This is a genomic window from Mesorhizobium sp. B2-3-5 (assembly GCF_006442395.1).
Taxonomy (GTDB): Bacteria; Pseudomonadota; Alphaproteobacteria; order Rhizobiales; family Rhizobiaceae; genus Mesorhizobium.
On the sequence record NZ_VFVX01000016.1, the window covers coordinates 56,269 to 113,619 of the forward strand.

At 61.3% G+C, this 57,351-nt stretch carries 51 protein-coding genes and 1 pseudogene (1 of these 52 only partly in view); 26 read left to right on the forward strand and 26 right to left on the reverse strand.

What is annotated here, in order from left to right; all coding sequences use genetic code 11:
• From FJ958_RS18900 to FJ958_RS18925, 6 genes are all read right to left on the reverse strand, one after another.
• On the reverse strand, positions 1–296 hold the 5' portion of the coding sequence (locus FJ958_RS18900) for a hypothetical protein (protein ID WP_140744700.1). It extends 187 nt beyond the left edge of the window; only the first 296 of its 483 coding nucleotides appear in the window; it begins with the start codon at positions 294–296; its stop codon lies beyond the left edge, outside the window.
• A 31-nt stretch (positions 297–327) separates the two neighbouring features.
• The gene (locus tag FJ958_RS18905; RefSeq protein ID WP_140744701.1) at positions 328–1,656 is read right to left on the reverse strand and encodes a tetratricopeptide repeat protein; all 1,329 of its coding nucleotides are present in this window, start codon (positions 1,654–1,656) and stop codon (positions 328–330) included.
• Positions 1,657–1,743: 87 nt separating this feature from the next.
• The gene (locus tag FJ958_RS18910; protein ID WP_140744702.1) at positions 1,744–3,021 is read right to left on the reverse strand and encodes a cyclopropane-fatty-acyl-phospholipid synthase family protein; all 1,278 of its coding nucleotides are present in this window, start codon (positions 3,019–3,021) and stop codon (positions 1,744–1,746) included.
• Positions 3,022–3,227: 206 nt separating this feature from the next.
• Positions 3,228–3,962: a L,D-transpeptidase gene (locus tag FJ958_RS18915; RefSeq protein WP_140744703.1), complete on the reverse strand. Its 735-nt coding sequence runs from the start codon at positions 3,960–3,962 to the stop codon at positions 3,228–3,230.
• A gap of 20 nt (positions 3,963–3,982) precedes the next feature.
• Complete coding sequence (locus FJ958_RS18920; protein ID WP_140744704.1) at positions 3,983–4,777, reverse strand: alpha/beta hydrolase; 795 nt, start codon at positions 4,775–4,777, stop codon at positions 3,983–3,985.
• A gap of 79 nt (positions 4,778–4,856) precedes the next feature.
• Positions 4,857–5,393: a carboxymuconolactone decarboxylase family protein gene (locus FJ958_RS18925; RefSeq protein ID WP_140744705.1), complete on the reverse strand. Its 537-nt coding sequence runs from the start codon at positions 5,391–5,393 to the stop codon at positions 4,857–4,859.
• Between the two features lie 120 nt (positions 5,394–5,513).
• Here FJ958_RS18925 and FJ958_RS18930 point away from each other — a divergent pair, with 120 nt between their 5' ends.
• Entirely contained in the window at positions 5,514–6,470 is a 957-nt protein-coding gene (locus FJ958_RS18930; RefSeq protein ID WP_181176435.1) for an AraC family transcriptional regulator, read from the forward strand.
• 52 nt (positions 6,471–6,522) lie between these two features.
• Here the strand turns inward: FJ958_RS18930 and FJ958_RS18935 are convergent, their stop codons facing one another.
• Both FJ958_RS18935 and FJ958_RS18940 read right to left on the reverse strand, forming a co-directional pair.
• Entirely contained in the window at positions 6,523–8,010 is a 1,488-nt protein-coding gene (locus tag FJ958_RS18935) for an ATP-binding protein (protein WP_140744706.1), read from the reverse strand.
• Positions 8,007–8,669 (reverse strand): response regulator, encoded by a 663-nt coding sequence (locus FJ958_RS18940; protein WP_140744707.1) that lies wholly within the window; start codon positions 8,667–8,669, stop codon positions 8,007–8,009. Before FJ958_RS18940 ends, FJ958_RS18935 begins: the two co-directional genes overlap by 4 nt.
• A gap of 168 nt (positions 8,670–8,837) precedes the next feature.
• Between FJ958_RS18940 and FJ958_RS18945 the strand changes: the two genes are divergently transcribed.
• From FJ958_RS18945 to FJ958_RS18955, 3 genes are all read left to right on the forward strand, one after another.
• The gene (locus tag FJ958_RS18945) at positions 8,838–9,407 is read left to right on the forward strand and encodes a thioredoxin family protein (protein WP_140744708.1); all 570 of its coding nucleotides are present in this window, start codon (positions 8,838–8,840) and stop codon (positions 9,405–9,407) included.
• A 91-nt stretch (positions 9,408–9,498) separates the two neighbouring features.
• Entirely contained in the window at positions 9,499–11,292 is a 1,794-nt protein-coding gene (dsbD, locus tag FJ958_RS18950; RefSeq protein ID WP_140744709.1) for a protein-disulfide reductase DsbD, read from the forward strand.
• Between the two features lie 2 nt (positions 11,293–11,294).
• Positions 11,295–12,089: a TlpA disulfide reductase family protein gene (locus tag FJ958_RS18955; RefSeq protein WP_140744710.1), complete on the forward strand. Its 795-nt coding sequence runs from the start codon at positions 11,295–11,297 to the stop codon at positions 12,087–12,089.
• 108 nt (positions 12,090–12,197) lie between these two features.
• Here FJ958_RS18955 and FJ958_RS18960 read toward each other — a convergent pair whose 3' ends face one another.
• Entirely contained in the window at positions 12,198–13,097 is a 900-nt protein-coding gene (locus FJ958_RS18960; protein WP_140744711.1) for a LysR family transcriptional regulator, read from the reverse strand.
• Positions 13,098–13,261: 164 nt separating this feature from the next.
• Between FJ958_RS18960 and FJ958_RS18965 the strand changes: the two are divergent.
• The 3 genes and pseudogenes from FJ958_RS18965 (at position 13,262) to FJ958_RS18975 (ending at position 15,597) form a co-directional block, all read left to right on the forward strand.
• Positions 13,262–14,228: pseudogene (locus FJ958_RS18965) on the forward strand (glutathione S-transferase family protein).
• A gap of 173 nt (positions 14,229–14,401) precedes the next feature.
• Positions 14,402–14,836 carry a DoxX family protein gene (locus tag FJ958_RS18970; RefSeq protein ID WP_140744712.1) on the forward strand — a complete coding sequence of 145 codons (435 nt, stop codon included), beginning with the start codon at positions 14,402–14,404 and terminating at the stop codon, positions 14,834–14,836.
• A 131-nt stretch (positions 14,837–14,967) separates the two neighbouring features.
• A complete protein-coding gene (locus FJ958_RS18975) occupies positions 14,968–15,597 on the forward strand; it encodes an NADPH-dependent F420 reductase (protein WP_140744713.1) in 630 nt (209 codons plus the stop codon).
• A 292-nt stretch (positions 15,598–15,889) separates the two neighbouring features.
• Here the strand turns inward: FJ958_RS18975 and nadC are convergent, their stop codons facing one another.
• The 6 genes from nadC to FJ958_RS19015 form a co-directional block, all read right to left on the reverse strand.
• Positions 15,890–16,759 carry a carboxylating nicotinate-nucleotide diphosphorylase gene (gene nadC, locus FJ958_RS18985; protein ID WP_140744714.1) on the reverse strand — a complete coding sequence of 290 codons (870 nt, stop codon included), beginning with the start codon at positions 16,757–16,759 and terminating at the stop codon, positions 15,890–15,892.
• On the reverse strand, positions 16,756–18,297 hold the full coding sequence (locus tag FJ958_RS18990; RefSeq protein ID WP_140744715.1) for an L-aspartate oxidase: 1,542 nt from the start codon (positions 18,295–18,297) through the stop codon (positions 16,756–16,758). Before FJ958_RS18990 ends, nadC begins: the two co-directional genes overlap by 4 nt.
• Complete coding sequence (gene nadA / locus FJ958_RS18995) at positions 18,294–19,274, reverse strand: quinolinate synthase NadA (RefSeq protein ID WP_140744716.1); 981 nt, start codon at positions 19,272–19,274, stop codon at positions 18,294–18,296. Before nadA ends, FJ958_RS18990 begins: the two co-directional genes overlap by 4 nt.
• 59 nt (positions 19,275–19,333) lie before the next feature.
• Positions 19,334–20,278, reverse strand: coding sequence for a hypothetical protein (locus FJ958_RS19000; RefSeq protein ID WP_140744717.1), 945 nt, complete (start codon positions 20,276–20,278; stop codon positions 19,334–19,336).
• 250 nt (positions 20,279–20,528) lie between these two features.
• Positions 20,529–21,317 carry a class I SAM-dependent methyltransferase gene (locus tag FJ958_RS19005; RefSeq protein WP_140744718.1) on the reverse strand — a complete coding sequence of 263 codons (789 nt, stop codon included), beginning with the start codon at positions 21,315–21,317 and terminating at the stop codon, positions 20,529–20,531.
• 1,228 nt (positions 21,318–22,545) lie between these two features.
• On the reverse strand, positions 22,546–22,842 hold the full coding sequence (locus tag FJ958_RS19015; protein ID WP_140744756.1) for a hypothetical protein: 297 nt from the start codon (positions 22,840–22,842) through the stop codon (positions 22,546–22,548).
• 212 nt (positions 22,843–23,054) lie between these two features.
• On the opposite strand from FJ958_RS19015, the gene FJ958_RS31625 reads away from it, so the two are divergent.
• The 12 genes from FJ958_RS31625 to FJ958_RS19075 all read left to right on the forward strand — a co-directional run bounded on the left by FJ958_RS31625 (position 23,055) and on the right by FJ958_RS19075 (position 37,056).
• Positions 23,055–23,408 (forward strand): hypothetical protein, encoded by a 354-nt coding sequence (locus tag FJ958_RS31625; RefSeq protein WP_181176436.1) that lies wholly within the window; start codon positions 23,055–23,057, stop codon positions 23,406–23,408.
• A gap of 757 nt (positions 23,409–24,165) precedes the next feature.
• Entirely contained in the window at positions 24,166–25,122 is a 957-nt protein-coding gene (locus FJ958_RS19025) for a zincin-like metallopeptidase domain-containing protein (protein WP_140744719.1), read from the forward strand.
• Positions 25,123–25,195: 73 nt separating this feature from the next.
• Entirely contained in the window at positions 25,196–25,327 is a 132-nt protein-coding gene (locus FJ958_RS32050) for a DUF2958 domain-containing protein (protein ID WP_246676911.1), read from the forward strand.
• Between the two features lie 331 nt (positions 25,328–25,658).
• Complete coding sequence (locus FJ958_RS19035; RefSeq protein ID WP_140744720.1) at positions 25,659–27,782, forward strand: ParB/RepB/Spo0J family partition protein; 2,124 nt, start codon at positions 25,659–25,661, stop codon at positions 27,780–27,782.
• 188 nt (positions 27,783–27,970) lie between these two features.
• Entirely contained in the window at positions 27,971–28,216 is a 246-nt protein-coding gene (locus FJ958_RS19040; RefSeq protein ID WP_140744721.1) for a hypothetical protein, read from the forward strand.
• An 84-nt stretch (positions 28,217–28,300) separates the two neighbouring features.
• The gene (locus FJ958_RS19045; protein WP_140744722.1) at positions 28,301–28,720 is read left to right on the forward strand and encodes a hypothetical protein; all 420 of its coding nucleotides are present in this window, start codon (positions 28,301–28,303) and stop codon (positions 28,718–28,720) included.
• Positions 28,717–28,983 carry a DUF6117 family protein gene (locus FJ958_RS19050; protein WP_140744723.1) on the forward strand — a complete coding sequence of 89 codons (267 nt, stop codon included), beginning with the start codon at positions 28,717–28,719 and terminating at the stop codon, positions 28,981–28,983. The genes FJ958_RS19045 and FJ958_RS19050 overlap by 4 nt, the downstream gene beginning before the upstream one ends.
• 174 nt (positions 28,984–29,157) lie before the next feature.
• Complete coding sequence (locus tag FJ958_RS19055; RefSeq protein ID WP_140744724.1) at positions 29,158–33,480, forward strand: bifunctional class I SAM-dependent methyltransferase/DEAD/DEAH box helicase; 4,323 nt, start codon at positions 29,158–29,160, stop codon at positions 33,478–33,480.
• Positions 33,480–34,520, forward strand: coding sequence for a toprim domain-containing protein (locus FJ958_RS19060; RefSeq protein WP_140744758.1), 1,041 nt, complete (start codon positions 33,480–33,482; stop codon positions 34,518–34,520). Before FJ958_RS19055 ends, FJ958_RS19060 begins: the two co-directional genes overlap by 1 nt.
• A 345-nt stretch (positions 34,521–34,865) precedes the next feature.
• On the forward strand, positions 34,866–35,795 hold the full coding sequence (locus FJ958_RS19065; protein WP_140744725.1) for a DUF2493 domain-containing protein: 930 nt from the start codon (positions 34,866–34,868) through the stop codon (positions 35,793–35,795).
• Complete coding sequence (locus tag FJ958_RS19070) at positions 35,776–36,087, forward strand: hypothetical protein (protein WP_140744726.1); 312 nt, start codon at positions 35,776–35,778, stop codon at positions 36,085–36,087. Before FJ958_RS19065 ends, FJ958_RS19070 begins: the two co-directional genes overlap by 20 nt.
• A 642-nt stretch (positions 36,088–36,729) precedes the next feature.
• Positions 36,730–37,056, forward strand: a complete 327-nt coding sequence (locus FJ958_RS19075; protein ID WP_140744727.1) for a DUF736 domain-containing protein — start codon at positions 36,730–36,732, stop codon at positions 37,054–37,056.
• Positions 37,057–37,270: 214 nt separating this feature from the next.
• Here the strand turns inward: FJ958_RS19075 and FJ958_RS19080 are convergent, their stop codons facing one another.
• From FJ958_RS19080 to FJ958_RS19095, 4 genes are all read right to left on the reverse strand, one after another.
• On the reverse strand, positions 37,271–37,516 hold the full coding sequence (locus FJ958_RS19080) for a WGR domain-containing protein (protein ID WP_140744728.1): 246 nt from the start codon (positions 37,514–37,516) through the stop codon (positions 37,271–37,273).
• Positions 37,517–37,697: 181 nt separating this feature from the next.
• On the reverse strand, positions 37,698–38,180 hold the full coding sequence (locus FJ958_RS19085; RefSeq protein WP_140744729.1) for a helix-turn-helix transcriptional regulator: 483 nt from the start codon (positions 38,178–38,180) through the stop codon (positions 37,698–37,700).
• A 183-nt stretch (positions 38,181–38,363) separates the two neighbouring features.
• Entirely contained in the window at positions 38,364–38,699 is a 336-nt protein-coding gene (locus FJ958_RS19090) for a hypothetical protein (protein ID WP_140744730.1), read from the reverse strand.
• The gene (locus FJ958_RS19095) at positions 38,696–39,394 is read right to left on the reverse strand and encodes a ParA family protein (protein ID WP_140744731.1); all 699 of its coding nucleotides are present in this window, start codon (positions 39,392–39,394) and stop codon (positions 38,696–38,698) included. Before FJ958_RS19095 ends, FJ958_RS19090 begins: the two co-directional genes overlap by 4 nt.
• Positions 39,395–39,689: 295 nt before the next feature.
• Here FJ958_RS19095 and FJ958_RS19100 point away from each other — a divergent pair, with 295 nt between their 5' ends.
• Together FJ958_RS19100 and FJ958_RS19105 are read left to right on the forward strand one after the other, a co-directional pair.
• A complete protein-coding gene (locus FJ958_RS19100; RefSeq protein WP_246679648.1) occupies positions 39,690–40,064 on the forward strand; it encodes a plasmid mobilization relaxosome protein MobC in 375 nt (124 codons plus the stop codon).
• Positions 40,064–42,316: a hypothetical protein gene (locus FJ958_RS19105; RefSeq protein ID WP_140744732.1), complete on the forward strand. Its 2,253-nt coding sequence runs from the start codon at positions 40,064–40,066 to the stop codon at positions 42,314–42,316. The genes FJ958_RS19100 and FJ958_RS19105 overlap by 1 nt, the downstream gene beginning before the upstream one ends.
• Before the next feature lie 12 nt (positions 42,317–42,328).
• On the opposite strand, the gene FJ958_RS19110 is transcribed toward FJ958_RS19105, so the two are convergent.
• A complete protein-coding gene (locus FJ958_RS19110; protein WP_140744733.1) occupies positions 42,329–44,725 on the reverse strand; it encodes a transketolase in 2,397 nt (798 codons plus the stop codon).
• A gap of 125 nt (positions 44,726–44,850) precedes the next feature.
• Between FJ958_RS19110 and FJ958_RS19115 the strand changes: the two genes are divergently transcribed.
• Positions 44,851–45,324, forward strand: a complete 474-nt coding sequence (locus tag FJ958_RS19115; RefSeq protein ID WP_140744734.1) for an Lrp/AsnC family transcriptional regulator — start codon at positions 44,851–44,853, stop codon at positions 45,322–45,324.
• 224 nt (positions 45,325–45,548) lie between these two features.
• On the forward strand, positions 45,549–46,619 hold the full coding sequence (locus FJ958_RS19120; RefSeq protein WP_246679649.1) for a nucleotidyltransferase domain-containing protein: 1,071 nt from the start codon (positions 45,549–45,551) through the stop codon (positions 46,617–46,619).
• A gap of 21 nt (positions 46,620–46,640) precedes the next feature.
• Here FJ958_RS19120 and FJ958_RS19125 read toward each other — a convergent pair whose 3' ends face one another.
• Positions 46,641–46,895: a DUF1236 domain-containing protein gene (locus FJ958_RS19125; RefSeq protein ID WP_140744735.1), complete on the reverse strand. Its 255-nt coding sequence runs from the start codon at positions 46,893–46,895 to the stop codon at positions 46,641–46,643.
• 271 nt (positions 46,896–47,166) lie between these two features.
• On the opposite strand from FJ958_RS19125, the gene FJ958_RS19130 reads away from it, so the two are divergent.
• The gene (locus FJ958_RS19130; protein WP_140744736.1) at positions 47,167–47,451 is read left to right on the forward strand and encodes a hypothetical protein; all 285 of its coding nucleotides are present in this window, start codon (positions 47,167–47,169) and stop codon (positions 47,449–47,451) included.
• A 349-nt stretch (positions 47,452–47,800) separates the two neighbouring features.
• Positions 47,801–48,493 carry a class I SAM-dependent methyltransferase gene (locus FJ958_RS19135; RefSeq protein WP_140744737.1) on the forward strand — a complete coding sequence of 231 codons (693 nt, stop codon included), beginning with the start codon at positions 47,801–47,803 and terminating at the stop codon, positions 48,491–48,493.
• Positions 48,494–48,526: 33 nt separating this feature from the next.
• On the opposite strand, the gene FJ958_RS19140 is transcribed toward FJ958_RS19135, so the two are convergent.
• The 5 genes from FJ958_RS19140 to FJ958_RS19160 form a co-directional block, all read right to left on the reverse strand.
• On the reverse strand, positions 48,527–48,793 hold the full coding sequence (locus tag FJ958_RS19140) for an acyl carrier protein (RefSeq protein WP_140744738.1): 267 nt from the start codon (positions 48,791–48,793) through the stop codon (positions 48,527–48,529).
• A 109-nt stretch (positions 48,794–48,902) separates the two neighbouring features.
• Positions 48,903–50,459 (reverse strand): class I adenylate-forming enzyme family protein, encoded by a 1,557-nt coding sequence (locus FJ958_RS19145; RefSeq protein ID WP_181176437.1) that lies wholly within the window; start codon positions 50,457–50,459, stop codon positions 48,903–48,905.
• Positions 50,456–52,477 carry an asparagine synthase (glutamine-hydrolyzing) gene (gene asnB / locus FJ958_RS19150; protein WP_140744739.1) on the reverse strand — a complete coding sequence of 674 codons (2,022 nt, stop codon included), beginning with the start codon at positions 52,475–52,477 and terminating at the stop codon, positions 50,456–50,458. Before asnB ends, FJ958_RS19145 begins: the two co-directional genes overlap by 4 nt.
• 2 nt (positions 52,478–52,479) lie before the next feature.
• Positions 52,480–53,463, reverse strand: a complete 984-nt coding sequence (gene nadE, locus FJ958_RS19155; RefSeq protein ID WP_140744740.1) for an NAD(+) synthase — start codon at positions 53,461–53,463, stop codon at positions 52,480–52,482.
• The gene (locus FJ958_RS19160) at positions 53,460–56,231 is read right to left on the reverse strand and encodes an AMP-binding protein (RefSeq protein WP_348642209.1); all 2,772 of its coding nucleotides are present in this window, start codon (positions 56,229–56,231) and stop codon (positions 53,460–53,462) included. Before FJ958_RS19160 ends, nadE begins: the two co-directional genes overlap by 4 nt.
• A gap of 287 nt (positions 56,232–56,518) precedes the next feature.
• Between FJ958_RS19160 and FJ958_RS19165 the strand changes: the two genes are divergently transcribed.
• Complete coding sequence (locus FJ958_RS19165) at positions 56,519–57,250, forward strand: sulfate adenylyltransferase (RefSeq protein ID WP_140744741.1); 732 nt, start codon at positions 56,519–56,521, stop codon at positions 57,248–57,250.
• Positions 57,251–57,351: the final 101 nt, after the last annotated feature.

The window sequence follows — 57,351 nt, forward strand, 5'->3', positions numbered from 1 at the left end:
AGGTTGGGGATGACCAGGCGCTGCAAAGGCCGGGCGATGAAGAGATAGGCGGTTGGATAGAAGACGATACCGACGACAGCATGGATCGCTTCCGCGAGCAGCGGGTTGTGGAAGCCGAAGACCGACTGCACGAGTGCGGCAGGCTCCAGCGGACCGCCGACCAAATAGGGCGTTATGAAGCGAGCCCAGATTTCCCAGGCGATATCGGCGGCAAGGCCGGCGACGATGATCGTCCTTGCCAGACCCCTCTGGATTTCGGGAAAGATACCTTCCTTGCGCATTTCCATCATAGACATTTCGCTGATCCTTAACGAGGTTTGGGCGGGTTCAGGCCGACAGCTTCAGATTGGTGGAGAGTTCAATCGAGTTGATCAGCCGGTCTTCGGCCTTGAGATTCTGGCGGACACGACGTATCCGCGAGACGCCGACGATATCGCCCCAGTTGCCGGCCGCCTTTGCAAGCGCCAGCACGAAAAAGTCACGCTGAGCGTTGCTTCCGCCGATCATCGGAAGAACGGCGACCATGTGCTCGAGCATCCGCCTGTCGGCGGGAGCGCCGACTCCCGACAGGACACTGGCCATCGGCACTCCGATTTCGGCGGCGACTCTGGCCTGATCGCCGCTCCCTGCCGCTTTTTCTTCAATCTGCGCCAGAAGTTCGGCAGCGCCTGCGCGTTCGCCGATCGCCACAAGCACCGCGAGATTATGGAGTGCCGCGAAGATCAGGGTTGCGTCCGTCCGCCGCCGCAAGGCTATCTCGGCGAGATCGCACCAGCGTGAGCCGACATTTACGCCCGTCTGGTTGAGGCGCCAAAGCAGTGAAACGGCATTGGCCATGTCCCGAAAGTCGTCGGTCTGCTGCGGGCGAACCTCCTCGTCATAGATCCGGAGCACGCGCTCATGATCACCCCTTTCAAGATGCAGGAGACCGAGGTGCCAGGCCATATGGAAGGAAAAATTGTTGCAGCGCGACCATGCTTTGCGGCTGTTCTCCAGCCACTCGATGCCTTCATTGGTCTGGCCGCGCATCTCGAAAACATGGGATACTGCGTGAAGACCCCAGGAATCGTCTGGCTGCAGCGCGATAGCGCGCTCACCCGCAAGCAAAGCCTCGTCGTACAACCCGTGCTCTTCAAGGGCGAAAGCATGGCAGCCGAGGAGGAAACCTGCGGCCGGGGTCGTTTGGTCAAGGCGTTCGACGACCCGCGTGCTCGCGGCGAGCATGCCTGCAGCGTCACCGAGCATGAAACGCAAGGCGTGGGAGATCTTGAACGGAAGGAACGTTGCCGGGCGGTCGGCGAACCCGTCATCAAGCAGGACCGCCGCTTTGGAGAAAGATCCCTCGACAGCCGCCTTCAGGGCGTCCAAAAGGACCCGCTCATCACAGGTCCCGCCCGATCGGTGCGCAATTGCGGCCTGCGCGTCGCAAAGTGCTGCGGCAGCGGGCGCAGCCAGTTCCGCGCGCGCCTGTATAACGTTGGCGAAGCCTCTGAGCACATGGGCCGCAACATGGTGGGGATCAGCAGCCAGAGCCACCTGAAGCGATTGAACGGCACTCTGCCGATGAGCCGCCAACCCGTAAACGGCGTCCTCGAAAGCGTTTTGTGCCTCAACGTTGGCCGTGCTGCTTAAGAGTTCATATGCATCGCGTTTCACTCAATCGGCTCCTTGGAATCATGCGAACGGACCCGAAGGCCTGCAACAACCTTCGGCTGGTTGGCGGAAAACGGAAGAATCCGCTGGTTACGGCTGGACAACCTCACGTTGGCGAGCCGGTTCAAAGGCAGGAAGCTTGCCAAGGGACGGCATCTTCAGCGAAGGCCCTCGTTCGGCATCAAACATGTAATCGCGCGACAGGGGGAGGGCTGCGAGCTTCCGTGTCAGTTGAAGCTGCCAGTTCATGTGCCCCATTCTTCGGAAAGCCAGCTCGGAGCCGATCAGATAGAACTCGAACATGCGGCAGAACCGCTCATCGTAGATCTTGGCCAGCGTCGAACGATGCGCGGCGAAGCGTTGGCGCCAATGTTCGAGCGTCTTTGCATAATGGAGGCGAAGGACTTCGATGTCCGTCGTCCAAAGTCCGGACTTCTCCACGACCGACAAAACCTCGGAGAGCGCGGGGGAGTATCCCCCCGGAAAGATGTATTTGGCGATCCATGGGTTCGTGCTTCCTGGACCATCGGCCCTTCCGATGGCGTGGATCAGCGCAATCCCGTCCTCCTTGAGCATGGAGCGGACAGCGTCGAAAAAGGTCTTGTAGTGGTTGACACCAACATGCTCGAACATGCCAACGGACACGACGCGGTCCACGGGTTTCTTCCAGTCCCTGTAGTCCATCAGCTCGAAACGGACGAGATCGCTGAGACCGGCTTCCTGCGCCCGACGTGTCGCCCCCTTCAACTGTTCTGTCGACAGTGTCAGACCCGTGACGCGCGCGCCGAATTCTTGCGCGAGGTAGAGCGCCATGCCTCCCCAGCCACAACCGATATCGACAACCTCGAGTTCGGGACGGTCCAGCTTCAGTTTCGCCGCGATGTGCCGTTTCTTCTTCATCTGGGCCTCTTCAAGCGTTTCGTCGCCCTGAGTAAAATAGGCGCAGGAATACTGCTGATCCTCATCGAGCATCAGTGAATAGAGCCTGGCATCCAGATCGTAGTGGTGCGCGACATTCCGCCTGGAGCGGTCTGCGGGGTTGAACTGGTCGAGGTGGCGGCGAAACCATCTGACCTTCTCCATGAGCTTGTCCATCGGGTGTTGGCCGCCGTCCATGGAGTTCATCGCGAGGAAATCAAGGATCTCGAAGAGATCTCCGGAGACAGGTTCGAGGTCTCCATCCATGTAAGCCTCGCCGAGCGCCAGACCCGGATTGAAGAACAGACGACGCTTCGCCCGCGCGGTTCGGATCTTCAAAGCCAGCTGCGGATTCTGGCCGCTTCCATAGGAGCCCTGCGATCCATCGGGATAGAAAACCGTGAGCGTTCCGATCTTGATAAGTCGCGCCAGTGCTACCTCGAGAAACATTGCTCTTCCTGTTTTTTACCACATCATCCAACAGAGGCCGTCGATGGCCCGGCGCGACGCGTCGATCAAGGTCCGATGGACTCTGACCCATTCACCGATCGGCATGAGAATGCATCACAACGAATCATCCCCCGCACTTCGACAACTCAAGCTCGATGTTCGGTGGTACTGTTGGGTAAGGCACATGACGGAACGCGTGACCCCTCTTAGCCGGCTAACGCGAGCTGCACCGAAGGGTCCGGAATGACCACGATCGGACTACCGTCACGTACCTGCGCGTAAAGATGGATGACGTCCTGGTTGAGAAGACGGATGCATCCAGAGGAAACGGATTTGCCTATCGAACGCGCTTCGGGCGTGCCGTGGAGGCGGTAGAACGTGTCCTTCCCATCTTTGTGAATGTAGAGCGCGCGCGCTCCGAGAGGGTTTTTAGGGCCCGGATCCATTCCGCCATTTGCGACGCTGTATTGCGCGAGCTCAGGCTGGCGCGCCACCATGGAATCCGGCGCTGTCCAGCGGGGCCACTGCCGCTTGTACGCAACCACGGCGCGACCTGACCAGGCAAAGCCCTCCCGACCGACCCCAACGCCGTAGCGAACCGCGCGTCCGGCCGCTTGGACGTGATAGAGGAATTTATTAGGGGTATCGACGATCAGTGTTCCGGGCATCTCTGTCGTCGGATATTCAACATCCTGCCGCCAGAGGCGTTGTTCGACCACACCGACGTCCACGGACGGCACAGGGAAAGGTTCGTCAGGAAGCGCTGCGTACATGAGTGGCGTGATGGGGGCGGCAGCGGGCGCAGATGCCGGGGCTGCGGCGGTAGCGCCAAGGCCATGTCTGGCCGGCTGTGTTGCGACACAGCCGGCCAACGTGAACGCGCCCGCACCGACGAAAAGAGTGCGGCGCGCGATCGGACTAAGGTTCTCGCGTGAAGGCATGAGGAAAATGGTCCTTTTCGTCAATAATCAGAGAGAGATTCACGGCCTGTACCAATTGGCAGATAGCGGGTTGCCCAGGTTGAAATCATTGCCGCCGCGTAGTCGGCATCCGGCTTGCGCGTCAGCAAGTGGTCGGCGTCATCCAATGAGACAAAGGTCTTCGGGTGCTTGGCGGCAGCAAATATGCGTGCGGCGTTGTCGATGCCGACAGTGCCGTCTCGCGGCGCATGAAGGATAAGCAAGGGGCGATTAAGGTCGGCAATCGTCTTCGTAAGATCATGTTGCCGCAGATCGGAAACGAAGCTCTTTCGCAGCACGAACGATCGGCCGCCGAGCATGACCTCCGCCTGTCCTTTAGTGACAATCTTTACGAGGCTAGCGGAATCGAACAGGTGCAAGACGTGTCTGACGTCAGACGGAGAGCCGATCGTCGCGACGGCCTTCACGCTCGCGATCGTACCGGCGGCTGCGAGCACCGCGGAACCGCCGAGGCTATGTCCGACGAGAAGGGACGGCGCCGTTCCGGCGGCCGTCATTGCCCGGCGGGCAGCGATAAGATCGTTGACGTCGCGAGCAAAGGTGGTATCCGCGAAGTCTCCACCGCTTGTCCCCAGCCCGGCAAAGTCGAAACGCAACACACCGATCCCGCTTGCGGCAAGCGCCCGCGATATGCGTGATGCCGCCAGGCCGTCCTTCCCGCAGGTGAAACAATGGGCCAGGATTGCCCAGCCCCTCGTAGACCCTTCGGGCAATTCGAGCCGACCGGAGAGCGTATATCCATCCGCTCCGGGGAAATCGAAGATCTCTGTAGCCACGACTTTCTTCCTCAAGCGGTATTGCGGCGCGGTTCGATCGGTGGGCGCTTTTGAATATGCGACCACCGATTGGGGATGATCAGACAGCGGGCATGTCGATCGTCGTGTCGTTGATGCGGTTGAAAACGTTGGTGAAGACCGTCACGGCGATGGCAAGGCTGATTTCGACGAGCTGTCCGTCGGTGTAGCCGGCGTCCTTGATGGCGTGGAATGCGGGTTTACTGATGGTTCCGCTGGTGCGTTGCAGGTTGCGGACGAAACGGACGAGGGCATCGCGCTTTGCATCACCCGTCGGTTCGCCGGCACGGATATGCCTCAGCACTTCCGGCTTGAGACCGGTCATCTTGCCGAGCATGCTGTGGGCGGCGACACAGTAGTCACATCCGGCTACTTCGCTGACGATCAGCTTGATCGCTTCCAGGTCCTGCTTGCCGAGCGTGCCGCTAGAAAGCACACCGTCAGCTTGGAGGATCGACTTCAGTGCGGAAGGGCCGAGCGAGCCGATCGCGGCGAAGGTGTTCGGCACGCCACCGGCAGCCTTCTTGATCTGAGCGAAGAGTTCGGCGGTTGCGCCGGTGGCGGCATCAACGGCGGGGGTGGAAATACGAGAAGTCATTGTTGGTCACTCCTTGGTTGGAACATTGTTGACAGGAGTGAACTTACGAATGTAGTTTGAGTTGGTTAATGCTATATTTCCTCAACAATATGCTAATTCGTCTCATAGAGAGGAATTTAGATGGTACCACCTATGGATTGGCTCAGCCGGCTGCTCGACATGATGCCTGTGACCGGCCGCCTTGATATCCGTTGCTTTTACGCTGCCCCCTGGCGGATCGCCTACGACACCTCACAGCCGGGTGTTCTGCCGTATCACGTGGTCCTGAGTGGCTCTGCCCTGCTGGAGAGTTCGTCCGGCGGACCGCCGAAGCGGCTTGTGGCAGGTGATATCCTGGTGCTGGCTACCGGCGGCGCACATACTCTTCACGATGGCAGCGGTATAGCGCCGGGACCTGCGGCTTATCGGCCGGGATTGAATCACACGATCAGCGAGAATGCCGGTTCGGGCGAGCGCCTTGATCTCCTGTGCGGCCATTTTACCATTCCCAGGCCGCACGATCGGCTGATGCGGGAATATCTGCCCCCGGAACTGATCGTAAGAAGCAGCCTTCAGAACCAGGGTGACGGCACATCGCCGGTGGGAACGCAACTTGCAAATCTCGTTGCCCTGATGCGCTCGGAGTCCGATATCGAGCGCCTTGGCGGCACGGCAATGCTGAACGCATTCTCCGCCGCGCTATTCACCTTGTCGCTGCGGCTTGCGAGTGAATCGAAAGAAAGTCCTTCGGGCCTTCTCGCCTTGGCGGGCCATCCAAGACTTACACCCGCGCTTGCCGCGATGTTTCACAATCCGGCCCACGCATGGACGCTTCCCGAGCTTGCTGACCTCTGCAACATGTCGCGAGCGACATTTGCAAGACATTTTCAGGAGAAGTTGGGACGTTCTGCCAGCGACCTTCTTCTCGACATTCGCATGGCACTCGCTGCGAATGAACTGAGGAAGCCAGGCGCATCCACAGCCGCCGTCGCCGAGGCAGCCGGCTATCAATCCGAAGCAGCCTTCCAGCGTACCTTCAAACAGAAAGTAGGCGTCACCCCCTCACAATGGCGCAGGGCAGCCAGGACAGCCGACTGAGTCAGCGCACTCGAAATCTGTATCTGAGGAGAGATGGACGCAACCAACAGGCTCACGCGCTCTCGGCAAGTTCCGACTTCCAGGAAACGTCGCATCGATCGAAGACCATTCGCGCAGACAGGCCGCCAGGCTCTCGACTATGCAGCGCAAGCTTTGCCCGGCCGTGCTCGACGGCAAACTCGGCAATACTCAGGCCGAGCCCGCTTCCAACCGTTGTCTTGTGGCGTCCCCGGAAAAAGCGCTCGGTGACATGGGCGATCTCTCCGGCGGGAATCCCCGGTCCTTCGTCATCTATCGCGATCTCGACAGTGTCTGCCTTCTCGATGAGACTGCAGGTAATCGTCGTTGTCTGTCCGGCATGAAGAATAGCGTTTTCGAGGAGGTTTCGCGCCGCAAGGGTAAAGAGATCCGCATTCATATCGACCTCTACCCGAAACAGTTCGTCCGCAATGATAATGATCGGCCCTTGCTTGTCGGGTAAAGTAAGGACAGTCGCAGGAATAAGTGCGTCGCTCTCTCCGACGTCGCCCTCAGAACCATTGGGCAAATCAGCGGAGAGCGGTTCACTTGATGTTGTGAGTGTCCTAAGCTCGTCCCTGAGAACCGCAAGCAGATCGCCTGGAACAAACCTGCCGGAGGCTGCAACCTCTGCGGAGGCCTCGACGGACGCCATGTCGAGGAGCTGACGCACGAGCCTTGCTGTCCTCGTGACCCCTTGGACGATTTGATGGAGCGCCTTCTCCCTGATCTTTGAATCGCCGCTTGCAATCGCAACCTGGGCCTGGGTCTTGAGACCCGCCAAGGGCGTCCTGAGTTCATGCGCGGCAAAGGCTGTAAAATTGCGCTCGCGATCGCGCGCTGCGGCAACGCGTTCGAACAGCGCGTTAAGCGCCCGGATGACCGGCGCGGTTTCGACCGTCGCGTCCCCATCCGGCAGCGCATTGAGATCTGATGCCGTTCTCGCGCCCAAACGCTCCGCCATCCGCCGCAACGGTGCTAACCCGCTTCCCACACTCAACCAGATCAATCCGGCGAGAGCCGGAACCATCAGCAGCGCCGGCAGCAGCAGTCCGGTGATGACGTCATTGACGAGCCCGTCCCGTGCATGGAGGTTGTCTCCTACCAAGACCCGAACCCCGAGTTCCTTGTTTTCCACGGCATAGACACGCCATCTCTCGCCGTCGATCTCCGTCTGCGAGAACCCGGCTCGCACATCGGAGAGCTCCCCTTGCGGAGCTCCCTCGGAACGGCTCAGCAGATCGCCGTTAAACGACCATATCTGACAGGAGAGCTGGCGCTCGTAGCTCGCCCTCCTTCGGGCGTCACTATAGCCCGGAGCCGCGGCGGCACGAGCGGCGTCGATATCCTGCTTGTCGATCAGAGAGCTGACCATGTTCGCAGCCTCGACAAGACGGGAATCAAGCGCGCTCTCGACTTCGGCTCGTGTTCTCAGAGAAATCCAGACGACGGCAGAGAACCAAACCATGCCGGTCGCGACCATCAAAATCAGAAAGAGCCTTGCCCGCATCGATCGCTTCATGACCGCTCTCCCATTCGGTAGCCGAGTCCCCTGACGGTCTCGATTAAGCCGGTTCCGAGCTTAGTGCGGAGATGATGGATGTGAACCTCGACCGTATTGCTTTCGACATCCTCCTGCCATCCGTACAGTTTCTCCTCGATCTGGGATTTCGACAGCACCGCACCGGGCCGATTCATAAGCGCGTGCAATACGGAGAACTCGCGGCGCGAGAGGCGAATCTCTGAGCCGTCCTTTTCCACGGTGAAGCGCGCCGGATCGAGCGAGATGCCGGCCCATTCCACAACGGCCGTCGATCTGCCGGCCGCGCGGCGCACAAGTGCCCGCAATCTGGCTGCAACCTCATTCAGATCGAACGGTTTGCCAAGATAGTCGTCCGCGCCGGTGTCAAGGCCGGCGATGCGTTCCTGGACGGAGTCGCGTGCGGTCAGGAGAAGCACGGGAACGTGATCTCGGCGCGCGCGCAGTTCCTTGAGAAGGTCTATGCCGGAACCATCCGGCAAGATGAGATCAAGGACGACGGCATCGTAGGACGCCGCTCTTAACACGGCCTCCGCCTCCGCATAGGTCATCACCGCATCGACGACGAAGCCCTTCAGGGTCAGCCCGACCTGCAGTCCATCCTTCAGAATCTCGTCGTCCTCGACAACCAGTAAACGCACGCTGAATCTCCGGCCGGCCGTGTTTTCCGATCAAATGCGACGGTGCTCTTAAGGCAGGCTTAAGCTTCACCGTTTCTGCCTGCGACGCTAGACGCCGGTCAGCGGCCGCGCGGACAGCCGAAGTCCTGGCGCTTCACTCAACAAGGCAAGCAAAGGAATGCGGACCGAATGAGCAAAGAACTCCGGGAGCCCATCGAGGGATCAAGCGTGAGAATGCCCGCACGCCCGGTCGATGGCTTGCACAACCGGCATGACAGGATTGAGGGCGTCGCGTCAACTGAATGCAGGAGGCGCGCCTTTATTCTTGGTGGCATCGCAGCGGCTGCGATCGGGCTGGCAACAGGCTATCATGGCCAAGCGCTGGCGATTTCCACCCAAATCGGTCCCATTCGCACAGTCCCAGACTTCGAGCAGGCGCTTGCGCTCTCCAGGATGCGCAATGCTGCCGCAGTGGTCGACGTCGCTGCCAAGTGGTGCGCGTTCTGCCGGGTGCTCGATGAAAGGATCCTCGTTGATCCACGCGTGGCGGCCCTGCTTCGAAACCTTGCGCTCATCCGGATCGACGTCACGGCGATGGATGAATCGAACGTCAATCTGCTTGCTCATCTGGGCGTCTTCGGTCCGCCCACAATTATGGTTGTCGATACCGCCAGCGGAGCCGAATTTCCAAATACACGTTCGGTTGGTGCTTTCGACGCCGCAGACCTCGTCGCCAGATTGCGGCCATTCGCGCGATAGGCCGTTTTCGGCCGATGGGACCGGCCGTGGCTTAAGGCTGCTTTAAGCTGGCACGCACCCCTACATTGTCAATCCTCCATGGAATCAACCAATGCGCAGAATTCTTCTCGTCCTGCTTCTTTTTGTCATGGTTGTCGTCATGGCTGCCGGCGCCAGTCATGCCGGCGAGGGCGATCCCTTGCCAAGCGAGGAGGCCTTCAAGTTTTCCGCGGAGCGGGCCCCGACCGGCTCGGTGGAACTCAGATGGACCATAGCGGATGGCTACTATCTCTATCGGGATCACATGAACGCCAGTAATGCTGACGGCGCCGGTCCGGTCACCATGGACCTGCCGAGAGGAGTGGAGAAGACAGATCCCAATTTCGGGTCCACAGAGGTCTATCACGGTCAGGTCACGGCCGTCTTGGAAACACCCTACGGAGAAAAGGTCCGTATCCGTTACCAGGGCTGCAAGGAACGCAGCATCTGCTATCCCCCGGTCGAAAAGGTCGTCGATACCCATGCGCTGTCGGCTCGATCCGAGCCGGTGCAACCTGCCGTCGAGACGTCCAGCCAGGCCGATGCCGGGCATTTCAAGCTTGCTGAGGATAGCACCGACGGGATGATTTCATCCCTGCTTCGCAGCGGTGGTCCGGTCTTTGTCGTCGCAAGCTTTCTCGTCTTCGGCCTTCTCCTGTCGTTTACGCCATGCGTGCTGCCGATGTACCCGATCCTTGCCGCCACGCTTGCCCGTGAGGAAGAGCACCTGACGGCGAAACGCGGATTCGCATTGTCCTTGACCTACGTCGTCGCGATGGCGGTCGCGTTTGGCCTGCTCGGGATTTTTGCGGCATGGTCCGGCCAGAATCTGCAGATCGTCCTGCAATCGCCGGGCGCAATCGTTGCGGTGTCCTTGATTTTCGCGACGCTCGCGGTCTCGATGTTCGGCGCCTTCGAACTGCAGTTGCCCGCGCGCTGGGTCCGCCGCATCAGCTCCGCCCAAGGCGGAGAACGCGGATCGGCGGGCGGCGCTGCGTTTCTTGGTTTCACGTCCGCTCTCATTGTCGGCCCCTGTGTGACAGCCCCCCTCGCGGCGGCCTTGCTCTACATTGCCAAAACCGGCGACGCCGGTCTCGGCGCCGCGGCGCTATTTGCCCTTGGCTTCGGGCAAGGTATCCCGCTGATCGCCTTTGGAACCATGGGCGGCAGGGCGTTGCCGCGCGCCGGCGCTTGGATGGTTCATGTGAAGCATGTTTTCGGGTTCGTCTTCCTTGCGACAGCGATCTATATGGTCAGCCGTGTCTTGCCGGCCAGCCTGGGTCTCGCGCTCTGGGCGGCGCTCTTGATCGCGGCAGGCGTGTTCCTCGGTGGTTTCGATACCATGACGCCGAGAGCCACGCCTTCGCGCCGACTGCTCAAGGCAGTCGGTCTGACCCTCTTCCTATCCGGCGCCTTCATGGGTGTCGGCGCAGCGAGCGGCGGATCCGACCCGTTGCGGCCACTGCAATTCGCCTCGCCTCAGAGTGGCGGGCGTGAGGAGCAGGCCGTACACTTCGCGGAAGCCAGTTCGAGTGGGGACCTTCGAACACAGCTGAGCCGGGCTGCTTCGGCTGGATCGCCGACAGCGATCTACTTCACCGCAGAATGGTGCGTCGCATGCGATCACATCGATCGAAGTGTTCTTGCCGCCAGCGAGGTGATCGAGGGGCTCGCAAAATTTAACACCATCAAAGTCGACCTCACGGACCTCGACGATTCCCGACAGGAGCTCATGCGTGAGCTCGGCGTCGCCGGGCCGCCGACAATGGTCTTCTTCGATCGGAAGTCCACAGAGATCCCGGGCTCACGTTTGGTTGGAGAATTTACCGCAGCGTCGCTATCGGCGTCTGCCAAGCTTGGAGAATAGGGATGAATGCAATCACACTTGGTCCGCTGATGCTGCCGATTGACCGTTTTTCGGCAATCCTCGCTGCAGTGGCATTCCTGCTGGTTGCGGACATCCTAGCGCGCCGTGTCGACCGCAGATTTTCAACCTGGTCTTCATGGGCGACCGCCATCTACTTCGTCATGGCCCGTGTTGGTCACGTTCTGCAGCATCTTGAAAGTTTCGCCACGGAGCCCTGGCGGATTTTCGCTGTCAATCAAGGCGGATTTTCATGGCCGGTAGGGCTTTTTGGCCTCGTGCTGTTCTCGGTCGTCTTCCTGCGCAAAGTCAAAATGGTAACCTGGTCCTTGATCCCCATCGCGCTCAGCGGGGTGGTGGGTGCGGCGACATTGCAGCTCGGCGTGGTGCCAACGGGGCTTATGCTGCCAAACCAGACATTCCCGCTGATGGACGGACGTTCACTTCGCCCCTCATCACTGTCGGGGAGGCCGATGGTGATCAATCTTTGGGCTAGCTGGTGCCCGCCATGCCGGCAGGAAATGCCGATGATGGCGGAACTCGCTCAAAATTCGGGTGCTGCGACTTTTATCTTCGCCAATCAAGGTGAGGGGGACACAGCAATCAGCGACTTCCTGACCAAGGCCAACATCAAACTCGACAATCTCGTCCTGGATCGATCGCTCGTGTTTCAACAGCACTATGATGTCCTGGGGCTTCCCGCGACTCTGTTCATCGACAGCGACGGCGTGCTTCGCGACCTTCATCTCGGCGAGATATCGAAAGAGATACTGGTCACCAAGATCAAAGAACTCCAATAACCGGCGACTGTCGCCCTCCTTGTCACGGCGGTTATGGTCGATTTAAGGACCATCACCAGCAGGGCGTACCGCCGCCACCGGCTTGCATTCTGGCCCTTGCAGGTCTTATCAAGGCGTGCCGGCGAAATGCTGGATCAGAAAATCGATGAATACCCGGGTCTTCGCCGGCGGCCGTTCGGCCGGCGGATAGACCGCGTAGACGCCGCCGAGATCGACCGGCGGATGATCGAGTTCAAGACGCACGAGTTCGCCGGTGGCGATCGGGCGGGCGACGATGAAAGTCGGTTGATAGATGATGCCGAGCCCGGCCGTGGCCGCTTCCACCAGCGCGTCGCCGTTGCTCGCGCGCAGAGGACCGGAGATCGGAACGGTCACTTCAGCATTCGCGCCGAAAGACCAGGAAGCGGTGCCGGCCACCTGTGACAGCGTGTAGCCCAGGCAGGCGTGAGCGCGCAGGTCCGCGACGCAATACGGCCGCCCATGCTTTTCCAGATAGGCGGGAGAGGCGCACAGCAACAGCTGGCAGGATGTGAGCTTGCGGGCAACCAGCGAGGAATTGGCCAACCGGCCAATGCGGATCGCCATGTCCCAGCCTTCTTCGACGATATCGACCAGTCGATCGTTCAAGCCGAGATCGACCGTCAGTTCGGGATGCAGGGCCGAAAAGGCCGGAATGAGCGGTGCGATCTGGCTAGCGCCGAACGAAACCGGAATGCTTACCCGCAACAGTCCCTTCACGACAAGGCTCTTGGCCGTTGCCGCCGCGTCGGCGTCCTCCAGTTCGGCAAGGATGCGCTCGGCGACGTCGAGATAAGCCCGGCCGATATTCGTCGGCGTAACGCGCCGCGTCGTGCGGTGAAGCAGACGCACGCCTAGATGCTCTTCCAGGGCCGCGACATGCTTGGTCACCATCGTCGGGGACATGCCCATGGCTCGCGCGGCAGCGGAAAGACTGCCGAGTTCCACCGTCCGGAGCAGCACCTGCAAGCCTGTAAAACGATCCAGCACTGTCCACCTCGTACTATCGGTGTGAGAACAATTTCAAAAATACCGGATTATGGGCAGTTTCGGAAGATAATAATGTGAGGCAGATGGTTTGGTTCGACCTGAGACGGCCAACGGTCGGTCTGCCAGCAGGCCGCTGAAACGGAAGTCCCGACGAGGAGATAGCAATGCTAGTGAATGGCAAATGGTCCGCCGACTGGCAGCCGATCCAGGGCACAGACGCCAAGGGCGCGTTCGTGCGCAAGGCGTCCAGTTTTCGGAACTGGGTTACGCCAGACGGCAGTTCGGGCCCTACCGGACAGGGCGGCTTTATTGCCGAAGCCGGCCGTTATCACCTGTATGTCGCCCTCATCTGTCCCTGGGCATCGCGGACCCCGATCGCCCGCAAGCTGAAAGGCCTGGAAAAGGCGATCGGCGTCTCGGTCGTCAATCCGACCTTGACGGACCAAGGCTGGGCGTTCGGCGGCGCGGACGCGGATGAGGATCCGATCCTCGGCGCCCGCCATATGCACGAAATCTATTCCTGCGCCGACCCCGACTATACCGGTCGCGCCACCGTCCCCGTGCTCTGGGACAGGAAGCGCAAAACCATCGTCAACAATGAATCGGCCGACATTCTCCGCATAATAGGAACCGGCTTCGGTGCGCTCGCGACAATCGATCGCGATCTCTATCCGGCCGACCTCAGGGAAGAGATCGACGCGCTCGGCGAGCGCCTCTATCCGACGCTCAACAACGGCGTCTACCGCACGGGATTTGCGCAGACCCCAGGAAGCTTACGAAGAAGCCGTCACCGGTGTTTTCACGATGCTCGATGAGCTGGAGGCGCGACTCGACAAGGAGCCGTTCCTGTTCGGCGACCGCCTGACAGAGACAGATATCCGGCTGTTCGTGACGCTGGTCCGGTTCGACGTCGCCTATCACGGCATCTTCAAGTGCAATCTGCGCCGCATCGCGGACTATCCGAACCTGTCGCGCTATCTCCGCACCGTACTTGCGCTGCCCGGCGTCGAGGAGACGGTCAGCATTGAGCATATCAAGCGAGGCTACTATTCGATCAAGTCGCTCAATCCCACCGGAATCATTCCCATCGGTCCCGATTTGCCGGCGCAAGACCGAAAGCTGGTCGCCTGAACGGCCAAGGGGGACTTAGATCATGCTGCCGATGCCGGGGAGAGAGGGCCTCTCCGACCAGGCACTTCGCACCGCCATCTCGGCCGTTCGTTTCGACTAACCCTCCATTTCCCCCTCGGATGGCAGGGTCCCAACACCATCAAACTCAAGCAATGGATATGGAGGACTTTATCATGATCGACCTGCGTACCGCCGCCTTTGGCGCCTTTGTGCTACGTGTAGTATCCGGGGTTCTTTTCCTGGCCCACGCCGCATTGAAAATCTTCGTCTTCACCCCGGCGGGCACCGCCCAGTTCTTCGGTTCGCTGGGCCTGCCCCCGGAACTTGCCTACCTCGTGATACTGATCGAGGTCGTTGGGGGTGCCGCGCTCATCCTTGGCGTTTACGCGCGTCTCGTCAGCCTCGTTCTCATCATTGAACTGCTTGGCGCCATATTTTCGGTCCACGCAGCCAATGGCTTCTTCTTCAACAACGCCAATGGCGGATGGGAGTACCCGGCGTTCTGGGCTTTGACCCTGGCCGTGCAGATCCTGCTCGGCTACGGCGCCTTCGCGCTCGTGCCTTCCCGGTTCAACCAATCTACACGTCGTCAGCCGGCTGCCGGCTGAGCTTCCGAAACCATTCCGGGCGGGGCGGGGCACTTCCCGCCCGTTCCGGACCGGGCGAAGCATTGTGGCTAACCCCGCGCTGTCCCTCTCTCAACATTCCCTGCAAACCACTTATTGAAAGGAACGATACAATGAACATCACGATTCTGGGTGCCGGCAATATGGGCGCCGGCCTTGCCAAGACCTTGTCCCGCGCCGGGCATGGCATCGTCATCGGTGCCCGTGACGTCGCCAAGGCCCAAACCGCGGCGGCCAGTCTCGGGCCGGCGGTCCATGCGGCGCCGATCGAAGCCGCGGTCCGTAGCGCCGACGTGATTATACTGGCGGTGCCGTACGACGCCGTCGCCAGCCTGGTGAAAGGGCTCGATCTGTCCGGCAAGGTCGTCGTCGACATCACCAACCCGCTGACCCCGGACTATATGGGCCTCACGATCGGGCACAGCACTTCTGCAGCCGAGCAGATACAGGCGCTGATCCCGACTGCTCATGTGGTCAAGGCCTTCAACACGGTCTTTGCTCAAATCCTGCAAGGCGAGCCAAAGATTGCCGGCGAGCGAATTCCCGTTTATGTCGCCGGCGACGATGCGGCTGCGAAGGGGACGGTAAGCTCCGTTGCCACCTCGGCAGGTTTCGCCGCTGTCGACGCAGGCGGCTTGAAGACCGCCCGTTATCTTGAGCCGCTGGCAGGCCTCAATATTCTATTCGGCTATGGGCTCGGTCACGGAACCGCCATCGCGCCAGCTTGGTTGCGCGCTGCCTGATCGTCCCGCCCAGGGCGGCGGTATCGAGGTTGGCGCAATCGGCCGCCGCAGGGTGCGATTCTTGTCCGAGTCTGCCGAAAACGTACTGCTTCGCCTCCCGCACGCTGACCTCCAGCGAAGCGCCATGGGCAACACAGTCGGCGATCGCGCTGGACAAAATGCAACGTTGCGCGCATCCCGCACTGCAAGCGGGGTTTCAGGGCTTGGGAGACGCGTCTCGCACGCGCCTTGTGGCGCCAGATCGGGTTGCGCCAGCGATGTCTGCCGGAAGAGGCCAGTCCAGTGCCGTCGGTCAAACGGGACGATTGAGTTCACGGTAGTCGAGGCCGATGTCGAGGATCGGCGCGCTGTGAGTCAACCATCCGACGGAAATCAGGTCGACACCGGTCGCGGCAATAGCGGGCGCCGTCGCGGCTGTGATCCTGCCTGAGGCTTCCGTGATCGCCCTGCCGCCAACCATGGCCATCGCCCGGCGCAATTGCTCGACCGACATGTTGTCGAGCAGGACAGCATCAGGGGCGAACGCTAGGGCTTCATCCAACTGGGCCAGCGTATCGACTTCGACTTCGATCTTGACGAGATGGCCGACGTTGCTTCGCGCCCTTTCGATGGCAGAGCGAATTCCGCCGGCGATGGCGATGTGGTTGTCCTTGATGAGGATAGCGTCGTCGAGGCCGAAGCGGTGATTGGACCCGCCACCAGCGCGCACGGCGTATTTTTCGATGGCCCGCAAGCCGGGGGTCGTCTTGCGGGTGCAAACGACCTTCGCCTTGTGTTCGTGGATCGCATTCACAATCGATGCCGTCACAGTCGCGATACCGCTCAGGTGGCACAGAAAATTGAGCGCCGTGCGTTCCGCCGTAAGTATGGCCCGCGCCGGGCCGTTGACCGAGGCAATGACCTCGCCTTGCGCCACCTCGCCGCCATCCGCACGATGCACGATCATCTCGATATCCCGGTCGATGAGGCGAAACGCCAGCATCGCCAGATCGAGCCCGGCGACAGTGCCGGCCTGGCGCGCCGAAAGCACGGTCGTCGCATGGCGGTCCTTCGGCACGATGGCGTCCGTAGTCAGGTCGCCGGCCCGACCGAGGTCTTCGAGAAGAGCAGTGCGTACCAGGGGCTCAAGCATGATTGCCGGAAGCGGCGAGAGGTCCGTCATGTGACGCTTTCCAGCGCTGGAGAGTGGGCGAGTTCCCGCGCTGCCGCCAAGGCGGCATCGAGGGTGATTTCGGAGCGTCGGGCGCCGAACGCATGGTGTGGAAAGTCTGTCCTGAAATGAGCCCCGCGGCTTTCCTTTCGCCGCAGGGCGGCAATCGTGATCATCAGCCCGACAATGGCGGGATCGGACGCGGGGCCATGCCGCTCCGCCAGCGGCAGCAGGGCGCGCGCAGCCGCTCGCAGCCCCCCGCCGTCCCGGGTGAGGCCGAGGGCACGGGACAGGAGAGGGCGAACTGGTCCCGGGTCGGACGCCGGCTCGTGGGGCGCCACCGTTCGCTTTCCACTGCCGTCAGGCGAACCGGTCACGCTATTGGCGACCCAGCGCGCGCAGACGACCGCCTCGGTCAGCGAGTTGCTGGCCAGCCGGTTGGCGCCGTGAAGACCGGTCGAGGCGGCCTCTCCGCAAGCCCAAAGTCCTGGAACCGAGGTGCGACCGGCCTGATCCACGGCGACACCGCCCATGTGGTAGTGCTGGGCGGGCCGGATCGGAAGGAGGTCATGTGTCGGATCGATACCGGCGCGGCGGCAGGCCGCCGCAATCGTCAAGAACTGCTGCGCGAATGCAGCGCCTGGCCTTTCGCGCACGTCGAGGAAGACGCGATGGCCCTGCGCAAGATGTCTCCAGACGGCGCGCGCGACGATGTCGCGCGGTGCAAGTTCCGCACCCGCTACGCTATCGAGAAAGCGCCGGCCAGTCTCGTCAACGATCGTCGCGCCTTCGCCGCGAACCGCCTCGCTGATCAGCGGCATCGGACGCCCCGGCCCGTCAAGCGCGGTCGGGTGGAACTGGATGAATTCGAGGTCGGCAAGCGCTGCACCGGCGTGCGCCGCAAGCGCCAGCCCCTGTCCGCAACTTCCCAATGGATTTGTCGTGTCGTTGAACAGGCCACCGATTCCGCCAGTGGCGAGAACGACCCTTCCCGTGGCGAAGGACAATGGACCTGTCGAAGAACTCGCAAGCACGCCGTTGACCCTGCCGTCCTCCACCACCAGCCGGCGCGCTTCGATCCCCTCGGCGATTTCAATGGTCCGCGTGGACCGCACGGCGGCGACAAGCGCGCGCATGACCTCCCGTCCGCTGCCGTCACCGCCTGCATGGACGATGCGCCGGCGGCTGTGGGCGGCTTCCAGTCCGAGACGCAAAATTCCTTTGGCTGTCCGATCGAAAAGAACCCCAAGTCGCGCCAGATCTTCGATCGCAGCGGGTGCCGCGTTGAGGATGAGCCTTGCGGCTTCCGCGTCGCACAGCCCGTCGCCGGCGGCGAGCGTATCGGAAAGATGCAGCGCCGGGCTATCGTCTTCGCCAAGGCTGGCGGCAAGGCCGCCTTGCGCCCACGCGCTGGAAGCCTCGGCGCCAAGCGGCGACCGCGACACGAGAAGCACCGGCTCGGGCGCCAGATGCAGCGCCGTCATCAATCCAGCTACGCCGCCGCCGATGATGACTGGCCGGCCGGCGAGATCATGAATATCCATGCTCATACGGCCAGCATCCGCTCGACGGCCAGCCGAGCTGGCACTGCGATGTCGGCATCGATGGTCACGACATACTGGTTCTGTTCCAGCGCTGCCCGGATGTTGGCGAGCGTTATCCGCTTCATGTGCGGGCATAGATTACAGGGCCGAATGAACTCGACTTGGGGATGCTCGACCGCGACATTGTCGCTCATCGAGCACTCCGTCATCAGCACAACGCGTGGCGGTTTTTGTCGCCCGACATAATCGGACATGGCCGCGGTCGAGCCGGAGAAATCGGCCTCGGCCACCACTTCGGGCGGACATTCGGGATGGGCCAGGACCGTCACGCCGGGATGATCCTCGCGCAACTGGCGGATGTCGGCGGGCGTGAAGCGTTCGTGCACCTCGCAATGGCCTTTCCAGGCGATGATCTCCACGTCCGTCTGGGCGGCGATGTTCTGCGCCAGATATTCATCCGGCAGCATGATCACCCGGGGAACCCCGAGGGATTCGACGATCGCCTTCGCGTTGCCCGAGGTGCAGCATATGTCGGAGACGGCCTTCACTTGCGCCGACGTGTTGACATAGGTAACGACCGGCACGCCGGGATAGCGCTGCCGCAGCAGACGGATATCGGCGGCGGTGATGGAGTCCGCCAGCGAACATCCCGCCTGCAAATCGGGGATGAGCACGGTCCTTTGCGGATTGAGCAGCTTCGCCGTCTCGGCCATGAAATGCACCCCGGCGAGCACGATGACGTCGGCTTCTGTCGATATCGCCTTGCGGGCAAGCGCCAGGCTGTCGCCGACGATGTCGGCGACACAGTGGAAGATTTCCGGTGTCTGATAATTGTGAGCCAGGATCACGGCGTTTCGCTGCCGCTTGAGATCGAGGATGGCCTCGACATCATCGGCGAATACCGGCCATTCGATGGCCGGAATGACGCGGCGAACGCGGTCGTAGAGGGCGGAGCTCCGGACCTGGGTGTGGGAAATCGCCATTCGATATATGCTCCGTGTGAGTATATATCGCCAATATATTCTGACTTTGAGTATAAGTGTCAAGCGCGCGTAAGTGGCAATTTCGTTCCGGCAACGGCGCGTTCGGCCAACACGGAATGGCGGAAGCGAAACAGCTTGGCGGGGCGGCCACGCATGTCGGTCGTCATCGCTCCGGTCTCTTCGACCAGTTCCTGCTGCTCGACCAGCCGCCGGAAATTCGGTTTGTGCACGAGCCGTCCGGCCAGCGCCTCGACGCTGCGCTGGAGCTGCAGCAGCGTGAACGTCGGTGGCATCAGCTCGAAGACGACGGGACGATACTTAATCTTGGCACGCAGCCTGGCGATGCCAGTGGCAAGGATACGACGGTGATCCGCCGCCATGGCCGGACCGAACACCGACAGCGTGTTGGCCTTGACCTTGTTGCGATGCGCCTCCTCGACAAGCGCCGCCTCATACAGCAGCTCGTAGCGTTGCAACACCAGCTCTTCGTTCCAACTGTGGCGATCGAGACCGAAGGCGACCGCTGTTCGCTGCTGGCGCTCACTGCGCACCGAAAGGTTGTCGGCGGCCTTCGCCCAGGCATTCAGCTGCGGGACAATTATATTCGGCAATGAAGGTGGAACACCGTCGCGATGATCTTCCCAAGGAAAATAGTCGTACCAGTTGCGCCATCTCGCCTTGTCGGCGGGCGCTGCTTGGCCTTCGCGCGCCAAAGCAAGGTAACTGATCGAGATCACCCGCTCGGCTTCATCAACTGCACGGTCGCGATCGGCGAAGGTGTAGAGCTGTTCGATGTAGCCCAGGGGATGCCGCGTCTGCTGTTCCACCCAGTCCCGCAGACCCGATTGCAGCGAACGGTGTCCAAGCTCGAACGGGCCAGAGGGCAACGCGTTGCCGTTCTCGACGGACATGATGCGGGGCTGGTCGGCCGTTACCGCGACCAGCACCGCAATCAACTCAGCCCCAATGGAATGTCGCCGGTCGGCATTTGCAGACTGCTTCAACTGATTACCGTATCACGCTCATGCGGTTGTCGACTTTGATGCCCTGGTGTAGCCCGCCTTGATTCCGACCGTGAACCGGCCCGATGTGGCAGTCAACTTTGAAACCCTGGGATGTCGAGTACCAAATGTCGATATCGGTTGTCGCGCGCCCGTGATTTGAACCGCAGAAACCAAGCCCGTCTTCTACAAGGCGAACGGTAGCTTTGCGCGTCTGCGGACCCGCCACGCGCCGCATGATGCTTATGTCCCGTTACTGCTTTCTTGCAACCACCAGGAAATTCTGCGCAAGCCGTGCCGGAACTCGCGCTTTTTTACTTATCCTTTCACAAGGCTCAACCAACATTTCGCAGAGCCGTGGTAATAGATTCCCGGGTCGCGGCAGATAACCGTAGCCGATTATTCGCTCGACAACGAAACCATTAGAAAGGAGCATCTGCCTAAATCTGGCGATGCCTAAGGTATTGTGGATTGTTCGTCCCGCGCATCGATTTAAGATGCGACATGCAACCCCCATTGGCGAGGTCGCATTCATGTGGATGTTTGAGACGAGTAATCCCCCTTCGTTCAAATGCGCATGAATGGCCGACATCGCATTGTGCCTGAGTGCATTTTCAGCGTTCAGGAAGAACCGGAAAGCTGTAACCACGTCGAACGTTTTGCCAAGCGGTTCGAGCGTCAGATCAGTTTGAACCAGCGTCACGTTCTCGAGGGTATGTGCGCAAGCAAGCATCGATTCAGATACGTCAACACCATAGACCTCCCCAAATAAGTGGGCGGCGACATTTGTGATGCGACCTGTACCGCATGCGAAGTCCAGGCAGCTATGGCTCGGCCCACCCAGGGGGGAGAGAATGCTTTCGACCAAAGGCATTTCGATGTGCGACCATAGAGCCGCATAGTAGCCGGAAGCAAAGGTTGCGCCGTACTGCGCACCGTAGCCAACACCCTGGTGGCTCGTGCGGTAATTACTGTAGGCTCCCTCTTCAGAAGGGCGGTAGCGCTTGCTAAACGACACGCATGCAAGCGGCCACCCGGTCATTGTGGTCCGTCCAATCGGGGCAAGAATGCTGAGAGGGCGGCGTGGCTATCCTTGCCTCCCCTCAGATCGCGTGGCTGCTTAGTGGACCTAAAGCAATCAAGGCTACACATTTCGACGTTCTCTCTTCCAGTGCGAAAGATAGCGTCCTGGAGACTGCGTTATTAGACATGCCAAAGTTTGGTGTTAATCTCCCTTTGCTGAGGCGGAGGTCCTTTGCCTGGCGATGATTGGTGTCGATTGCAAGTTCGTTTTGGAAGGTTTCAAACAAGCTGCATGTAGTCTCATGCAAGAGCGGGTCCTTCAGCCGTTCCGACAACAAGGTGTCAGCGGCACCCGCACTTCTCGCGAGTAAACTCGCACCACGTTCGGCGATCACGCTTCATCCGTTTGCATGAAGCGTATTTTACGAATTTGTAAGGAAGCAACCCGTGAGGTTGTCAGGATTGCTTGCGGCCACCTCAAGATCGGTGAAGACTTCGAAACATAGCGCAAGGGTGCGACGCTCACCTTTTTCCGCACCGGATTGTCGGTCAATTCCGTACCAGTTGTGGAAGACGCCAATCGCTCCGGCTATGGCTGGCAGTTCGCTACAGGTCGACGTTGATGGCTATTCGCACCCATCACCACAACTGAAGTACTGGCACGTTCTCCACACAAGCCTCGATGAAGTCGCCAGGAAGCACTGGTCCCACGCCCGCAAGCAACATCGCCGTGTCGGGGCCCATGCCTCGGGCGTCATCGTCCCAAGGATTTTTTTCAACAGTTGTCAGGTGAATGACCATCGCCGGCTTTGCGCGTTTTGGATCGCGCTGAAGCTGCGCGTCCAGGAGCGCCTGATGTTCCCCGCGTCCGCCTGCTCGATTCCACTATCGTATGGGTGTGTGCTAATTGATGATAGGCCAAACTATGGGTTTCGCACGCGCAACATGGAGGTGTGCATTGCACCGAACGCTCTCATTGAAATGAATGGCGACATCAACGGGACGGCCATGAGAGCTTCTGGCTGCGAGGGAGTGGAGAGGCAAGGATTGAGGTGTCTGGATGAAAGTTGTTGGTCTCTACCGATGTCCAGGGAATCCGCCGTTCGCCTGCGTCGTCGAGGGCCTCAAGGGCACCTACGTCACGGAACATGCCTACCGCGCTGCGGGTCACCAGCCAGATTTTGGCACCCTGCCTTGGGAGGATGAGTATAGGACCGCGAGAAAGAAGACGCCGGGAGAGTAGCTGCTCAGGATGTTCCGTCGCCGCTATGATCTCGTTCATTGGATTCATAGTACGGCAGGTAGGCGTTGGCGAACAGCCACTGCGTGACGATTGACTGCAGCAATTGCGGCCTCGAAAGCCGCATCTCGGCTGCAACCCCTTCCAGAGCTGCCTCGATGCCAGGCTCCACGTCCAGGCCAACGCTCACATTCCTGAGCATCAAGGCCGCACGGCGAAGCAGAGCCCTCAGATCAGCACCTGACATTTCAGCCGTCCGGTCAGAGGCGAGGTGGAGTTCTTCCGCGAAGTTCAACCGTCCCATCCCGGGACGATAGTGCAAAACGCTGGCGCTCGCCATTGGGCAGACCGACCGTATCCAAGGTATCCACAGTGTATTGCTTCTTTGCCGGCACGCTACATTTGCTTTCGCGGCGCCCGACGCTGAGCCAATCAATGCCGGGAATGACACGATGAAACGGGGATCCTCAGGTCCGCCGTCAGTGGCAGACCTGAAGGGTTCGGGCGTCCAGTTACTTGTTGCAGTTTCGTGAGGGCGAGGTGGTCGTACCGCTTGCGATACTGTTGTCGACGTCGTTGCCGGCAGCGTCTTTGCAGCGGTCGTTCATGCCGTTCGTCGAATTCGTCGCGTTGGGATCGGTGGCGATGGTGCCGCCGGTAGCCGCGCCCGAGCCGGTAGCGTTTACACCTGTGCCGCCATTGACGCGGGTACCTGAGGTGCTGCCGCTGACACCCGCTCCGGCGTTGCTGCCGCCGGACCCGCTGGTCCGCGCCGTGGCGGGTGCAGCCTTTATCTCGACTGATGTTCCGTCCGTTGCGCCTGTTCCTTCACTGGCGAACCCTGGCGCTGATGACCTTGGCGCGGCGTGAGGCTCACGAGGTGACGCCGGTTTCATACCTTAACTTTCCTTCAATCGATCTAATTTAGAAATCGCTAATGCGCTTCTCGATTCTGCTTTTCTGCTGGGCAGCATTCTTCGGCTGGGACTTTGCTACCAACGATGGCGAATCCACAATTGGCCTTGGCAAGCAGGTGGCCCACCTACTCTCCATGTCGGGGCTTATGTGAAGATGTGCCGTCGCCAGCGCAAACTTATGACACGATTAACGGATCGTTGACCGCGCTGTCCTATTCTGGGACAGCGCGGTCAAACCCCCAACCGGCCGCGCAGGCGGCTCCGGCAACACAGCCCCCGCCGCACTGTCGGAGCCGCCACCACATCCCTCAACAATACCATCAATGGTTGAATCAAGGGTTACCGCACTTCCACTTATTGTCTCGATAGTGCCAAATGACGCTGCGCAGCTCCGCGCTTGAGGGTCCGGCCGCAACGCTGTCCTGAACGGCCGGAGGGACGTCATCAACTTCGCCGCGCCGGCGTAGCGGCGGCCTTTGGGCAATGCAAAACGGCTAAAATTACCGCAGCAGACGGTCCATATGCTGACAGCCAGCAGATCAGGCACCATTACGCGCGGCGACGACAAAGATCTGTGAGGTGCGCGCCTTCATCAGGCAGCTGCGCCAGGAGGCGCCGCACCGTCGGTTGAGAGGGAGAGTGCAACCGGGTTGCCGTGACGGGTTGAGAGCTGGGAGAGAGGCTCCCGGCGCCCGTCGCGGAGCTCCGCCATGTCCAGAAAAAGCACATGCGCTCAAACCGCCCCGGAGCGGGCGAGTCTTTACGACGAAATCACCGGCAAGATCATCGCCGATCTTCAGGCAGGGTGCGTGCCCTGGGTCCAGCCCTGGGGGACCGCGGCCGCCAAGGCGCCGCTCGCCATGCCCAGGAATGCCGCCACCGGCCGTCACTATTCCGGGATCAATGTGCTGATCCTGTGGGGCGCCGTGATCGATCACGGGTTTTGCGCCCAGAGCTGGCTCACCTTTCGCCAGGCGGTCGCGCTCGGCGGCAATGTGCGCAAGGGCGAACACGGCACGACCGTGGTCTATGCCGACCAATTTGTGCCTGACGACGAGAAGCGGCGCGCGCGCGACACTGGCGACGAAGTCCAGGCGATCTCGTTCCTGAAGCGCTTCACCGTCTTCAACACCGCACAGTGCGAGAATCTGCCGGAAGGTGTCGCGAGCGTCGCTCCGCCTCCGCCACGCGCTCTCATTGAGCCGAAGGTCGAGGCGCTGATCCGCGCTACGGCAATCGACTTCCGCATCGGCGGCAACCGAGCCTTCTATGTTCCGGCGCTCGATTATGTGCAGGTTCCGCCGCCCCAGGCCTATTTCGAGACGATCAACTGGCATCGGACAGCGCTTCACGAACTTGGCCACGCCACCGGACATCGATCCCGTCTCGACCGCGACATGACCGGCAGTTTCGGCACGAAGAAGTATGCCTTCGAGGAACTGATCGCGGAGATGAACGCTGCGTTCTGCTGCGCCTCGCTGGGCATCGTGCCGACCGTTCGCCACGCGGACTACATCGGCTCCTGGCTCGACGTGCTGCGGCAGGACAACCGTGCCATTGTGCGCGCTGCGTCCCATGCCAGCAAGGCGGCCTCCTGGCTGCTTGGCTTCGTCCCGGCCCAAGACGTCGGCGGGGCCGAGCCTGTGATCGGGGGGAGGGCGGCATGATCATCCTCGCGCGCCCGATCTGCGCGAGCGCCTGCTCGCCAACTGCAGCAATCGCGGCGGCGACCATTTGCCCGTGGTCAAGGTCTTCAACCCAATTGGCGAAGGCGTCTGGCTCGCCACCGAGCTCATGCCGATGGCGACAGTCTCTACGGCATCGCCGATCGCGGCGATCCGGAGATTGGCAGCTTTTCGCCCATGGAGATAAGCCTGCCCGCCTGCCATCCAGCTGGGGCATCGAGCGCGACATCGTGGTCGGCATGCACAGTGCCGCTCTCCATCTGGGCCGAGGCCGCCCGTCGGGCTCGGGCAGCATCCGTGCGGCCGGGCTCATCTTTTCATCCGCCACACTGTCTCGGGCCGGCATCTGCCTTCTTGAAAACCGTGGAGCCGCCGAAGCGCACCTCGTGTCCGTGGCTCTGTTCCTGCCTGGATCGTCCGGTGCGCGGCGCCGCCCTCAGAGTGAGAGGGCGGCGCCTGCCTTGGTGACGGGTTTGGAGGTCGGGAGAGTCTCGGCCGCCCGTCGCGGAGAAATCTCGATGGCTACCGCCAAGCAGAAGATCACCCTCAACGCCTCGCGCGACATCCCCTTCCACAAGCTAGTGCTCAGCCAGTCCAACGTCCGGCGTATCAAGCGCGGGGAAACCATCGAGGACCTCGCCGCCTCGATCGAACGGCGCGGCCTGCTCCAGAGCCTCAACGTCCGGCCGACGCTGGATGACGAAGGCAACGAGACCGGCATGTTCGAGGTGCCCGCAGGCGGGCGCCGCTATCGCGCCCTGGAATTGCTGGTCAGGCACAAGCGCATGGCCAAGACAGAGCCGGTGCCCTGCGTCGTGACCGACGCCCACAGCACGGTGCCGATCGAGGAGGATTCTCTGGCTGAGAACTTCCAGCGCGAAGATCTCCATCCCCTCGACATGTTTCGCGCCTTCCAGACCCTGCACGGCCGGGGCGCGAGCCATGAGGAGATCGCCGCGCGCTTCTTCGTGTCGCCGACATTCGTGCAGCAGCGCCTGCGGCTCGCCAAGGCTTCGCCCAAGCTGCTCGAGATCTATGAGCAGGAGGGCATGACGCTCGAGCAACTGATGGCCTTTACCGTGACCGACGATCATGCGCGTCAGGAACAGGTCTGGGAGGCGCTTGAGAATTCGTGGTCGAAGGAACCGTATCAGATCCGGCGCATGCTGACCGAAACCACCGTTCGGGTCAGTGACCGCCGCGCCTTGTTCGTCGGTGTCGACACCTTCGTAGCCGCCGGCGGGAACGTGCTTCGCGATTTGTTCGAAGCCGATAATGGTGGCTGGATGCAGGACCCCGCGCTGCTCGACCGCCTGGTGGGAGAGAAACTCAAGTCAGTCGCCGACGAGATCGCTGGCGAGGGTTGGAAGTGGATCGTCGTCGACGTCGATCTGCCCTATGGCCACAATCACGGCCTGCGAGCACTCGCCGGCATCCCTGCCGACCTGACCGAGGAGGAACGGGCAGAACGCGAAGCCCTGCGCGCGGAATACGATCGGCTGGAGGCCGAATATGGCGAGGTCGACGATCTCCCCGACGACGCCGACCGACGCCTTGGCGAGATCGAGTCCGCGCTCGAGGCCTTCGAGAGCCGGCCAATGATCTACGATCCGGCCGAAATCGGCCGCGCCGGGGTTTTCATCAGCATCGACCGCGATGGGAATCTCGTCGTCGATCGTGGTTATGTACGTCCCGACGACGAGGCACCGGAGACGGCCGACGGCGATGGCGCCGGGGATCCGACGGAGAGTGTCGATGGCAGGGGCAATCCCTCGGTTCATCGCACTACCATCAACGTCGGCGCCCAGGCATCCGAGCCCGAGGAGGATGAAGGCGAGGCCATCAAGCCGCTGCCAGAGCGCCTGGTCATCGAGCTGACCGCGCATCGCACGCTCGCGCTGCGCAACGCCGTGGGCGCGAGCCCGCATGTGGCAATCACGGCGCTGCTGCATCGGCTTGTTGTCGACACTTTCGGTCAGCGTTCCTCGAACGGCTGTGTCGAGGCCTCGATCCGGCACTCCTATCTGCCGGTTCAGGATGCCGGCCTCAAAGACAGCCCGGCGGCCAAGGCGCTCGACGAGCGCCATCACGCATGGAAGGGCGACATCCCGCTCGACGATGACGAGGCTCTCTGGGCTTGGCTCGACGGTATCGATGACGCGAGCCGGCAGGCGCTGCTGGCGCATTGCGTCAGCTATGGGATCAACGCCCTCTACGAACGCCCAAACCCTTATGGCGGTGGTGGCGTTTCCCAGCACGGGCTCGACCAGCGTCTGCGCGAGGCCGACCGGCTCTCCGCCGCCACCGGGCTCGACATGGTGGATGCGGGCTGGCGCCCGACGGTCGACAACTATCTCGGCCGCGTCACCAAGTCCCGCATCCTCCAAGCGGTGCGCGAGGGCGCCGGCGAGCAGGCAGCCCAGCTCATCGACCACATGAAAAAGGGGGACATGGCCAGGGAGGCCGAGCGCCTGCTGGCCGACAGCGGCTGGCTGCCCGAGCCGCTTCGCCTGATCGGTGATTTCTGGGGCACCGAGGCGCAGGCCGAGGAGGTTGAGGCGCTGCCTGAATTCCTCTCCGGCGACGGGGGCGATAGCTCGGATGTTTCAGCGGACGCCGCGCAGGCGATCGCCGCCGAATAGTATCCAACCCCGGGCGGCTCCGGTCGCCCCCGACCCCTGCACCTCATGGCCCGGCGGCGCGCCGGGCCAATTTCGGTTTCAGGCGGCGGTCCTTAACGCACCGCCGCGCGCCCGTCCGACCTGCTTCGCGCCAGCCTCGATCACGCTCAGGTAACTGTTCCTCCGACAGCGTCATCCTCGTCACCGTCATGCGCTCCCGCTCGGTTAACAGCGGGCTCGGTCCCGAGATCGTCGAGCGACCCGGTATCGGCATAGTCCGCGTTGTGGGGCAGATCGGCGACGATAACGAGTTGCCGCACCTCGCCGAGAGCCGGGAGGCGGCGGAACTCTGGTTGGCCAAAACCGGATACCGCAATGTGCGCCTTGAAGAGGTCACCGCGGACGAAGTCGGCGCCGACGTCGCCAAAGGGCGAGTGGCGGGGCGAGCCGCCTAGCGCCCCACCCAGCATCAATCTTCAGACACCACGGCCCGGGCTCTCAAAAGAGCGCCGGGCGGCGTTTTAATCAGGAGCAGCACGATGCCCGCATTCAACATAGAGACAAGCTACCGCCTGCCGGTCTTCCGGCACCGCAGCTATCTGGCCGATACGCCCGAAGCGGCCTATCGGCTGGCCATCGGGGACGATGACTGGTCCGCTGAACGGCTCGGCTACGAGCCTGCTGGCGAGACCCATATCACCGGCATCTGGCAAGGCGCAGATGCTGCCTGCCGTGGTGCCGCCATCCCGGTGCCGGGCCATTTCAAGGAGACGGTGCAGCGCCAGGCAGCCCACTTCGAACGTCTGCCCGGCCTGCCCAAGATCATGGTTGGCGACGCCCAGGCAGGCAGGGTAACCGCGGCGGAATGGATGGGCAAGGCCGCGTGGCCCATCTCGGTAGGCGAAGCGATTCTGGCCAACGCTCCCCATGAACCGACAGAGACGGGAGGCCCGACATGAGCATCCCAGACCACGCCCGCAGCAATTTCCAGACGCTGCTTCGAGCCGCCAGCGACGGCAACCTCGCATTAATGGAATGCGCGGATGCCAAAACCGGCCAGCCGCGCTACGTGATCTGCGCTGTCGGACGCGATGGCGGCGACTACATGTTCACACCGTTTGGCCATTTGGCCGATGGCAATCCATACGACGCTTATCTGCCGCCCGATCCGAACGACCCTGCCGGCTTCGTGCCGGAAGACGGACCCGGCCGCCGGGCATGATCGCGATCACCTGACATCAACAGGCGCTCCGCCCGCGGCGGAGCGCCTGTTTCCTGTCGGCCTTGACGTGGCCTTTGTGAGGAAGAGGCGGCCGGAACGGTTTTGAGCCGATGCGGTCCAGAGAGAGAGCACCGTGCGGCTCGGTCCCTGTCCCGCTCTCCCAAGGATTGCACCATGAACATGATCTCGTCCGCCACGTCCGCCGCGTCGCTCCCGCTCACCTGCGAGACCGATACCGCCGCCGCTGTCGTAGCCGCCGGCTACCTCATACTATCCGACCTCGAACGCGGCGAACGTGTTGACGCGGCCAAGCTGCGCGCGGCGATGGAGACGGCCTTCGGCGCTTCCGACGCCACCGGCGCCTGGGTTTGGAAGGCCGCTTATGACGCCTGCGAGACCGCGACCGTTCTGTTCCTGCGCAAATACGGAAAGGCGCTGTTTCGCAAAGCCGCATCTCCGGCTGCGCGGTTTGCCGCTTTGTCGAGGATCGCCGGCCTCCTGCCGACCCATACGCGCCGTTCAGAAGAGACGCAGGCCTTCCAGCAGTTCTCGACCCCCGTCGCCCTTGGGCTGGCTGCGGCGACGGCAGCCGCCATCACCCCGGCTGACCGTGTGCTGGAGCCTTCGGCCGGCACCGGGCTGCTGGCGATCCTTGCCGAGACCGCAGGGGGCACGCTCATCCTCAACGAACTGGCCGGTCTACGTGCCAGCCTTCTTTGTTCGCTCTTCCCCGCCGTTCCCGTCACCCGTTTCGACGCCGCCCAGATCGACGACCATCTCGATCCGGCCGTGGTGCCCAGCGTCGTGGTGATGAACCCGCCATTCTCGGTCATGGCCGATGTCGAACGGCACATGGCCGATGCCGCATTGCGCCATGTCGCCTCGGCGCTGGCGCGTCTCGCTCCCGGGGGACGGCTGGTGGCCATCACCGGGGCCAGCTTTGCACCCGACAATCCAGTCTGGGCTTTGGCCTTCGCGCGCTTGCAAGAGCGCGGCCGGGTGGTGTTCTCGGCCGCGATCGATGGATCGGTCTATGCAAAGCACGGCACGACGATCGATACACGACTGACCGTCATCGACAAGATCCCGGCGCAGAACCCGGGTGCCTTCCCGGCAGCACCGGGCGTCGCGCCTGATGCCGCCACGCTCATGGACTGGATTTGTGAGCACGTGCCCGCGCGCATGCCGGTGACGCTGTCGACCGCAACGACCCGAGTGTCGGCCTCGACCGCACCGCGAACCATTCGCGGTCACGCAACCCGCTCCGCCAGGACCGCGATATCGAGACCACTCGCCTGTCCCGAAGGCGTCGATCTTACCTATGAGACCGTCGATCGGCACGTGGCCGAAAGTGGCGCCATCAGTGATGCGATCTATGAGGAATACGAGCTCCAGGCGATCCGTATTCCCGGCGCACAGGCACATCCGACCCAACTCGTGCAGTCGGCGGCGATGGCAAGCGTTTCGCCGCCCAAGCCCAGCTATCGGCCGCGCCTGCCGCGCAACATCCTCGATCTGCTCTCCGACGCGCAGCTCGAGACCATCATTTATGCCGGCGAGGCGCATGGCGAATATCTCGCCGGGGCCTGGGCAGTCGACGAGACTTTCGATGTCGTCACCGCTGCCCGCGACGATGCGGCCAACGCCATCCGTTTTCGGCAGGGCTTCATGGTGGGCGATGGCACCGGCGTCGGCAAGGGAAGGCAATCCGCCGCCATCATCCTCGACAACTGGATGCGAGGCCGCCGCAAGGCAGTATGGATTTCGAAATCCGACAAGCTGATCGAGGATGCCCAGCGCGATTGGTCGGCCCTCGGCATGGAGCGCCTGCTGATCACTCCGCTGTCCCGCTTCCCGCAAGGCAAGCCGGTCACGTTGCATGAAGGCATCCTGTTCACCACCTATGCCACGCTGCGCTCCGATGAGCGCGGCGAGAAGGTTTCGCGGGTCAGGCAGATCGTCGAATGGTTGGGTTCCGATTTCGATGGAGCCATCATTTTCGACGAAGCGCACGCGATGCAGAACGCCGCTGGCGCCAAGGGTGAACGTGGCAATGTAGCGGCCTCTCAGCAGGGTCGTGCCGGGCTGCGGCTCCAGCACGCGCTGCCCAATGCGCGCATCACCTATGTCTCGGCGACCGGCGCCACCACCGTTCACAATCTTGCCTATGCCCAGCGGCTCGGCCTGTGGGGCGGCGAGCACTTTCCGTTCTCTTCCCGCGCCGAATTCGTCGAGGCCATCGAAGCCGGCGGCGTGGCGGCCATGGAAGTGCTGGCCCGCGACCTGCGTGCGCTTGGCCTCTACACGGCACGCTCGCTCTCCTTCAGCGGCGTCGAATACGAGCTGCTCGAGCACGAACTCACGCCCGAACAGGTGCGCATCTACGACGCCTATGCCGGCGGCTTTGCCGTCATTCATAACAATCTCGATGCGGCCATGCTTGCGGCAAACATCACCGGCAACACCGGCACGCTTAACGCCCAGGCCAAATCGGCGGCTCGCAGCGCCTTCGAGTCCGCCAAGCAGCGCTTCTTCGGACATCTTCTGACGTCGATGAAGACACCGACCCTGACCCGGTCGATCACCCGCGACCTCGACGACGGCCATGCCGCGGTCGTTCAGATTGTCTCGACCGGTGAGGCGCTGATGGAACGGCGCCTAGCCGAACTGCCCAGTGAGGAATGGAACGACGTTCGCGTCGACATCACCCCCAGGGAATACGTCCTTGACTACCTTGCCCATTCCTTCCCGGTGCAGCTCTACGAGCCGTTTACCGACAGCGAAGGCAATCTGTCGTCACGCCCGGTCTATCGCGATGGCCAGCCGGTCGAGAGCCGCGAGGCGGTGGCCAGGCGCGACGAACTGATCGCCCAACTGGCCAGCCTGCCGCCGGTGCCTGGCGCACTCGATCAGATCGTCCAACATTTCGGTGTGGATGTGGTGGCCGAGGTCACCGGCCGTTGCCGTCGCGTCGTGCGCAAGGGAGAGCGGCTGGCCGTCGAGAACCGCGCCGCCTCGGCAAATCTTTCCGAGGCGGCTGCCTTCATGGACGACCAGAAGCGCATCCTGGTCTTCAGTGATGCGGGAGGGACGGGGAGGTCGTATCACGCTGAACTCTCGGCCCGGAACACGCGGCCGCGCGTCCACTATCTGCTCGAGGCCGGTTGGAAAGCAGACACCGCTATCCAGGGACTGGGGCGGACGCACCGGACCAATCAGGCCCAGCCGCCGCTGTTTCGGCCGATCTCCACCAATGTGAAGGCTGAGAAGCGCTTCCTGTCGACGATCGCCCGGCGTCTCGACACGCTGGGCGCCATCACGCGTGGCCAGCGCCAGACCGGTGGTCAGGGGCTGTTCCGGCCCGAGGACAATCTGGAGAGCCACTACGCCCGCGACGCGCTGCGCCAGCTCTATCTGCTGATCGCGCGTGGTAAGGTCGAGGGCTGCTCGCTCGAACGCTTCGAGGCCGCCACCGGCTTGAAGCTCATGGATGCGAACGGTATCAAGGATGACTTGCCGCCGATCACCACCTTCCTCAATCGCCTGCTGGCGCTCACCATCGGGCTGCAGGGCGTGCTGTTCGGTGCATTCGAGCAATTGCTTGCGGCCAGAATCGAGGGCTCCATCGCTTCGGGCGCGTACGACGCCGGGCTGGAGACGCTGCGGGCTGAAAGCTTTCTCGTCACCGACCGGCAGGTCATCTACACGCATCCGCGCACCGGTGCCGAAACGCGGCTGCTGACCATAACAGAGCGCAGGCGAAACCGTCCGGTCGCGCTCGACGTCGCATTCGATCACCTCGCCGACCCTCGTGCGAAACTGTTGATCAACGAGCAGTCGCGCCGCGCCGCCGTGCAGGTTCCGACGACCAGCATCATGCTCGACGATGGTGAGATCGAGCGGCGGGTGCGGCTGGTTCGGCCGATGGACGCCCAGACCATGCCCCTCAAGATAATGGGGGAGACGCGTTGGGTCGAGGCTGACCGCGATGCCTTCGCCGCGACGTGGACGACCGAACTTTGCGAGGTGCCGGATATTTCCGACTCCGTCCTGCATATGGTGACCGGCCTGTTGCTGCCGATCTGGAAGCGGCTCCCCAACGAGTCGGCCCGGGTCTATCGCCTCCAGACCGATGCGGGCGAGCGCATCATCGGCCGCAAGGTCTCGCCGGCCTGGGCGGCCAACGCCACCACCACGCGTACCGCGTCGCTCTCGCCGCAGCAGGCTTTTGCCGCGCTGATGGACGGCGGCACTGTTCTCGTTCTCGCGGAAGGCCTCCAGCTTCGACGCAGCCGCGTCATGGGGGCATGGCGCCTCGAACTGTCCGGCTTCACCGACACCATGCGCCAGCAGCTGTCGGCCTATGGGCTGTTTCACGAAATCATCTCGTGGAAACTCAGGATGTTCGTGCCGACCGCCGCCGCTGGCCCGGCGGTGCTCGAACGCGTGCTTGGCCGCTATCCGATCGAGCGCATCAGCCAGCGTGAGGCTCCATGATGACCCGCCACGACGCTGCCGATCTTGCAAACAGTCTCGGCTGCCATGCCGAGGCGGTATGCCGGCACTACCTGTCGAATGGCCGCCGCTCCGGTAGATACTGGCTTGTCGGGGACGTCCGCAACACGCAGGGTCGTTCCATGTTCGTTCGCCTCACGTCCTCGTCGAAGGGACCGGCGGGGAAATGGACCGATGCGGCGACCGGCGAGCATGGCGACCTGCTCGACGTGATCCGCGAGTCCCTCGGGCTGATCGACTTCAAGGACATCGCCCAGGAAGCGCGCGCCTTTCTCGCCATGCCCAGGCCAGAGCAAGCACCGGGACGGCCGATGACGAGACCAGATCCGGTCCCTATCGGATCGTCGCAAGCCGCTCGGCGACTCTTCGCCATGTCCAGGCCGATCATCGGCACGCCTGTCGAAAGGTATTTGCGCCGGCGCGCCATCACGACTTTGGTTGGAGCCGGATCATTGCGCTTTCACCCGCGCTGTTACTATCGGCCTGAGGACAACGGGGGGACCGAAACCTGGCCGGCAATGATCGCCGCGGTCACCGATCTCGATGGGCGGCTGACCGGCGCGCACCGCACCTGGCTGGCCCGGCGCGGCGTGGGCAAGGCGCCCGTCGAAACGCCGCGCCGCGCCATGGGATACCTTCTTGGGAACGCCGTGCGCTTTGATAGGCCCGGGAGCGTCATGGCGGCAGGCGAAGGCATCGAAACGACGCTGTCGCTCAGATGCGCTTTGCCAGAGATGTCGATGGCAGCCGCGCTTTCCGCCGCCCATCTCGCCGCCATCCTCTTTCCGCCGGGATTACGCCGGCTCTACATCATCCGTGACAAGGACCCAGCCGGTGACGGTGCGCGAGACAACTTGATGGAGCGCGCGAGGGAGGCCGGGATCGAAGCCATCGTTCTCTCGCCGGTAGGGAAGGACTTCAACGAAGATCTTCACGATCGAGGCCTCGCCGCTCTTCGCGCGACAATCGCGGGCCAGCTCGTCCAACGGGATCGCAGTCGCTTCCTCGATCGGGCGGCCTGACCTGGAAACGAAAAGCGGCGCGGCACGGTCAAGGGCGTCACCGCCGCCGATGAGCCACCGCCGGAAAGAGCCGCAGCCCCGGCCTTCGAGAGGGCGATCGGCCCACAAGCGGGCCGGCCTGGCAATGGCGGAGGCCGACTATTTTCCGGCGGCGGGCGAGTCTTGGCGAGAGATAGCGACCAAGCGCGACGCCTTTCCATCGCGAGGCAAAATAGCCGGCCGCCGCCATCCTCTGCTTGCGCTCCGGCCCTCCGCTTCGCTCCTGGTGCCGTGCCGTCCCACGTGTGGGCTTTCGTCGCCATGAAGGCCGCGAGGGGTCGCGGTCCAGCCGACGGGAGAACCCCCATGAGCGAGCACGACGATACCGCACCGCACCGCGCCGCATCGCCAACCGATCACGTCCTCACCGAACTCCAGCTCTATGGCTGGCGCCCCTTCGCCGAAGAGCCCGACCCGCGCCCGCTTCCCGAAGGCGACCATGTGGCGGGTGCCGTGGCGGATATCTTCGACGCCCTTGTTGTCACCTTCGAGGACACACGCCTCGAGCCTGACCTCGACGACCTGCTCTGGTCGGTCACCAATGTCTTCCATCGCGCGCTGCTCAGGATCGAGCGGCAACTGGACGACAACGAGCAGGCCCAACGCCGTCTGCAGCGGGAACAGGACGGCACCGAGATCAAGGCGGTCGAATTGGAAAGCCTGATCGCCCAGGGCCAGACCCTTATCGAGCGGCGCGATGCCTTCGAACTGATGCGAGACCAGGCCGCCGAACATTACGAGCAGCACACCGGCTCAGGCTGGCGCCCCCGCAACGGATCGATGGTCAACCATCGGCATATGACCTCGGCAATGATCGACAGCCGCGACTTCCTTGCCGCCAAGAGGCGTGCAGACAACGAAGTATTGCTGCCGGCAGGTCCGAAAGTCGCGTTCACCGGCGGGCTCGACTTCAACGACCACACATTGATTTGGGCCAAGCTCGATCAGGTCCATGCCAAGCACCCGGACATGGTGCTGATCCACGGTAAGTCACCTAAGGGCGCAGAGAAGATTGCCTCGCTTTGGGCTACAAATCGAAACGTGCCGCAGATCGGCTTCGCCCCTGACTGGACCAAATACGCGAAGGCGGCACCGTTCAGGCGCAACGACCAGATGCTCGATGTCATGCCGATCGGTGTCATACATTTCCCTGGCACCGGCATTCAGGACAATCTTGCCGACAAGGCGGACAGGCTTGGTATCCCGGTATGGAGGTATGGCAAAGGGGGCACATAGTGCCAGCGCCATCTCCAGCGATGCGAACGGCAATTATCGGCGTCGCTTCAAATTACTGTCCAAATCAGAACCCAACGGAAATTCGGTCAACATGACCGAAACGATGTTTTGGTTTGCTCAAACCTTGCCGCCGACGATGGCGACGGGTGAAGTGCGATGGCAACAAGATGCGCCTGTTGGGGCAAGGCGTCCCCTAATGCAAGAAGGAGCTTGCGCAACTTGTAAAGAACGGGCTGCGGCAACTTTTGAAGGAACTGCGTTGCCCGGAATGACGGTCGCTTCAAGACTGTGATGATCACCGCGCCGGTCCGCAAGCTGGTCGTGGCTTGTGGAAGTATGTCAGCGGTGGCGTGGTGGTTCAGGGAGCTCTCGTCAGGCCATGACGACTTTGGTGAATCGCAGTTCGGCCCGGGCCTGATCAGCCCGGCCGGAACCAGGCTGACGAGCGCGTTGCGGCGTGGGGTATACGCCGTCATCGAGACTGGTCCCGTCCTCCTGAGTCCTTGCCGTCGAAGGCGGGATTATGGTGTGGCCACACGAGTGGCGACCGGATGTGAGGCTAATCCGCGTATCAGCGCGGATCAGGAAACAAGCTCTGACGTCAAGTTCATGAAGCGGAAGGATCGCGCCGCTTGTGCCGAATGCATGGCAGAAGGACCGACAACCAGCGTCGTTCTCGTGAGACCGATGCTGAACCTCCCTATACGGCCTCTCTTCTGGCTGGTCTGGCGCCGTCCCGGCCTTGGCCTGCAACGGCTTCACCGACCTTCTTCCCCTGCGGCTTTGCCGCATTCCTCGCGGGGCAACAAGCTCGGCTACCGCCGTCCTCCGCTGACGCTTCGGCCCGTAGGATGCAGTCGGCCAAACCGTCGCCTCATGACCGCTATCGAGGCCGCATAGGGCGGTTTCGAGCAAACCAGTCAGGAGAACGACAATGGCTACCATCGGAAACTTCCAGCAGTCCGGCGATAACGAGTTCAACGGCGAGATCGTCACCCTCTCCCTCCAGGCCAAGAAGGTCCGTATCGTTCCCGATACGCGCTCCAGCGGCGAAAACGCTCCCAGCCACCGGGTCTTCGTCGGCCGGATCGAAATCGGCGCCGCCTGGTCCAAGCAGTCCAATGAGGGCCGCAAGTACCTGGGTCTCAAGCTCGACGACCCCAGCTTCACCGCTCCGATCTACGCCAACCTGTTCGCCGATGAAGACGGCGAGGGCCTGTCGCTGATCTGGTCGCGCCCAAACGGGCGGCGCAGCGACTGAGGTCCCCGCAGGGCTCCGGCCTCCAGGCCGGGGCCCGTCGGTCACGAAATCAGTCCACGGCGAGGCGGAGGGACGTGGCTTTGGCCGTCAAGAAACTGGCTTCGCGCCCATGAGGCACCCCTGTGGGTCCGAACGGTACGTGATCATCTGTAGTCCCCCGTTGAATGGGACCAGCGCTGCGTTCCTGCATTGGACGCGGAAGGCATGGAGCATCTCACGGACCCTTGCCCGCATATCCGCGTTTGGCCTTTCGCTCAGCTAGCCGCGACAGCGCCGCATCTGCTTCATTGCCATCTTCGAAAAAATCGATCTTCTGACGGCCTCGCGTGCCAATCCGTCCCCACTGCCGTACGACGGACACTTCGCCGAAAAGCGTGGGCTGCAACGACAGGACATAGTACCGGGCCATATTGCGAGCGGCATCGGTTCGGCGCAGGAATACGGGATGCATAGTGTTCATGCACCGGATTTTCTTTCGTCGCCCGCGGTCCGTCCAACGCATTTTTTGAATCAACTGGTGGGCACCGATTCAAGATGTTGATGGTTGTCGAGCCTGCGCGGGTGAGGCCAACAGCACTGTGGCCGGTATGGCGTACAAACGGGATAAGCCGCCGCGATCGGTGGTTTTTATGGTGACCGCATCACCGCTTGCGCGGATCGTCGCCGGGTTCTTCGCCGGCGAGCCCCTCGACGAGGTTCAATAGGCTCGATGCGGTCGACGCCGGCATGTCAAGCACCCGCAATATCAGTTTCAGCTTGTCGTCAGCCTCTTCCCGATTCTCACCGAAAAAATGCGGGGCCGCCGAGTGGATCATCTCGATCGGTGAACAGTCCAGAATCTCGCATATATGGATCAGTCGCGTCGCGTGCAGCTTTGAAAACGCGCGCTCATAGCGCGCGAAGATTGTCTCATGCAGGCCGACCATTGTGCCCATCTGCGCCCGATTGAGGCGCCTGGCATCGCGGCGCTCGCGTATGAACCGGCTGAAAGCCCACTCCATGTCGCCGAAGCTACGGATGCCTTCGAAACCCGGTTTCCTGTAGACCGGCTTGTCGCATTCAGGGTCTGCCGTTTCGACGAGACCATGCTCACCAATATATCTTTGGACGTCCTTGATTGCCATGCGACAGCTTTCGCCTGCTCCCGTCTGCGCCGCTGAAGCACGTCAATAAGACGCGATTCTTCGCCTCCAAATGCCCGATCTGGGGAAAAAAAGGGCTAACCTGGCCCTAAGCCTAACAGGTGAGGGGCCCGCAATCAAATTGCCTTTATCCAAGGTCGATCGAGAGACGGGCGGTTGCCGCATTCAGAGGCCAAGGTCATCCAGATACTTTAAGATCGCCTGCTCCATGATTGCCTGCATCGATGTCTCGGCATTAAATGACGCCAATTTCAACCGACGTTTTGTTGGTCGGTCGAGGTTGACGTTCACAAAGCAAGTTTCCCCCTTTACCCGCTCTCGCTTCATGCGCCGCAGGGCCTTCCTGGCCTCCTGTCGTGGGTCCCGTGGACCGTGCAATGGGCTGTCGAGCCCACGGTGTGCCTCGAGGTTGTTGAACCGGCGATGGTCGTCACCAGCCGGGGCTTGCCTGCGCGCAGCAAGCGCGAACTCGTCCAGAGAGAGGCTTTCCCGGCGGCTCATGAAGCATGCTCTTCTTCTGCGTGGCTCAACAGAGCATCGATCTCGCTGACGATTTCTTGCGTCTCGCGGCGCGCTTTAACAACAGCGGGGGATAGCGTCTGCATCTGGAGAGTGCCGGTGCCGTTCTGGATGTCCTTATACACATTGCGTTCCATGACTTCAGTTCTGAACAAATAGGTCCCGACCTTGTCCTCGATGATCGGGCGGATCTTGCGGTAAAGTTCAGTCTGTCGGACCGTCAACGAGATGCGGGTTCGCAGGACACCGTGGCGACAGGTACCGGCGCCCGCCTCATTGATCCTGATGATCGACTGGAAGCAGTCGATCGCGCCGAGGACCTCGCGCTTTGACGGCTGGATCGGAGATATCACCAGATCCGACCAGCCGATCACCGGATCGATTGTGGAAATATCCTCCCCTGGCGTGTCGATGAGGAGGTAGTCAAAACGTTGCGCATGGCGCTGGATGAACGCATCCAGCGACTTGGCCGTCTTGTGGCCGAAGACGCTGATGCCGTCTGGCTGGGCATCCTTGTCATGGCAGTCGCTCCACCACTTCGTCAGATTGCTTCGCCCATCCATATCGAGCATGGCGACCGCTGCGCCACGCAGTGCATATTCGCCAGCGATGTTCATCAACGCGGTGGTCTTGCCGGCGCCGCCTTTGCCGTTGATGGCAGAGATTACGATCGTCATGAGCGGGCTCTCCATGAATGTGTGTTTCTAATCACGCACCAATCCAGCTCTGTTGGAACATGGATTTGTGTCTGCATGGACTTGAATGATTGTATAAAAATGGAGTCAATCTGACAACGATAATTTGCGTGTATAGGCATGTTTGCCGATTTTTGATGTTTATTTGGTTGGCAGGATACGGAAAAATGTGGTACATTTTCCTGACGATCGAGGGACGGGCCCTCGATCCGCCGCCTGCGGCGGTTATGGGAGCCGGTAGGGCACTATGATTGGAGAAAATCGGCAGGTCCGATGCTTGGCTTCAAAGAAGGACAAGGTGGTGCGAACTCGCCTATCCGTCGACGATTACGCAGCCGTCGATGCGGCAGCAAAGCTTGCCGGGATGACTGTTTCCGCGTTCGTGCGGTCGTTGGCGCTGGAGGGCGCCGGCGTACTGCCTTTCATGAATGAGGCGGACCGCGCCATCATGGAACTTCTGGGACAAGACATGCTAGCCATTGGCAACGCACTCAACCAAGCGGTTCGTGCACTGAACACCGGGCGCCTGGAAACCCCTTCAGATCTTGTCGCGGCTGCCGCCGACGCTCGCGCCGTTGTCACTACCGTCGCGGCCGAACTCGCGGGGATGACGAAACGCGCAGGTGTCGCCAGACGCGCCCGAGGACGCTGATGGAGTTCTTTCTTGGCGCCTTCGAAAAGGAATGGGAACGGCGCCGCGCCGCGCTGCTTCATGAACTGCAGCCAGGACAGGCTGAGGAGATAGGTTGGGATTGGCGGAGGAGGGGAGGGATGGGGAGCCCGCCTCAAGGCAACCCAGATAGTGTAGGCAGGGGGAAAGACGATCGCGGATTGGGCCAGGTTTCGCTTCGGCCGGAAGGCGGCGAATTTGGTCGCGCGATGCGGTCACGGTTTGCAGGGTTGGCGCGCGGAAGCCAGGCCGCGGTCGTGAAGCTAGCCTCCTACGGTGGCGGCCTGCGCGTGGCCGCGATGATAAGCTATGCGTCGCGAAGTGGAAAACTGGCAGTCGAGAACGAGAAGGGCGAACTTGTTCCGGGGAAAACGGCGCTCTTGGAAATACGCTCTGAATGGGAACACCTTTTCAACAATCGGACGGCGAGCCGGGACATTGGCATTTTTCACATCGCGCTGAAGGGTTTGGCGAAAGCCAACGGAGACCGCGACGAGATCATCCACGCAGTGCTGCAGGCGGGCTTCGGAGAACGTCGTTTCGCGTATGCGGTCGAGGGCCAGGGTGAAGAACTTGATGTGCGCGGAGTGCTGGTGCTTCGCGACCGGCAGGGTGAGCGCATGACCGGTGATCGCAAGGCCACAGCCATTGTCCAGCAGAGGTTCAACGAAACGGATATCAGCAACCACGTGGCGGCGTCGTTCCGATTCCATGGCCATGGCAATGGGGTGCAGTTTGCGACCGCTCGCATCCGCGAGTTGGTCGAACGCTTCGCCGGCAATGCCCGCGACGATCAGGGACGTCGGATCGGTACTGTCGCGCAGGCCGGCGATCTTGCGCAGAAGGAATGGCGCAAAGAACTGCACAGCCGCAAGGGCAGGGACGTCATGCACCTAGTCATCTCGGCGCGCGCCGGCACGGATGAGACCACGTTCCGCAGCGCCGTGCGGGACTTCCTCGGAGACCAGTTTGATGGGCACCGCTACGTCTTTGCCATGCACGGTCCCGCCGATGACCCGAAGGCGCTTGGGGAAGGTGGCAAGCGCCCGCATGTCCATGCCCACGCCATTGTTACCATGCGCTCGGACACGGGAGCGCGCATCGAGACAAGTCCCCGGGTGTTTCGAGAATGGCGTGCATCAATGGCAATGAAGGCGCGGGAGCGCGGCATCGAGATGGAGCTTACGGATCGCCGCGATGTTGCAAGCGCCCCGCCCTATTCGCGTAGCCAGGTCAGGCCCATCAGCTATGCCGGCAGAACTAGGCACGAGGGCACAAGCCGGGCTGCGCAGCGGCGCTATGACGCCAAACGCCTGAACCAGCGCAATGTCGCGAACTCGGACCGAAGCGCCCTGTACATTGCGGAGGTGATCCGGATTTGGCGGACATTCGCGCGAACCAGCCAGGATCGCGGGATCGCCGGGTTTGCCGAGGGTCGACTCCAGCGGATTCAGGATGCCGTCACGAACAGTCAATATGACATTGATTGGCGTGATATTGGTGATAAAATCGTAAAAACGAAGGTCGACTGGATCGTGTTTCGAGACTTGATCGGAGGCGAGGAACCCCCCATGCTTGAGATGACACGTCGGCAGTTTGAGGCCTATGAGCAGCGCGTCGAGGCCGCACTGGATCGCATGGCGGCCTCGATCGAGCCGGAGGTGCGCAAGGACTTCGTCGATATTGTCGCAGCAGCTCGCGAAGTGATAGACATCCGACGGGAACATCTCGAGATTGCGGAGCGAGCAATCGGTGAAGGTGTCTACGACAGGGAAGGTTCTGCCGAGGAACCGAGAGCGCCCACGCCCCGTCATTTGCAAGCGCGTGAGCCGTTTGGACGGTCCGACAGGCAAGGTCGCGACCACGATCGAGACAAGGCCGCCGCGCAAGCGGCCAGGGTGGAGGCACGACCGTCAGCGAAGGTCAGCGGTGGGGCGGGCGGTAAGCCGGCCAACGATGCCTCGATCGCAGCCGGGAGCACAGACCGGGGTGGCGAATTCAACAGCGACCATCTCGCGAAGAGCGACGGCGAACGGGCTTACGAAGGCCTGGCCCGAAATGAAAGCCTAGCCGCCTTTACGAGGAAGAATGCACCAGATCGCCCAGCGCTGGTCCAGTCGGCCGAGGAGCGTTCGCCTCGGCCCGATCCGTCGGCAAAGCGTGATGCGCGCTTGCGGGAACTGGAAAAGCAAATCCAGCAAAAGAGTGCGCGCGAGGACGATCGCGAGCGCTAGCCAATACGATCATTAAATGGCTGTCCGCAGATGCCTGATGGGCCTGCCGGGTGATATGGCTTCCGCAGCGGTTGCGATCGCTCGAGCGTCGATTCCATAGTGCCGGTAAAGATCGCCGATCGTGCCGGTTTGGCCGAAGTGCTCGACGCCCAGAGATCGCGTCCGGTGACCTTGGATGGAGCCGAGCCAGGCCAGCGTGGCCGGGTGGCCGTCGATAACCGTAACAAGGGCGCAGTTCGACGGAACGCCTGCCAGCAGTCGTTCGACATGGCTTCGCGCGTGAACCACGCCGCGCTCGCGTGCCTGATGTGCCGCGGTCCAGCCTGCGTTCAGGCGGTCCGCCGAGGTTATCGCCAGCAGGCCGACGTCGCGGCGATCTTCCCCGATCAATCCAACCGCCTGCACCGCTTCGGGCGCGACTGCTCCGGTATAGGCGACGACAATCTGCGCGTTGGGCCCTGGCTTGCGCATCCAATAGCCTCCATTGAGAATGTCTTCCGCCAACGCCTGATCGATGACGCGTTTTGGCTGTTCGATCGGGCGTGTCGACAGCCGGAGATAGACTGAGCCACCGAGCGTATCTCGTAACCATGTCGCAGCGTCGGGTTGACCTTCCCCGTCACGCTGCAGGTAGTCGAACGCAAACCGCAAGATCGTCGCGAGCTCGTCGACGTAGGCCGGCTCGAAACTGGCCAGGCCATCCTGTGCCAAGCCGATCAGTGGCGTGGCGATCGATTGGTGGGCGCCGCCTTCCGGGGCAAGACTTACGCCGGAGGGTGTGGCAACGATTATGAAGCGAGCATCCTGGTAGCAGGCATAGTTCAGCGCATCGAGGCCACGTTCGATAAACGGATCATAGATGGTTCCAATCGGCAACAGCCGTTCGCCGAAGATCGAGTGAGAAAGGCCGAGAGCCGACAGCGTGAGGAAAAGATTCATCTCGGCGATGCCGAGTTCCAAATGCTGACCCTTGGGTGAGAACCCCCAATTGAATGTCGATGGTATCCTCTCCTTCTTGAACAAATCGGCGGCCTCTTGCCTGGCAAAAAGACCACGGCGGTTGACCCATGCGCCAAGGTTTGTGGAGACCGTCACGTCGGGCGATGTTGTGACGATCCTGCTTGCGAGCTCGGTATCATCCTTGGCAATCCCATGCAGGAGAAGCCCAAACCCTTGCTGCGTCGAAATGAGTGACTGTGGTGGAACCGACAGCTGGGCGGGCACGGTGACCTTTGCCGCTTCGTAGCGGCGGCGTCCGATCTTGTTGAAGGGGGCTTGCTTGATGAAATCCGCCAGTTGCGTGGCGGGAAGAGAAAGTCCTTCATACCGATCCCATTCGCGACCTGCGCGCACACCAAGTCTGGCGCGCAAGTTCTCGATCTGCGCCGTCGTCATCAGGCCGGCGTGGTTGTCCTTGTGACCCGCCAGGGGCAGGCCGAACCCCTTGATCGTGTAGGCGACAAAGCAGACTGGCCGGTCGTGCATGCGTGCATCCTCGAATGCCTTGAGCAATGACGGCAGGTCATGTCCTCCGAGGTTGGTCATGAGCCGCGCCAGCTCTTCATCCGAGCGGCTTTCGATGAGCCTGGAAACGTGACCTTGGTCGCCGAGTTCATCCAGCAGCCGCTTGCGCCATACTGTTCCGCCCTGATAGGCCAGCGCCGAATAGAGTTGGTTGGGGCAGCTGTCGATCCAACTCCGCAAAGCTTCGCCGCCAGGCTCGCTGAAGGCTTGTTCGAGCAGAGTTCCATATTTGAGGATGACCACATCCCAACCGAAATTGCGGAACAGGGAGACAAATCGCTCCCACAGGCCTTCCCTTACGACCGCGTCGAGGCTTTGGCGGTTATAGTCGATGATCCACCAGGTGTTGCGCAGGCCGTGCTTCCAACCCTCCAACAAGGCTTCGAAGATGTTGCCTTCATCCATTTCGGCGTCGCCAACGAGCGCAACCATCCTGCCCTCGGCACGCTGGTTGGCCATTCCTTTGGCCCGCAGGTAGTCCTGCACCAATGATGCGAACAGCGTCTGCGCCACTCCGAGGCCGACAGAACCGGTCGAGAAATCGACGTCGTCGACGTCCTTCGTGCGTGACGGGTAGGATTGTGCGCCCTGATAGGCCCGGAAGGCTTCCAGTTTGTCGCGTGTCTGATTGCCAAAGAGATACTGAATGGCATGAAATATCGGACTTGCATGCGGCTTGACGGCTACCCGATCCTCCGGATGCAGGGCAGCGAAGTAGAGCGCCGTCATCACGGTCGCCAGTGATGCCGATGACGCCTGGTGCCCGCCGACCTTGAGTCCGTCGTCGTTGTCACGAAGGTGGTTGGCATTGTGGATCATCCAGGTCGACAGCCACAATACCTTCTTCTCCAAATCCTCCAGGCAGGCGAGTCTCGGATCGTCCATTTCTTGCTCCATCACTCGAAGAGCCTAGAGTAGAAATATCTCGCGGACGATTGCGGCTAAAGTGACGCTAATTTAATGCCAATTCTGCCAGTTTCAGCCAAGGATAGCCTCAGGATGTTAAAATTATGCCAAAAATCACGATAGACGAGATCGATCGCAAGTTGCTGGCGGCGCTTCAGTCAGATGCCCATGCAACGACGGAAAACCTCAGTGAAATCGCTGGGCTCTCCCCGTCGCCTTGTGCGCGCCGGGTGCGGATGCTCGAGCAGTCCGGTGTGATCAAGGCCTACGTGGCGATCGTCGACCAGGTGAAGGTTGGGTTGCCGGTCAGCGCCTTTGCGTCGGTGAAGCTGGAGCGACAAAGAGAAGAAGAGCTTGATCGATTTTCGAGCGCGGTCCTTCGCTGGCCGGAGGTCGTGGAGTGCTATCTGATGACCGGAAAGATGGATTTTCTGCTGCGGATCGTTGCCAAGGATCTGGGTGCTTATGAAACATTCTTGAAACAGAAGCTGACGAGGCTTGATGGCGTGGCGTCAATCGAAACGAGCTTTGCTCTTGGTCAAGTCAAGCATGCTCACGGGTTGCCGATCGTCCCTTGAGATGCTCACGGCCGGTCGGTGAGATCGACAGGACATCGGCACGATCGGGATCAAAGGCGAGCGCGAGGCGACGGTTTCGTCGCCGATGATGGGGGTGCTGACCATCTTCATGGCGGTTATCGTCATGCCCTGACCGGGGGCGCTGCCCTGGCGCGATCATAATCCCTGTCTTGCATATCTGGGGAAGTCATGCTTATTTTCAGCAATAAGGACGGATTTCCGCAATGATTGCTGAAAATATTGAATTTCAACGGCTTAATGGAGACCAAGGCCGTGAGTTGATCAACACGCAGCAGCGTTTCCAGACATTTCTGGAAGCGCGGAGGCGGAGTTTCGGCTACCGCGGTTCAATGATTTTCGCCGTACGAAATGGCGCGGAGTACCTGCTGCGCGACTACTACGATCCGAAATCAGGCGTAAAAAGACAGAGATCCCTGGGTCGCCGTGACGAACACACGGAGAAGATGTTCTCGGAATTCTCAAAGGGAAAGGAAGAGGCCGCGCGTCAGTTGAAGGTGGCTACCGAGATCCTGCGGAGACAGGCTGCAGTCAACCGTGCACTGGAAATGGGGCGAGTACCGGAGATTGGAGCCAAGATCATCAGGGCCCTTGACGGTGCCGATCTCCTTGGGAAGGGACTGACAGTTGTCGGCACGAACGCACTCTTTGCATATGAGGCTTCAGCAGGGGTGCGGTTTCCGTCCGATATCACCACGACGGAGGACATCGACCTTCTCTTCGATGCCCGTGTGCACATGCGCCTTGCCGCTGACGAGGACGCCCCCGAACGCACGCTTTTGGGAATACTCAAAAAAGTCGATCGCTCCTTCCGGAGAAGCGACAGGGTCTTTCAAGCGATCAATGGCGAGGGGTATCTTGTCGACCTGATCAAGCCGATGCGCGACCCGCCGTGGACGGTCGAGGCGAGTTCGGTATCGGGCGAATCGTCGGATCTGGAGGCCGTCCAAATCGCCGGCCTGGCATGGCACGAGAATGCGCCACAGTTCGAGGCGGTAGCGCTCGACGCAAGAGGATTTCCTGTTCGAATCATCGCACCGGATCCGCGAGCTTATGTGGTCCATAAGCAATGGCTGTCTGAGCGCCCTGACAGGAACATCCTGAAGAGAGACCGCGATGCCGCGCAGGCCCGCTGGGTGGCGGCTCTTATTGTTGCCTATATGCCCAATCTGCCCTTTGATTCCGAAATGCTTAGGAGTTTCCCCAAAAGCGTTGTGGAGAGCGCCAGACCGCTCTTCGAGATGGCCAGATCGGGGGCGGACACATTTGAAATGTAGGTTTTCAGCAATTATGACAGATTATGGTGAGGGCTGCTGAATCACGGTGTAGCGGTATTTGACGTTGGGAACTTCGTGGAGTTCGACGGTATCGGGTAAGGCCGAGCCGACATTGAGTTCCACACCGGGAATCTTGACTGAAGCAAGCGGCTGCTTCTTCACGTATTCCTTGATGACTGTTTCCTGCTCGGGCTGGATGACGACGTCCTCGCCAGTGGCTGCGCCGACACCAGCGAGCAATAGAACCGCAGCGGTGGCGGCAAGACTCTTTCTCATAAAAACCTCCAATTGAAATGAGCGCGGCCCGACAGCCGCGCATACTCGCACGCTCGGCGAAGCCTCACAGCGGCGGCGCGAGAGCGCCAGAAGAGGGGGCCGGGCCGTCTGGTCAACCCGGCACGATTGTGATTCACGGCGCATCGAACCAGAGATATGCGCCGACGTGGCCCAGCATGTTTGTTTTTTCAACGGCTTGGAACCGATCCCTTAAGTTCACGTTTTTTCACCAGGTCACCTTTTGTTGAAGGACCCAACGGAGGATATTCAAATGAACTTCAAGGTGCTCAGCTTGGGCGCAGTTGCGCTCGCAATGATGGGTAGTGCTGCATTAGCCGCCGCTTCCGGCACGTCCGCACTCGATGACCCGGCCAAGATGTCGCCGTTCTTCACCGATGCCGGCATGAAAACGTTGAGGTCCGAAGCGGATTTCAAGACCGCCTGGATGGCCATGAAACCGGACGAGCGTACGGCTGTGTTGAAAGACTGCGGCGATACCACGCTTAACAAGGCCCACGCAGAATTCTGCGCGATGGCCAAGAAAATGGGCGGCTAGGTCCAGGGCCCGTCTCGCTGCCGACTGAAAAGATGATCATCCTGGGTGAGGGACAAAGACTCGTCCTGGGCCAAAAGCTGCGTTTCTTTGCAACGGCACCCTTTATCGCAATGGAAAGGTACTCGCAGCTCAACGTCCCCGATGTCCCGCCAACAGAGTTTCTACCGCCCATGGGCGTGCCCGCGACCGCGGCTGGTTATGGCAGTGCTGACGTTGAGCCCGGGCCGATGGAGAGGCCCGGGGCAGCCGGTCACAGGCGGGCCCAAGAACTTGATGGTTCCCCGGTAGGTTTGACTGGCGTATGAATGCCGAACGCCTATACTTGGGAAGGTCAAGAAAGCGGTTCCCCGTGAGCAAAGAGTTCAGTGCTGCCAACGCTTACGGCACAGGCCGCGCCATCTTCATGGGACTTGAGCTGCTCGTGGCGCCCGGTGCGCTCGTTCCCCGGCCAGAGACGGAGTTGCTCGGCACCACGGCTCTTGATGTTCTGCATCTGGTGAACCTGCCGGCGCCGCGCATAATCGACATGTGCTGCGGCACTGGCAATCTGGCGTGTGCCATCGCCCACGACGTCCCCACCGCATATGTCTGGGCGAGCGACCTCACCGATGAATGCGTCGAAATGGCACGCCGTAACGTGGCCCATCACGGCATGGCTGACCGGGTTCGGGTGCTTCAGGGCGACTTGTTCGCCGCTCTCTCCGGGCTGGGGCTTGACGGAACGATCGACGTGATCGTCTGCAATCCGCCCTACATTTCGGAAAAGCGGCTTGAGGGCGACTGCGCGCATCTGGTTGAGCTTGAGCCGCGTGAAGCGTTCGCGGCCGGCCCTTACGGCCTAAGTATCCATATGCGGGTGTTGAAAGACGCGCCGCGATACTTGCGGCCTGGGGGCATCCTGCTCTTCGAGGTCGGTCTTGGCCAGGACCGGCAGGTCATGGGCCTGCTGGAGCGCAGCAAGGCATACGAGAACATCCGCGCTGTCTCGAACGAAGCCGGCCAGGGCCGGGTGGTTATCGGACAGGCGAAGGAGCAGTCGTGATCCGAACGAAACGGGGGCCAATTGCGTTGATGGTCAGCTCATTTTGCGGATGACGTATTGCGCAATTCCACGGATGGAATCGAGGTTTTCAGGCAACAGCTCGTTATCTTCGACGGTGACGCCGAAGGTCTCCTCTATAAAGCCGATAATCTCAAGGACCCCCGTCGAGTCGACGATCCCTTGATCGAGCAAGGACGTATCATCCACCAACGCCCTCGCGTCATTGACGTAGAAGTTCGAAACCAGGAAATCGCGAATTTGATCGCTGTAGGTTTCGGCGCGGTCCTTGGTAGTCAACATGAATTCGCCTCCGTTGCGACACCATAGCTCTTGAACGAATCTGGTAGGAATTTGGATGCTCTGTCCCTAGTTGCTTCAATTTTGGCAGTTCATCGTCTCCCTAAAATGGTTAAGACAGCGCTGTTTTCTTGAGTTTGCCCGTGTCTGTCATCGGCAGGCTGGCCACGACAACGATCGACTTCGGAACCATGAAGTTTTCCAGCCTTTTCTGGCACTCCTTCTGCAAATGCTTTTCACTGGCCGTTTTTCCATGCTCCATCACGACGAACGCCTTCACCGCCTGCCCAAGGCGTTCGTCCGGAACACCGATGACCGCCGCCTCCCGGACCCCCGGTATATCCATGAGCACGTTCTCGACCTCCTTGGGCGCCACCTTCTCCCCTCGCGATTTTATGATCTCGTCACCACGGCCCACGAAGTACAAATAGCCCTCCGCGTCCATCGAGCAGTAGTCACCGGTGTATAAGACTTGTTCACCCGGCAGCGGGCCCGGTTTCAGCTTCCTGGCCGTCGCCTCAGGCTTGCCCCAATATCCCTTCATCACCGTCGCGCCGCGAATGACAAGCTGGCCAACGACGCCGGGGGCGACCCGGCCGTCATGCTCGTCGACGATCCAGAGTTCCGTATTCGGGATCGCGATCCCGACGCTCGACGGCTTTCGCTCGAGATCCTCCGGCGGCAAATAAGTGCAACGCTTGCATTCAGTGAGGCCGTACATCGAATAAATGCGTGCACCCGAAAACAGCTCCCGAAGCATGAGAATGTGCTTGAGCGGCAACGCCGCAGCAGTGTTCGTGACGTAGCGGATGCTTGATAAATCCCACTCTTCAAGCGACTTCAATTCGCACAGCGCCGCAAAAATGGTTGGCACGCCGGGAAAGCCTGTTACCCGTTCTTGCCTGATCAGTCCAAGGACCTGCGCCGGAAAGGCGAAGGAGCGTTCGAGCACCAGCCGGGCACCGGTGCGAAACGCCATGAGCATCTGATAAAGGCCGTAGTCGAAGGCAAACGGCAGGACATTGAGGATGACATCGTCTTCCCCCAGTTCAAGGTACGAGGCGATGGACGAGCACGCCGTCATCATATTTCTGTGCGTCAGCATCACGCCCTTGGGTTCGCCCGTCGAGCCGGACGTGTAGATAATGGCGGCGAGATCGATGTCGATGCAACGACGTGGCGGCGGTGCGGCACTGTCCATGGCGGCGGCCGCGTCCCAGCGCATGGCGTGCGGCAATCCCGCGAGCTCGACGTCGTCAATCGTCCCGGAAACGATCGTCAGCGCAAGTGAGGGGCATTGGCGCGCCGGCTCCCCGAAGATCGAGTGCAGATGCACGTCGGTGATCAACGCTGCCGGTCGGCAGTCGTTGAGCAGATAATTGAGCTTGTCACTCTTGGTGAGCGGGTTGACGATGGACACCACGGCATTCGCCTTGAGCACCGCCCAGAAGCTGATCGCTGTCTCGACGGTGTTGTCGGCGAAGATCATTACGCGATCGCCGCGTGCGACGCCGGCCGCAGCCAGATGCCGTGCGATTGCATTGGAGCGCGCCTCAAGCTCAGCAAAGGTGACACGCTGCTTGCCACATACCAGCGCCACCTTGGCGCCAACCCGGCCGGCTGAATGGGACAGGTAGTCGTGCAGCAGCGGTATGGCATCCTGCATCATGCCATCACCTCTTGCCGATGCTCGCGATCGGCGTCGACGCTAAGTCGAACCGCGCCAGTCGCGCCAGGGCGGCTTGCGACAAACTGCTGATGAAGGAGTTGGGTCGACAGCACGCCGACCAGTGCCATGTTGTCGGCGTTGGACAGATCGCCATTATCCGCCTTGGCCTGGCACTTGCCGAGCAGGCGGGCGACAGCTCTGGGATCAAAGACATTGGCCTCGCGCAGCGCCGTCTCCGAGAGCGCTTCGCGGATGTAGAGCGGTGCGTTGTCGGCGGCGAAACAAAGCGCGTCGGGCGCCCGGAATGGCTGCTTCTTGCGGACTACGATTTCCGGCGGCACGATCGGCTCGGCCACGCGCTTCAGTACATGCTTCTCATCGAGGACACGCAGCTTGTGGGAAGCCGGAAGCGAATTGGCGAGGCTCACGACTTCATCGTCCAGGAACGGAAAGCGCCCCTCGACCGAGTGGGCCATCAGCATCCTGTCGCCTTGCGAGGAAAGCAGATATCCCGACATCAAGGTCTGCACCTCGAGATACTGGTCCTGTGCAAGAGAGCTCCATCGCGAAAATTCCGCTGGCAGGCGGGCGAGCAACTCGGATACCGCATTGCACCGCTCGGACGCGGCCTGCATGTCCGGAGAAAACAAGCGCTTGATGGCGCTGGTGGTCCGCCAGCGCGTTTGATGTGCAAAGCCCGGCGCGTCATAGGCCTCGATGTCATGCCCGAAGAACTGTCGCGCCATGGCCTGCTGTTGCACGGGCGAGCGGGTCAGATACGGATAAAGCCGCTGCAGGAGCCCCGAGCGTCGTGTCGATGCCGGCTGGTGCCCCCAGAATCGACGAACCTTGCCCTCGCGGAACAGGTCGTAGCCGGCAAACATTTCGTCGGCTCCCTCGCCGGTCAGCACGACCTTGGTTCCATGCTCGCGCACCAGCCTCGAGAGTAGAAAAAGCGGTGCAGGCGCGGTCCGGAGAATAGGGCGCTCCGTGTGATAGATCACCTCCGGAAAAACGCCGGCGATATCGCCGCGCGAGATCACCACTTCATGGTGCTCGCTGCCGGTAGCCTCGGCAACCAGGCGCTGGAATCGCGTCTCATCGTATTCGGCGTCGGCAAAACGCACAGAGAAGGTCCGGAAGCGTCGGCCGGCGAAGCGCCGTCCCAGCGTCGCCACAAGCGAACTGTCCAGGCCTCCGGAAAGGTAACAGCCGACAGGCACGTCGGCGCGCACCATCCTGAGCGCCGTCGCGGCCTCCAGGGCTCTACGCACCCGATCCACCGCGTCCTCGTGCGAGCCAGTAAACTCGCTTTGGCCCGATCCGGAAAGAGCGGGGTAACTGGGCTTCCAGAAGGCCCGCTCGCGAACGACGCCGTCGTGATAGGTGCGGACATGCCCGGGCGAGAGTTCATTGATCCCCTGAAATACCCCTTGCGGGGGAACGACCGTCCACAGGGTGAACGTCTGGTCGATGCCGGCTGGATCAAAGGCGCGAGGTATACTCGCTTCCGCCGCGAAAATGGCCTTCACCTCGCTGGCGAAATAGAGGCGGCCCGCGTGCTCGCAGTAATGCAGGGGGCAAATGCCGAAACGGTCGCGCGACAACACCAGACGACCCGCTATCGAGTCCCAGATCGCGATCGCCCATTGGCCGTTCATCCGCTCGAAGGCGGCTTCGCCCCACGCACGATAGGCTTGGAGCGCGACCTCCGTGTCGCTGCGGGTTCGGAAGCGGTGGCCGAGCGCAATCAGCTGTTCCCGCAGCTCGACATAGTTGAAAATCTCACCGTTGAACACGATCCAGGTCGTATCGTCCATATCGGCAAGGGGCTGCTGGCCGCTTGCAATATCTATGACGGATAGGCGGGCATGCGCCAGACCAGCGCGTTTGTCACGGTAAAGGCCGCGCTCGTCCGGGCCGCGATGCGCCAGAGCGCCCACCATCCGCATGAGCGCCTCACGTGAAGGAGAAGCGGCGGCGGCGTTCAGAGCCACGATTCCAACGATGCCGCACATCCCTAGTCCTCGCCAATTTCGCCGGCCAGCAAAGGCCGTGCGTGAAGATATCGGGCGGCGCGCCGTTTCGCTTCAACGTCCTTGTAGACTTTCTCAAGCTGGAATTCGGTAAGGCCGGCGGCGGCCGCAACCTCGTCGCTGGCGATCCCGTTGTTCAGTCCGTAAAGGCATAGATCCATCTGATGATAAGGTAGCGCGAAGTAGAACTCCTCTTGGCTTTGCGCCAATGAAAATGTGTCGGTGGTCGGCTCCCGCCGCCGAACTTCCTCGTCCACTCCGAGATATTCGGCGAGTTGATAGACCTGGCTTTTGTAGAGGTGAACGATCGGCATCAGGTCGGCGGTTCCGTCACCCTGCTTGACGAAAAAACCCTGGTCGTACTCCAGGAGGTTCGGTGTCCCGGCAACCGCGTATTTGAGGCGATCAGCGTGGTAATATTCCGTCGTCTTGCGCAGGCGTTGCTTGTAGTTGGTTGCAGCCACGACCTGCAGATAGGCAGCTGGCGACAGACGCACCGTGTCAACCTTGCCCTCTGGATCTTCGACGGTGAGCCGGCTAATGTTGAGGCCGTTGCCGTTGAGAACCGATGCGAGCCCAAGCTTGCATTTCCAGCCGTCCCCATAGTCGGGCACCACGGCCTGTATCGCCTCGAGCTGCCGGCGATAGGCGCCGGTGGCCTCCAGCGCCGGTGTCAGGTCTTCCAGGGTGCTGTCGATCCCAAGCTGTGCCGCGACCCGGCGGCCAAGTCTCAGCGAGTCACCGGAGGAATCACGCTCCGGCATGAACAGGCCCAGGACCTTGTCGTTGCCGAGCGCGCGGGTGCACAAGGTCGCAACGACCGAGCTGTCGATGCCGCCCGAAAGGCCGACGACTACGCCGCGACGACGCAGCATTCCGAGAACCTGCTTGCGCAAGGCGTCAACGATGCGCTCAACCTCCGCACGAGCATCGAGCACCAGGACGTCCTTGCTGAATCGCGAAATCAAGTCGATGACAGTTCCTCCCCTTTGCGAGCCTCCTGCGGGGAGTAGGTTTTGACAACGGCCTTCTCTATGAGGGGACGGTTGGTGGCTAGGTGAGGCGGTATGACAAGATCGATGTGATTGCCCTCGATCAGGACCACATCCAGCTGTGCCAGAGCGCCATCCCACCCCAAGGCCAGAGGCATTCCTTCCCGACGACATCGAAATAGTGTGCCAGCGATCGGCAGAACCGGCTTCGGGCCGGCCAGCCACTGGAAGAAGGACCGCGCCCGCAAGACCTCTTGCAGTTCAAGTTTGACCCTAAAGCTCGTCGGGTTGAACTGTCCTTGGGCGGAACGGTCGAGAATCCTGGCGAGATATGCCTCCCAACCCATGGCAACAGTAATTTTCGCAAGGGCGCGGCAGGCCATCCTGTGTGCGGATATGCGATTGGTCCTGATGCGGTGGAATGTGCGGGTAAGCGTCTCCCAACGATCGGTCGGCTCGTTCAGAAGGCTCGTATCGAGGATACCCAGGAACTTTACCGCCCGCCCGGCGGCCAGGAGCCGTGCAGCGACATCGAAAGCAACGGCCCCACCCAGCGAATGCCCGAGCAGTCGCACGGGACCGACAGGCTGGACGCGGCTGATCTGCTCGAGTGCGGCGACTGTCATGGCGGAGAGAGTTTTATGTCCGTCCAATATCGCGGCGAGGCCTGGATACCGGATGGGGTTCACTCGGGCGACTTTGCTCATGGCGGCCGCGAACGCAGCCAGGCTGGGACCATAGCCGACGGAGCCTGGAAACAGGAAAAGAACTGGAGGGTGGTCCTTTTCCGCGCGCTGTTCGCCTGCCTGTGCGGACACGACCGCCTTCACCATCTCATCGAAGCTCATTCCCACGGTGAAGGCCTCAAGGTCCATCTCTTGTCCGGAGGCGCTCTCGATTGCCATGACGCAATGCAGCAGCTTCAGCGAATCTCCTCCCGCGTCGTCCCACCGTCCCGCTGCAACGTCCGTGTTGAGAACCTTGATCCACACATGCTGCACGATTTGTTGGGTATTCAACTGGTCTCCCGCGACGTGCGGCTGATTGGCTGGCGCGGTCTTTCTCTCGGAAGAATCCATCCGCGCGAGTGTTGCCATATCGACCTTCCCTCCCGATAGACGCGGGATTGAAGCAATTGTATGCAAACGCAAGGGATGCATTGGCGGCGGCAAGGTGGTTCTGATGAGATGGCGGAGCTCGTCAGCAAGGGCAGCCCCGGCAAGGCACTTGGGAACAACGAATGCGATGAGTTCCTTCGCTGCCGTCACGATTGCCACGGCATCCGCCACCGAAGGCGCGCAACGCAGGACCCTCTCGAGTTCGGCGGGCTCGACGCGTCGACCATTGATCTTGATCTGGCGCCCTTTACGGCCGACGATCCGTAGCAGGCCATCATCGCCCAGCCGAACGAGGTCACCCGTCGCAAAAACGCGAATCCCGGGATCGTTCGGGTCCGGTTGCGCGGGAAGGACCGCACCGTTCTCCCAATGACCAAGCAGCACATAGGGACTTCTGATCAGAAGCTCCCCAGTCTCACCAGTCTCAACACTTCGCCCCGCTTCGTCGACAATAGCGAATGCAATCCCCGGAAGCAGCCTGCCAACGGGGACCGACGCGTCTTGCTCCGGCCAGTCCGGCGGCAAAAACCATTGCGAACCGGTGGTCTCGGTTGACGAGTAGCCAATCTGGATCAGACACCGGTCCGAAACGGCTTTGCGCAGCAACGCGATGTCCGTCCACGATACCTTTTCACCGCCGATCCGGGCCACTCTGAGGGACCGGAAGGCCTCGGCGGGGTCCTCGGTCAAGAGCGCCCGAAGCAGCGCGGGGACCAGATAGGTGACCGTCACACCCTCGGCTTGCACCCGGGCGCGGACAGCGCGCAGGCCGATCGCCTCCACCTCGAGAAGATGTAACGTGGCGCCTGTCAGCAGCGCGGCAAAAATCTCCCGGCAACCGGCGATCGTGGCCGGCCCGGTCATCGGCAGGAAAACGTCGTCCGCGCTGATATGGCACGCGTCGACATATTGCCGGACCCGCCAGAGCAGGCTGCGTTGGCTGTTGACGATGCCATTGGGACGTCCGGTGCTGCCTGAGGTGTAAAGTACGATGGTAGGCGCATCGACGGAAACGGAAGTGGGCCGCGGCGGCGGGGGCGCCTGTTGATCGTTCGACGCGATGCCGGTGATCATATCGATCCAGAGCACTTCCTGCGCCAAACCAACCAGCCGAACATTTCCGGCGCCAATGATGGCCACGAGCCGCGCGGCAGCTACAATCTCGATAATGCGCGGGTCGGGATCTCTCCTGTTGAGCGGGACCGCAAGCCGCCCCGCCGCCATGCACGCCAGCATAGCCACAGGGTACCAGGCAGAGTTGGCCTGAAGGATCCCGATCGCCTGTCCTTCGGGGACGGCAACGGCGATTCGGCGGGACAGCGTCTCGACAGCCCGCAAAAGCTCGAAGTAAGTCAGGCGATTGGCGCCATCGCTAATCGCGAGCTTGTCGGGATACCGCCTTGCGACGCCTCTAAGGGAATCGAAGACGGGAATGTCCGCGAAATCGGAGCCCATCTGTCGATAATGGCGCCAAACAGGCCCGCCCTCGTCAAGAGCGTATTCGGGCACGTTTGACCATCTGAGGGAAGTCGTTGGCAGACAATCCGCCTGCAGATCTTGTTCCACCGCCTCAGAGTGCAAATACGCTGGAAACATAGGGGCCCCGCCAAGCTGAATGTCGACCATCGCCCGATGCCGGAATCTTTTCATCAATCATTCGCATGATGCCCGGATATTGACGGATAGCGCTTCCCGACCAGCTCCCTGAAACTTCTCCGATCCCTCTCCAGCAGCGGCCGGTTCGCCCTCTAGGTCTCCGACCGCCAGACGCATGCCCACGGCAAATCCCGCGTGCTCAAGCCTCCATGGATCTGAACAGTCATTCAAATGAACGTTGGTGTGGTTCGTAAACCGGCTAAGCTCTGATCCGCAGGCAAATGACAGCTTGCTCGGAGACGTTTGGGCATTGCGCCATGATCATCGAGTTATTTGGGTCGCCTGGTGCAGGCAAGACAACGCTTCTTCGCGGCCTCTGCCGGGGGATGGCGAAACACGGTATCAACGTCAAGACAGTCAACGGGTATCGCCTGATCGAATACGGGTCGGCCCAGGATGACGGCCCGGAGGTGCGCCATGCCATCGGCCGTATTGGCAGAAAGATTGCCACCTCCGCTCCTGTCTTGCTGTCGACCTTGCCAAAGGACGGCGTCGCGTCGCGGCTTCTAGCATCAATCCCTCTGCGAAACCGCACATGGTCATGGCGCATGAAGGTCGACATCGCCCTGCTGTGCGAGACCTGGCATAAGGCAAAGGAATCGGAAGGCTATTTCATTTTTGAAGAAGGCCTAATCCAGGCTTTGTGTGCGCTGGTTGTGCTGGCGCGAACTCCAGGCATCGACATGGTTCGCGACTGCCTGACGTTCCTGCCGCGACCGGACCTCCTTGTCCATATCGATGCGCCGCAGGAAACGTTGCGCCGCCGTCTTATGGATCGCCATGCGCGGCAACCGTTCCTCGAGGTCCTGCTGTTCGAACTCGGCGTGGACAGGGGCTTGAAGCAAGCCGATATTTCAAGGGAGATCGCCAAGTGCTTGCGCTACGCAGGATGGCCCTTGATAGAAGTCAATGGCGCCGACCCTCACAATTTCGATGAGGTCATCACGCGAGTCATGGAAGAGCATATCAATGAGAGCGCCCTTGGGTGACCAAGGCAATCAGAGCTAAACCACTGGATCAGCCGGCAACGATGACATCTCGCGCTGGCGCCTATGCAGGCTCACCGCCACCCCGCCTAAATCGTGCTGCC

Excerpts from the sequence above, each read along its gene's own strand:
- FJ958_RS18910 (WP_140744702.1), bottom strand. The coding sequence starts at position 3,021 with ATGTTTCTCGAGGTAGCACTGGCGCGACTTATCAAGATCGGAACGCTC.
- FJ958_RS18915 (WP_140744703.1), bottom strand. The coding sequence starts at position 3,962 with ATGCCTTCACGCGAGAACCTTAGTCCGATCGCGCGCCGCACTCTTTTC.
- FJ958_RS18925 (WP_140744705.1), bottom strand. The coding sequence starts at position 5,393 with ATGACTTCTCGTATTTCCACCCCCGCCGTTGATGCCGCCACCGGCGCA.
- FJ958_RS18930 (WP_181176435.1), top strand. The coding sequence starts at position 5,514 with ATGGTACCACCTATGGATTGGCTCAGCCGGCTGCTCGACATGATGCCT.
- FJ958_RS18935 (WP_140744706.1), bottom strand. The coding sequence starts at position 8,010 with ATGAAGCGATCGATGCGGGCAAGGCTCTTTCTGATTTTGATGGTCGCG.
- FJ958_RS18945 (WP_140744708.1), top strand. The coding sequence starts at position 8,838 with ATGAGCAAAGAACTCCGGGAGCCCATCGAGGGATCAAGCGTGAGAATG.
- dsbD (WP_140744709.1), top strand. The coding sequence starts at position 9,499 with ATGCGCAGAATTCTTCTCGTCCTGCTTCTTTTTGTCATGGTTGTCGTC.
- FJ958_RS18955 (WP_140744710.1), top strand. The coding sequence starts at position 11,295 with ATGAATGCAATCACACTTGGTCCGCTGATGCTGCCGATTGACCGTTTT.
- FJ958_RS18970 (WP_140744712.1), top strand. The coding sequence starts at position 14,402 with ATGATCGACCTGCGTACCGCCGCCTTTGGCGCCTTTGTGCTACGTGTA.
- FJ958_RS18975 (WP_140744713.1), top strand. The coding sequence starts at position 14,968 with ATGAACATCACGATTCTGGGTGCCGGCAATATGGGCGCCGGCCTTGCC.
- nadC (WP_140744714.1), bottom strand. The coding sequence starts at position 16,759 with ATGACGGACCTCTCGCCGCTTCCGGCAATCATGCTTGAGCCCCTGGTA.
- FJ958_RS18990 (WP_140744715.1), bottom strand. The coding sequence starts at position 18,297 with ATGAGCATGGATATTCATGATCTCGCCGGCCGGCCAGTCATCATCGGC.
- nadA (WP_140744716.1), bottom strand. The coding sequence starts at position 19,274 with ATGGCGATTTCCCACACCCAGGTCCGGAGCTCCGCCCTCTACGACCGC.
- FJ958_RS19005 (WP_140744718.1), bottom strand. The coding sequence starts at position 21,317 with ATGACCGGGTGGCCGCTTGCATGCGTGTCGTTTAGCAAGCGCTACCGC.
- FJ958_RS19015 (WP_140744756.1), bottom strand. The coding sequence starts at position 22,842 with ATGGGACGGTTGAACTTCGCGGAAGAACTCCACCTCGCCTCTGACCGG.
- FJ958_RS19025 (WP_140744719.1), top strand. The coding sequence starts at position 24,166 with ATGTCCAGAAAAAGCACATGCGCTCAAACCGCCCCGGAGCGGGCGAGT.
- FJ958_RS19035 (WP_140744720.1), top strand. The coding sequence starts at position 25,659 with ATGGCTACCGCCAAGCAGAAGATCACCCTCAACGCCTCGCGCGACATC.
- FJ958_RS19040 (WP_140744721.1), top strand. The coding sequence starts at position 27,971 with ATGCGCTCCCGCTCGGTTAACAGCGGGCTCGGTCCCGAGATCGTCGAG.
- FJ958_RS19045 (WP_140744722.1), top strand. The coding sequence starts at position 28,301 with ATGCCCGCATTCAACATAGAGACAAGCTACCGCCTGCCGGTCTTCCGG.
- FJ958_RS19050 (WP_140744723.1), top strand. The coding sequence starts at position 28,717 with ATGAGCATCCCAGACCACGCCCGCAGCAATTTCCAGACGCTGCTTCGA.
- FJ958_RS19055 (WP_140744724.1), top strand. The coding sequence starts at position 29,158 with ATGAACATGATCTCGTCCGCCACGTCCGCCGCGTCGCTCCCGCTCACC.
- FJ958_RS19060 (WP_140744758.1), top strand. The coding sequence starts at position 33,480 with ATGACCCGCCACGACGCTGCCGATCTTGCAAACAGTCTCGGCTGCCAT.
- FJ958_RS19065 (WP_140744725.1), top strand. The coding sequence starts at position 34,866 with ATGAGCGAGCACGACGATACCGCACCGCACCGCGCCGCATCGCCAACC.
- FJ958_RS19070 (WP_140744726.1), top strand. The coding sequence starts at position 35,776 with ATGGCAAAGGGGGCACATAGTGCCAGCGCCATCTCCAGCGATGCGAAC.
- FJ958_RS19075 (WP_140744727.1), top strand. The coding sequence starts at position 36,730 with ATGGCTACCATCGGAAACTTCCAGCAGTCCGGCGATAACGAGTTCAAC.
- FJ958_RS19080 (WP_140744728.1), bottom strand. The coding sequence starts at position 37,516 with ATGAACACTATGCATCCCGTATTCCTGCGCCGAACCGATGCCGCTCGC.
- FJ958_RS19085 (WP_140744729.1), bottom strand. The coding sequence starts at position 38,180 with ATGGCAATCAAGGACGTCCAAAGATATATTGGTGAGCATGGTCTCGTC.
- FJ958_RS19090 (WP_140744730.1), bottom strand. The coding sequence starts at position 38,699 with ATGAGCCGCCGGGAAAGCCTCTCTCTGGACGAGTTCGCGCTTGCTGCG.
- FJ958_RS19095 (WP_140744731.1), bottom strand. The coding sequence starts at position 39,394 with ATGACGATCGTAATCTCTGCCATCAACGGCAAAGGCGGCGCCGGCAAG.
- FJ958_RS19105 (WP_140744732.1), top strand. The coding sequence starts at position 40,064 with ATGGAGTTCTTTCTTGGCGCCTTCGAAAAGGAATGGGAACGGCGCCGC.
- FJ958_RS19110 (WP_140744733.1), bottom strand. The coding sequence starts at position 44,725 with ATGGACGATCCGAGACTCGCCTGCCTGGAGGATTTGGAGAAGAAGGTA.
- FJ958_RS19115 (WP_140744734.1), top strand. The coding sequence starts at position 44,851 with ATGCCAAAAATCACGATAGACGAGATCGATCGCAAGTTGCTGGCGGCG.
- FJ958_RS19120 (WP_246679649.1), top strand. The coding sequence starts at position 45,549 with ATGATTGCTGAAAATATTGAATTTCAACGGCTTAATGGAGACCAAGGC.
- FJ958_RS19125 (WP_140744735.1), bottom strand. The coding sequence starts at position 46,895 with ATGAGAAAGAGTCTTGCCGCCACCGCTGCGGTTCTATTGCTCGCTGGT.
- FJ958_RS19130 (WP_140744736.1), top strand. The coding sequence starts at position 47,167 with ATGAACTTCAAGGTGCTCAGCTTGGGCGCAGTTGCGCTCGCAATGATG.
- FJ958_RS19140 (WP_140744738.1), bottom strand. The coding sequence starts at position 48,793 with ATGTTGACTACCAAGGACCGCGCCGAAACCTACAGCGATCAAATTCGC.
- FJ958_RS19145 (WP_181176437.1), bottom strand. The coding sequence starts at position 50,459 with ATGATGCAGGATGCCATACCGCTGCTGCACGACTACCTGTCCCATTCA.
- asnB (WP_140744739.1), bottom strand. The coding sequence starts at position 52,477 with ATGTGCGGCATCGTTGGAATCGTGGCTCTGAACGCCGCCGCCGCTTCT.
- FJ958_RS19160 (WP_348642209.1), bottom strand. The coding sequence starts at position 56,231 with ATGGTCGACATTCAGCTTGGCGGGGCCCCTATGTTTCCAGCGTATTTG.
- FJ958_RS19165 (WP_140744741.1), top strand. The coding sequence starts at position 56,519 with ATGATCATCGAGTTATTTGGGTCGCCTGGTGCAGGCAAGACAACGCTT.